The sequence below is a fragment of the Janthinobacterium pasteuri genome, from assembly GCF_051380775.1.
GTDB lineage: Bacteria > Pseudomonadota > Gammaproteobacteria > Burkholderiales > Burkholderiaceae_D > Janthinobacterium.
Genome location: NZ_JBNYXS010000010.1, coordinates 1 through 56,367, shown reverse-complemented (window position 1 = coordinate 56,367; position 56,367 = coordinate 1). Strand labels below are relative to the sequence as shown.

Genomic DNA, 56,367 nt, shown 5'->3' with positions numbered 1-56,367 from the left:
TCGTGAATGGAAAACTGTAATATTTTTTTGACGAGTGAAAATATTCGTGCCCGGCGCGGTTTACACTCTTAAGTAATCAATTCAACTTTTATCTTGGGCTTTCCATGAGTTTTCTGACGCTGGATCTGAACTTGCTGCGTGTTTTCGACGCCGTCATGACGGAACAAAACCTGACGCGCGCAGCCGGCCACCTGGCGATGACGCAGCCGGCGGTATCGAACGCCATCAAACGCCTGCGCGAGAGCCTCGGTGACGAATTGCTGATCCGCACGGCGTACGGCGTGAAACCCACGCCACGTGCCGAAGCCCTGTGGCCATCCGTGCGCTCGGCCCTGGCCAGCCTGGAAGCGGCCGTCACGCCGGAAACCTTCGACGTGTCGAAAACGCATGCCACCTTCCGCATGGCCATGGCCGATGCGACGGCCGCCTTCTGGCTGCCCTCCTTGATGCGCTCGATCGAACGGGAAGCACCAGGCGTCAACGTGCGCATGATGCCGCTGACCACGCGCGAACCGCGTCCCATGTTGCTGCGTGGCGATATCGACCTGGCCGTGGGCTTCTTTCCCGGCGTGGCGGCGCAATTGTCGAGCGAAACGGGCTCGCCCATCCGCCACGAGCGCCTGTATTCCGGTAAGTATGTGTGCGTGATGCGGCGCGGCCATCCATTGGCCGACAAGGAATTGACGTTGGATAACTATTGCGCGGCGAACCATTTATTGGTGAGCTTTTCCGGCCGCGCGCATGGCTTGATCGACGAGGCCCTGTCGCAAATCCACCGCGAACGGCGCATCTTGTTGACGGTCAATCAGTTCTTCACGGCCGGACGGGTAGTAGCCAATTCCGACCTGATCACAGTCTTGCCGCGCCACCTGATCGCCTCGACGGGCATGACGGAATCCCTGCTGTACAAGGATTTGCCGCTGACCCTGCCGGCCGTCCACCTGGACATGCTGTGGCACGAGCGCGACGCGCGCAGCCCCGCCCACAAATGGCTGCGCAACCATCTGGAAAGCATGAACACGCCCACCTTGCGCACTGCCACGGCGGCCGGTGGCGGCGTGGCGGCCAAGCCGCATATTGAATAAATTATTTGCCAGCACCAGAAAAAAACGCCTGATGAATCATCAGGCGTTTTTTTTCATGCGTGGCTGCTGGAGCGGTAACCGATACGGAAACCGCCCCAGTGCTTGCCATCGACGTGGATGGGCACGGATAAATCGTGCATGACTTCGCCCGTGTCGCGTTTATAGGTTTGCAACAGGAAGGGCTTGGTATTGCTGCCGCAGCGCTTGCCCGTGCGGTCACTGAAGATGCGCTTGGTGCGGTTATTCACCATATCGGTGGCGTAATCACCTGTCAGCGGCTGGGAAAACTTCTTGTTGTGCGTTGGAAAGTATCCATTATTGTCGACGGCGCCCGCATACGCCAGATGGGGTAATGCCGCCAGCAGGCCTTCCTGCAGGTCGGGCAACACCTTGTCCGTAAACGCGTCGAACTTCGTGTTGTGCTTGGGCGGATTGGTATTCGGGATGGGGCGGTAGTGGCGGTCGAACAGGGCTTCGCGCGTGATGCGCCCCGAGGCGATGGCTTGCTCGAACAATTTGCCCACGTCCCGCGCGGCGCGCTGGGCCGCCTCGCGGATCTCGTCGTGCGGCGTGGCCACGCTCGATTCCCCGAGGGCGCTGGCGATTACTTCAGCCCGCTCGGCCAGGGCCATGGCCGACTGCGTGGCGCGCGGCAATTCGGCATTCGTCGACAACATGCTGTCGCGGATTTGCAGGATGGCGTCGGCGATCAGCTGCGTGGTGTCGACGTGTTCGCGCGAGGCGCGGGCGATTTGCCCGATCGCGTCTTCCGACACGCCCGACGATTCCTCAATATGGCTGAGCGAGGCATGCACGCTTTCCACATTGCGCGCCGCGTCCGTCACGCCCGCCGCCAGTGAACTCATGCCGCGCGCCGCCTTTTCCGACTGTTCATTGATTTCGCGCACCATCACGCTGATTTCATCGGAGGCTTCCTTGGTGCGCTGCGCCAATTGCCGCACTTCACCGGCCACCACGGCAAAACCGCGTCCGTGTTCGCCAGCGCGCGCCGCCTCGATGGCGGCGTTCAGCGCCAGCAAGTTGGTGCGCGCGGAAATATCGGAAATGGCTTCCGTAAAACCGGTGATGCGTTTGGATTTTTCCTGCAAGCTCAGCATGGTGCTGGAGGCGCCTTGTGCTTCCTCGCGCGCCTTATTGATGCGGTGCAAGCCCTGATCCACTTCGGCGCGCGCCGCCACGCTTTCCACGCGCACGCCGGCGGCCACTTTGGCGGCCCGTTCCGCATTGGCGGCGATCTTTTCCGTCATCATGGCATTTTGTGCGGAACTGTCGGCGATATCGCTGGCCGTGCGCACATCGAATTCCACCTTCTGCTTGACGGAATCGACAAAATACGAGGTTTCCGCCGCACCGATCATGATGGCATCGATGGCGTTGCCCACCGTGTGGGCGAACTGCTGCAAGCCAGGCTCGCCGCGCGGGCGGCCGGCTAACGCCAGCAGCGCGGCGCCAATGGCAGCGGCCACGCAGGCAATCAGATACGGATGGTCGCCGCCCGCTAGCAGCAGCAGATAGGCCAGGCAACAGGCAACGGCCATGGCCAGGATCGTGAATACAAAGAAACGCACCAGCTGATGCCGCAACTGCTTCATTTGTCCCCCGCTGCGCGAACCCGTCACGTCCCCGCGGGGACATGCTGTAACCGTATGCGGGTGAGCACGATTGCCCACCTTGCATCCTGAACGTAACGTCTGCGCGGCGTTTCAGGCGGCTACCGGGTAGCATAATTGTAGTTCCACCCTACAACATTTGTTCCGATAGCTCAATCAGAAAAGTGGGCTGGCTACGCCGAGGTCACTTAATTGGCAATTTGGTGGTGTTTTTGACCTCTTCCATAACGGCATAAGTGTGGGTTTCCCGCACACCCTTCTGCAGCAAGGTCTTGCCGAGGAATTCGCGGTAGGCAGCCATGTCCTTGACACGTGCCTTGACCAGGTAATCGAAACCGCCAGCCACCATATGACATTCCAGTACCTCTGGAATGATTTGTACGCTATGCTTGAAGGCATCGAACACTTCCGGCGTCGTGCGATCGAGCACCACTTCGATGAACACCAGCAGCGAGACGTCGAGCAGCTGCGGGTTCAACTGGGCCGTATAGCCCATGATGTAACCGGATTCGTGCAACTTGCGCACGCGCTCCAGGCAGGCGGCAGGCGACAGGTTCACGCGCGCTGCCAGCTCCACATTGCTGATGCGTCCATCGCTCTGCAATTCCATCAAGATTTTCTTACTGATCTTGTCCAGCATTACTATCACCCCCAAATTAATATTATTTGGTTAAATTGTCGCATCAAAAACTATCTATTGCTAGTCCCCTGTATTACCAGAATTAATCCATAAGAATCCCCTTTACAATCGAATCATCTTAACGTCCGACTTTCTGTATTTTTTTGCACCAAAAAAGAGCAAGAAATACGTCAGTTTTCGTCCCCATTTCCTTGTAAAGAGTACTTATGCACCCTGCAGGCCCCTCGGCTTTTACCCCGATTCCTTTTGCTGCGTTCCAGGCAGAAATCCTGCCCGAAGCGACACCTCAACGCGCCGCCATCACCGCTGCCTATAGGCGCGACGAGGTTTCCGCCGTGCAGTGGCTGTTGCAACAAGTCCGCGCCAGCAGCACCGAAACGATGGCCGAGGGACAAGCACTGGCGCACCGCCTGGTCTCGAACGTGCGCCACAAGCGCACGCGCGCGTCCGGCGTCGATGCGCTGATGCACGAGTTCTCGCTGTCGTCGGAAGAGGGTGTGGCATTGATGTGCCTGGCTGAAGCGCTGTTGCGTATACCCGACAGTCAAACGGCTGATCGCCTGATCGCCGACAAAATCAGCAAGGGCGACTGGAAGAAGCATCTGGGCGAATCGCCGTCGCTGTTCGTCAATGCCGCCACCTGGGGCTTGCTGATTACGGGCAAGCTGGTCAGTACCAGCAGCGAATCGGGTCTCGGCTCGGCCATGAGCAAGCTCATCGCCAAAGGCGGCGAACCGCTGATCCGCAAGGGCGTCGACCTGGCCATGCGCATGCTGGGCAACCAGTTTGTTACTGGCCAGACCATCGAGGAAGCGTTGAAAAACAGCCGTGAGAATGAAACGCGCGGCTACCGTTACTCGTACGACATGCTGGGCGAGGCGGCCCTGACGCAACAGGACGCCGCCAACTATTACGCCTCGTACGAAACGGCGATCCATGCCATCGGCAAGGCGTCGAACGGGCGCGGCATCCGCAACGGCCCTGGCATTTCCGTGAAACTGTCGGCCCTGCACGCGCGCTACAGCCGCGCCCAGCGCGCCCGCGTCATGGAAGAATTGTTGCCGAAAGTCAAAGCGCTGCTGTTGCTGGCAAAACAGTACAACATCGGCTTCAACATCGATGCAGAAGAAACGGACCGCCTGGAACTGTCGCTCGACCTGATGGAAGCACTGGCTTTTGATGCAGATTTGGCCGGTTTCGAGGGCATCGGCTATGTGGTGCAGGCGTATCAAAAACGCTGCCCCTTCGCCATCGATTTCCTGATCGACCTGGCGCGCCGCAGCGGCCGCAAGTTCATGGTGCGCCTGGTCAAGGGCGCTTACTGGGACGCGGAAGTCAAACGCGCGCAAGTCGATGGCCAGGAAGGCTATCCCGTCTACACGCGCAAGGTCTACACGGACGTTTCTTATCTCGTGTGTGCGCAAAAACTGCTGGCCGCCAGCAGCCTGATCTATCCACAATTTGCCACGCACAACGCGCAAACCCTGTCGACCATCTATACCTGGGCAAAACGCGACGGCATTACCGACTACGAATTCCAGTGCCTGCACGGCATGGGTGAGACCCTGTACGACCAGGTCGTCGGCGCCGACAACCTGGACAAGCCGTGCCGCATCTACGCGCCCGTCGGCTCGCATGAAACCCTGCTGGCCTACCTGGTGCGCCGCCTGCTGGAAAACGGCGCCAACTCCTCGTTCGTCAACCAGATCGTCGATGAAAAGGTGGCCATCGATAGCCTGATTCGCGATCCCCTCGAGCAAGCGCGCCTGCAGGGCGGCTTGCCGCACCCGTCGATTCCGCTGCCGCTGGACATGTTTGGCAGCGAGCGCAGGAACTCGGCCGGCCTGGACCTGTCGAATGAAGACACCTTGCGCACCCTGGCCACCGGCCTGGCGCAGCAGCAGCAATGGCAGGCAGCCCCGCTGATTGATGGCGCCGTCAGCCTGAATGGCCCCACGCACATGTTGCACAATCCGGCCCAGCACGACGATGTCGTGGGGAAAGTTATGGAAGCCGGTCCGGCCGACGTGGAAACGGCCCTGGCCAGCGCCAGCGCGTACGCCATGGATTGGCAAACTACGCAACCGTCGATCCGCGCGCAAGCGTTACTACGCGCAGCCGACCTGTTCGAAGAGCATCACATCGAGCTGATGGCCCTGGCCGTGCGCGAAGCGGGCAAGTCGTTGCCGAACGCGATCGCGGAAATCCGCGAAGCCGTCGACTTCCTGCGCTACTATGCGGCGCAGGTGGAACACGCGCCGAACACCCTTGCGCTCGGTCCTGTCACCTGTATCAGCCCGTGGAACTTCCCGCTGGCCATCTTTACGGGCCAGCTGGCAGCCGCCCTGGCGGCAGGCAACGTGGTGCTGGCCAAGCCGGCCGAACAAACACCGCTGATCGCCCACCGCGCCGTGCAATTGCTGCATGCGGCGGGCGTGCCGCGCGGTGCGCTGCAATTTTTGCCCGGCAGCGGAGAAATCGTTGGCGCCGGCCTGTGCAATGACGCGCGCGTGAAAGGCGTGATTTTCACGGGTTCGACGGAAGTGGCGCAATTGATCAACCGCAACCTGGCAGCGAGAGCCGTGTCTGAAGGCATCGACATTCCCCTGATCGCCGAAACGGGTGGCCAGAATGCCCTGATCGTCGATTCGTCGGCCTTGCCGGAACAAGTGGTGCAAGACGTGATGTCGTCGGCCTTTGACAGCGCCGGCCAGCGCTGCTCAGCCTTGCGCGTGCTGTTCCTGCAAACGGAAATCGCCGACAAGACCATCCACATGCTCAAGGGCGCGATGCAGGAATTGCGCGTTGGCAATCCTGACCGCCTGGCCACGGATATCGGCCCCGTCATCGATGCGCAAGCGCAAAGCAATCTGCTGGCGCACATCAACAACATGAAAACCGTGGCCATCGACCATTATTCGCTCGATTTGCCCACCGTGAAAGGCACGTTCGTCGCCCCGACCGTACTGGAAATCAAGTCGCTGGCACAATTGACGCAGGAAGTCTTCGGTCCCGTGCTGCACGTGATCCGCTACAAGCGCTCCGAACTGCCGCAACTGGTGCAATCGATCAACGACAGCGGTTACGGCTTGACCCTGGGCATCCATACGCGCATCGATGAAACCATCGATTTCATCACCAAGCGCGCGCACGTGGGCAATATTTATGTGAACCGCAACATCGTTGGCGCCGTCGTCGGCGTGCAGCCGTTCGGCGGCGAAGGCAAATCGGGCACGGGACCGAAAGCCGGCGGCCCCCTGTACCTGAAACGCTTGCAGCGCAATGCGCCGGCTGGCGCGCAGCACCAGCGCCAGGCGCCGCCTGCGCTCGATGCGCTGACCGTGTGGGCGAAGATGCATGGCCACGACAAGGTTGAACAGTTGGCGCAGGAATACGCGCGCACGACCTTGCTGGGCAGCACCACCGTTTTGCCAGGCCCGACCGGCGAGCGCAATACGCTGAGCTTTGCCGCGCGCGGCACGATTCTGTGCGCGGCGGCCACCTCCGGCACCTTGATGAATCAGCTGGCAGCCGTGCTGGCCACCGGCAACCTGGCCCTGGTGCTGGCGCAAGCGCTGGATCTGATCCCTGGCGACTTGCCGGCGGCGCTGAAGGACCGCATCCAGGTCGTCAGCAGCCTGGATGCGGTCAAGCATGATTTCCAGATCGCCATGATCGAACCTAGCCTTGATGGCCAGCTCAAACCGCTGCTGGCGGCCCGGGAAGGGGCCTTGGTGGCCACCATCGTCACCACGCAGGAGGGCGTCATCCCCCTGTGGCGCCTGGTCGCTGAGCGGGCGCTGTGCGTGAATACGACGGCGGCAGGCGGCAATGCGAGTTTAATGATGCTGAGTGTCTAAAGGATCCTGAGAAAAAGTCCATGGCGTTGTTGCCTTGCCTGGCCGTACATTCGTACTGCCTGCGGCAATGCGCCTAGCCCTGAACATTTTTCAGGCTCCTTTGTTTCAAAATAAGAAGGGCAGAACCAGTGGTTCTGCCCTTTTTTTATGCACCGCCAGTTCAAGGATCAAGCAGCCAGGCGCTGGCATAGCTGCTGAATCACCGTCAACGCGTACGGCGAGGCGACGGTTTGCACGAAGCGCATGAAGTCGACGGCGGCCTCTTCGTTGGCGTTGTCGGAAATGGTGCGCATGACGGTAAACGGCACGCCCAATTCAAAACACACTTGCGCCACGGCAGCGCCTTCCATTTCGACGGCCAGCAGATCGGGGATATCTTCTTTCAACTGGCGCACATGCGCGGCGCTGCTGATGAACTGGTCGCCGCTGGCAATCAGGCCGCGGTGGACTTGTACGTGCTGCAAGCCAAATTCCACGATATCGGCCACCTTCAGCACGCTGGAAACATCGTCACGCAGGAAATCTCCTGCGGCGCCAGCCAGTTGCGTGCTCAGTTCCAGATCCGTGGCAAAGCGCTGTAAGCCCGTCAGTGGCACTTCGAAGCGGGGAAACAAGGGACGGGCATCCATATCGTGCTGCAGCAGCGCTTCGGCCACCACGATATCGCCCACTTTCACGTGTTTATCCCCACTGCCGGCCACGCCGGTGAAGACGATGTGGGTAACTCCGTACTTTTCCACAAGGATAGAAGCTGTCATGGCAGCGGCAACCTTGCCCAGACGCGACAGGACGCACACAGCGTCGATATTCCACAGGGTCCCCAGGGTGTAGTCGCGCATGCCGTGTGAACGCCTCTGGGGGCCTTGCATGGCTTCCACCAGACCCTGCTGTTCTTCGTGCAAGGCACTGATGATGCCTAAACGCATTTTTTTGTGTGAATTCATGCTGTTTTTACAGGTTTTTAGGATTGGAAAACGGTTTACATGGTGAAAACAGCTATTTCGGTGACTTTTCCACCGTTCGCGTTTGTCTCTGTGTTTTAAATAAAGATGTATACATAAAAATAGTAGTGATAGTAAACGGCCATTTTTTTGTGGATAAGTCGGTATACCATCGAAAAATCATCGACTTAGCGCACAAAAAAGTAGGCGCACAAGCATTGTATCCAGCGAGGACTTGTTTGGGATAAAAATTGAGCTGTGGACAAAGATCGACTTTTCCCACATCTCATCCTGTGGATATGCAGGCACTTATCCACAACAGCAAGCAAAAATCACGGGTTTTCTTGCTGTAGTGGCATGTTTAACGTGGTGCGTGTGCACTGATCCTTGTCTGGCAATCAACGTTGAGCGATCACCAGCGCGGTTCTTTCGCTGACGTGCGCGTTGAGTTGATTCCTGGAAGACGGTTTGGCAGTGGATCTGGCTGTCGTTGTTGGCGCTTTTTTTTGACGCTTCTTGCATGCTTTTTGGAAATATCCCCGGACTTCCGCTTTTTTTATCGGTTTACAATAGATCTATATATAAAAATAGTAGTAATAGTAAACGCGGTTTTTTCTGTGGATAAGTCACTTTTTTTCAACAGGATCAAGCGTTTACACGCAAAATAAAGCGTGCATAATCGCTGTATCACGCGAGGAGCAAAATTGTATAAAATGCGGGCCTGCGCATAACTTCGTGTTTACGCACAAGTCATCCTGTGGATATCAAGTGACTTATCCACAATCGAGGCAAAACTCCCCACTTTTTTGATGTCGAACAGCCTTCTTGGCCAGAGCCTGGCCAAGATCTGCGCGCGTTTCCATTTTGCACAACGGTTTGGTAGTGCTGTTGGCGTGATGCCGGCCGCGCCGGTTTTCGTCGCGCAGTTGTTGGCTGGATTTTTTTTGTTAGCAAAAGCGGCTTGCCGTTTTTTTGATGAGAGGCTTGCCGACGTTGTTGACGGCGAAGGGCAGGCAAAGCGCGCGTTGTCGGGTTTACCTTAACAAGATCGTATACAAGAATAGTAATAGTAGTTAACGGTGGCATCTTCTGTGGATAAGTCCCGATTTATCCTTGTAAACAATCGCTTGGCGTGCGGATAAGCGCTGAGTAAGCGTTGTATCTGCCTGGGATGGTTTCTGGACAAAAAAAAGCCGCCGAAAAAATTTTTCGTTTACACACATATCGTCCCTGTGGATATCCATATGCTTATCCACAGCCTGCAATCCCTGTTTTTCGCTGTGTTTTACCTTGTCGTGACGCTAGCCCGTATCGCTTGCCACGATTAATGTCGCCCTGGCCCGACACTGGTGGTAATCTCAATATGGCTCAACAGCCATGCATGCATGAAAAAAGACAGACTCTGGTAACGGGACGCGGTGGGGAGACACACCGCGCGACAGCTTGATGGCATACCGAAAGGAGCTTCATTGGAATCGGCAGGCGAATACGACTACATCATTGTGGGTGGCGGTACGGCAGGTTGCGTGCTGGCCAATCGGCTCACACGCGACAAGGACGCCAACGTTTTACTCGTGGAAGCGGGCGGCAAGGACGATTACGTGTGGATCCACATCCCCGTCGGCTATCTGCATTGCATCGGCAATCCCCGCACAGACTGGCTGTATTCCACACAGGCGGACGCGGGACTGGGCGGGCGCAGCCTGATGTATCCGCGCGGCAAAGTGCTGGGCGGCAGTTCTTCCATCAACGGCATGATCTATATGCGGGGCCAGGCCGGCGATTACGACCACTGGGCCGACCTGACGGACGATGCGTCCTGGCGTTGGGATAAAGTTTTGCCGTTGTTTAAGCAAAGTGAAGATTACTACGGCGGCGCCTCGGAAAACCATGGCGTGGGCGGCGAATGGCGCGTGGAAAAACAGCGGCTGTCCTGGGATATTTTGAATGCGTTTCGCGACGCGGCGCAGCAGGTGGGCATTCCTAAAACCAGCGATTTCAATGGCGGCGACAATAGCGGCAGCGCGTATTTCGACGTCAATCAGCGCCGCGGTATCCGCTGGAATACCTCGAAAGCATTTTTGAAACCGGCCGCGCGGCGTCCAAATCTGACCATCATGACGGGTTGCCACGTGGAACGTCTGTTGCTTGAGGCTTCGGAGTCGGGACCGCGCTGCACGGGCATCGTGTTTACGGGCGGCGGCACACAGTGGCAGGCGACGGCCAGGCGTGAAACCCTGCTGACGGCGGGCGCCATCGGTTCTCCCCAATTGCTGCAACTGTCGGGCATCGGCCCGGCCGCCTTGCTGCAGCAGCATGGCATTGTTCCCGTTGTGGACGCCGTTGGCGTGGGCGGCAATTTGCAAGACCATCTGCAACTGCGCATGGTCTTTAAAGTCCAGGGCGTCAAGACCTTGAACGTGATGGCCAGCAATATCGTCGGCAAGATGCAGATTGGTTTGCAATACGCGCTGTTCCAGAGCGGGCCCATGTCGATGGCGCCGTCGCAGCTGGGTGCGTTTGCCAAGTCCGACCCGCAGCAAGCCACGCCGAACCTGCAATACCATGTGCAGCCGCTTTCCTTGGACAAATTCGGCGAGCCGCTGCATGCGTTTCCCGCATTTACGGCCAGCGTCTGCAATTTGCGCCCCACCTCGCGTGGCCACGTGCACATCGCCTCGGCCGACAGCTATGCGGCGCCTGAGATCGTGCCCAATTACCTCAGTACGCAGCAGGATCGCGCCGTGGCGGCCGACGCCCTGCGCCTGACGCGGGCCATCGCCGCTGCGCCGGCGCTGAAAAAATTTACGCCGCAGGAATACAAGCCTGGCGTGCAATTCCAGAGCGAGGAAGAACTGGCGCAGGCGGCCAGCCAGATTGGCACCACCATCTTTCACCCCGTAGGCACCTGCCGTATGGGTCTGGCCAGCGAGGCATCGAGTGTCGTCGACAGCCAGCTGCGCGTGCTCGGCGTGGCCGGCTTGCGCGTCGTCGATGCCTCCATCATGCCCTACATTACTTCTGGTAATACGAACTCGCCCACTGTGATGATCGCGGAAAAAGCCGCGCAAATGATACATGAGGCCTGGAAATGACCGCGTCAAAGCCCAGGTTTGCGCCATTCTGGCGGGCGAAAAATCACCGTAGTTATACTGTATTGTGCGTTAAATTTAAGTTGTGTATTATAAAAATGACTAAGTAGTACAAAAAGTACAACTAGGAGACACGATGTCAAACGTAATCTTGGAAACAAGAAATTTGACCAAGGAATTCAAGGGTTTCACCGCAGTGAGCGAGGTGAACCTGCAGGTAGAGCGGGGCCATATCCACGCCTTGATCGGTCCTAACGGCGCCGGCAAGACCACGTGTTTCAACTTGCTCACCAAATTCCTGGTCCCCACTTCCGGGCAAATCCTGTTCAATGGGAAAGATATCACGGCCGCCAAACCGGCCCAGATCGCCCGCATGGGCGTGATCCGTTCCTTCCAGATTTCCGCCGTCTTCCCGCATTTATCGGTGCTGCAAAATGTGCGCATCGGCTTGCAGCGCCAATTGGGCACCTCGTTCCATTTCTGGCAGAGTGAGCGTTCCTTGAACCAGCTCAACGACCGCGCCATGGCTTTGCTGGCCGAGGTCGACCTGACGGAGTTTGCCGACACCATCACGGTCGACATGCCGTATGGACGCAAGCGGGCGCTGGAAATTGCCACCACTTTGGCGATGGAGCCGGAAATGATGCTGCTCGACGAGCCGACACAGGGCATGGGCCACGAAGATGTGCACCGCGTCACCGAGTTGATCAAGAAAGTCTCGGCCGGGCGCACGATTTTGATGGTGGAACACAATATGAGCGTGGTCTCGGGCATCTGCGACAAGATTTCCGTCCTGCAGCGCGGCGCCATGCTGGCCGAAGGCAGTTACGCGGAAGTGTCGCGCAATCCGCAAGTGATGGAAGCGTACATGGGCACCACCCACGCCGAGCTGGAAGGGGCGCATTGATGACGACACAAGTGAATGGCAGCGCACCCGCGCTGGAAATTGCACAACTGCACACCTGGTATGGCGAATCGCACATCCTGCATGACGTGAATTTGAAAGTGGAGCAGGGCGAAGTGGTCACTTTGCTGGGCCGCAACGGCGCCGGTCGTACGACCACCTTGCGCGCCATCATGGGCTTGACGGGCGCGCGCACGGGCTCTATCAAAGTCAACGGCATCGAAGCGATAGGTTTGCCCACGCACAAAATCGCCCACCTGGGCATCGGCTATTGTCCCGAAGAGCGCGGCATTTTTTCATCGCTGTCGACCGAAGAAAACCTGATGCTGCCACCGACCCTGGCCAGCGGCGAGAAGGGCATGTCAGTGGAGGAAATCTACGCCATGTTCCCGAATTTGCAGGAACGTCGCCATAGCCAGGGTACGCGATTGTCGGGCGGGGAACAGCAGATGCTGGCCGTGGCGCGCATCCTGCGCACGGGTGCGCGCCTGCTGCTGCTCGATGAAATTTCCGAAGGCCTGGCGCCCGTCATCGTGCAAGGGCTGGCGCGCATGATTACCACCCTGAAAGCAAAGGGTTACACCATCGTCATGGTGGAACAGAATTTCCGGTTTGCCGCACCGCTGGCGGACCGGTTTTATGTGATGGAGCACGGTCAGATCGTCGAGACTTTTGCTGCATCCGAACTGGAAGCCAAGATGCCGGTATTGACCGAGCTGCTTGGCGTGTAATGCCCATGTAGTTCCGTATCGTCATCGAGCAATCGTTTAAATAGCAAACAATAATCCCAACGGAGACACTATGAAACGTAACGCTATCGCCATTGCCACCGCTACTCTGTGTACCTTGTCTGCACTGGGCTTTTCCGCTGCCGCGCATGCCCAGGTGTCGGGCGACACCATCAAGATCGGTTTTATTTCCGACATGTCGGGCGTGTATTCCGACGTCGACGGCCTCGGCGGCGCGGAAGCCATCAAGATGGCGATCGCCGATGCCGGCGTGGTACTGGCCGGCAAAAAAGTGGAATTCATTTCCGCCGACCATCAAAACAAGGCCGACATCGCTGCCTCGAAGGCGCGTGAATGGTTCGACCAGCAAGGCGTCGACATGCTGATCGGCGGCACCAATTCCGGCGCCAGCCTGGCCATGGCCAAGGTGGCGGCGGAAAAGAAGAAAATTTTTATTGCCATCGGCGCCGGTTCCTCGCGCCTGACGAATGAAGAATGTACGCCTTACACCGTGCATTACGCCTACGACACGGTGGCGCTGGCGCGCGGTACGGGCGGCACCATCGTCAAGCAGGGTGGCAAGAGCTGGTATTTCATGACGGCTGACTACGCGTTTGGCCATTCGCTGGAAAAGGACACGGCCGAGGTCGTCAAGGCGGCCGGTGGCAAGGTGCTGGGCAGCGTCAAGCATCCGCTGGGCGCTTCGGATTTCTCTTCCTTCCTGCTGCAGGCGCAGGCAGCCAAACCGCAAATCCTGGGTCTGGCCAATGCGGGCGGCGACGCCATCAACAGTATCAAGGCGGCCAACGAGTTCGGCTTGACGAAGTCGATGAAGCTGGCTGGCTTGCTGATCTTCATCAACGATATCCACTCGCTGGGCTTGAACCTGACGCAAGGCATGTACCTGACCGACGGTTGGTACTGGGACTTGAATGCGGAAACGCGCGCCTGGTCGAAACGCTATTTCGCCAAGATGAAGAAAGAGCCGTCGATGCTGCAGGCAGCCGACTATTCGGCCGCGGCGAACTACCTGAAAGCCGTCAAGGCGATCGGCACGGATGACACCGAGAAAGTCATGGCGTATCTGAAAAAGACCAAGATCAACGACATGTTTACCCAGAATGGCGAAGTGCGCCCCGATGGCCGCATGGTGCACGATATGTATTTGATGGAAGTGAAGAAGCCATCCGAGTCGAAATACCCATGGGATTATTACAAGGTGGTTGCCACCGTGCCCGGTACGCAAGCGTATGTGACCAAGGCTGAATCGAAGTGTTCGCTGTGGAAGTAATGCTGTAGCCATACCTGCGGATCGCCCGCCGCTGCGCGGGCGCTCTGTCCTGCATGCACTTCGCTTGCAGGGTTCGCCTTGCGCCGCCGCACCAGTCCGGTCTGCGGTGGCGTGTTTCCCTTCATACCACACCGCTACCCGGCGGTGCTTTTTATACTGTGATGCCATGGAAATTTTCGGCGTTCCATTACAAGCGATGATGAGCCAGCTGCTGCTGGGTCTCGTCAACGGCTCGTTCTATGCCATGTTGTCCCTCGGTCTGGCCGTCATCTTCGGCTTGCTCAATGTCATTAATTTCTCGCACGGCGCCATGTATATGATGGGCGCCTTCCTGGCCTGGATGGGCCTCAGCTATTTCGACATCAATTACTGGGCCATGCTGGTCATCGCCCCGATCCTCGTCGGCCTGGTCGGCATCCTGATCGAAAAGACCATGCTGCGCTGGTTATATAAACTCGACCACCTGTATGGCTTGCTGTTGACCTTCGGCATCACCCTGATCATGGAAGGCGTGTTCCGCTCCTTCTATGGCGTCTCGGGCCAGCCGTATGCCGTGCCGGAAGCGCTGGCCGGCGCGACGGACCTGGGCTTCATGATTTTGCCGAACTACCGCGCCTGGGTGGTGATCGCCTCGCTCTCCGTGTGCCTGGCTACCTGGTTCGTCATCGAAAAAACCAAGCTGGGCGCCTACCTGCGGGCCGGCACGGAAAACCCGAAACTGGTGGAAGCGTTCGGCATCAATGTGCCGCTGATGGTGACGTTGACGTTTGGCTTCGGCGTGGCGCTGGCCGGTTTCGCCGGCGTGCTGGCCGCGCCCATCATTCAGGTTTCGCCGCTGATGGGCTCGAACCTGATCATCGTCGTGTTTGCCGTGGTGGTGATCGGCGGCATGGGTTCCATCATGGGCTCCATCCTGACGGGCCTGGGCCTGGGCGTAATCGAGGGACTGACCCGCGTGTTTTACCCGGAAGGTTCGGCCACCGTGGTCTTCGTGGTGATGGTCATCGTGCTGCTGCTGCGTCCCGCCGGCCTGTTCGGCAAAGAAAAGTAATCCTCATCAGTCATGTATTGGAGCTACCACGATGAATAAGAATGTAGGCTACGCCATTGCCTTGCTGCTGGCGTTGGCGGCCCCGTTTTACGGCTATCCCGTCTTCCTGATGAAGTTGCTGTGCTTTGCCCTGTTTGCCTGTGCCTTTAACTTGCTGATCGGCTATACGGGCTTGCTGTCGTTCGGCCATGCGGCCTTCTTTGGCGGCGCCGGCTACGTCACCGGCTACGCGCTGCGCACCTGGGGCTGGCCAACGGAATTGGGCTTGCTGGCCGGGGTCGCCACGGGCGCCTTGCTGGGGCTGGTGATCGGCGGCCTGGCGATCCGCCGCCAGGGCATCTACTTTACGATGATCACCCTGGCACTGGCGCAGATGGTGTATTTTCTGGCTTTGCGCCTGCCGTTCACGGGCGGCGAAGATGGCTTGCAGGGTGTTCCACGTGGAACCTTGCTGGGCATGATAGACCTGGGTAATGACACGGTGCTGTACTACGTGGTGCTGGCCATCTTCATCGCCGGCTTCGCCCTGATCGTGCGCACCATCCACTCGCCATTCGGCCAAGTGCTCAAGGCCATCAAGGAAAACGAACCGCGCGCCATCTCGCTGGGCTACGACGTCAACAAGTATAAGCTGATGGCCATCGTGCTGTCCGCTTCGTTAGCCGCCCTGGCCGGTGCCACCAAGACGCTGGTGCTGGGCTTTGAAACCCTGACCGATGTGTACTGGGGCATGTCGGGCCTGGTCGTGCTGATGACCTTGGTGGGCGGCATGGGTACGCTATCTGGTCCCATCCTTGGCGCCGTGCTGATCATCGCGCTGGAAAACAAGCTGGGCGATGTCGGCACTTATCTGGCTACGCACACGGGTATCGAGTGGTTCGGCACCCTGGGCGAATCGGTGGGCATGGTCACCGGCGTTATCTTTGTCATCTGCGTGCTGATGTTCCGGCGCGGCATCGTCGGCGAAGCCATCGCGCGCTTCGGTGGCAGGGCGGCCAAAGCCGCAGTCTGATTTTCAAGCAACGCCGGACGAATAGTCCGGCGTTTTTCATTGTGCGTCCACTGTTACCTCAACGGAGAGAACCACCATGCAAACGACGATCACGCGCGCTGTGAGCGGCCTGTGCACCCTGCTGGCGTTGGCAGCCTGTGGCAGCAACCATGCGCCGGAAGAACTGAACCAGATGCCCGGCTACCTGGGCGCCATCACGCGGGTCGACTACGATGGAAAGACGAACGATCTGCTGACGGCCGGCCTGGGCAAGACGGGGCTGGCTGGCGCCGCGCCCGCGTATGCGAATGCCGAACAGCCGACGCCGCTCGATCTGCGCCGCAATGCGATATACGCGAACTACCGCGCCGTGCTCGACATTGCCGCCAACAGCGGCTATGGCACCCTGTACGGACCGAACGTCGATGCGTCGGGGAACGTGGGTACGGGCGAGGGCCTGGTGGCCGGCAGTGAATACATCGCCTATGCGGATGACGGCACGGGCAAGAAGAATGTCACCTTGATGGTGCAGGTGCCGGCCAGCTTCGATCCCGAGCATGCCTGCATCGTCACGGGCACGTCGAGCGGCTCGCGCGGCATCTACGGCGCCATCGGCAGCTCGGGCGAATGGGGTCTGAAGAAGGGCTGCGCCGTGGCGTATGCGGACAAGGGTTCCGGCACGGGCCTGTATGTGTTTGAAGAAGACAGCGTGAATCTGCAGAATGGCGTGCGCGCGGGCAGGGTGGCCGCCGGCAAGAGTGCGCTCTTTGTGCCCGACTTGAACGACGCGGACCGGCTGGCCTGGGCCGCCGCTTATCCGAACCGTATCGCCTTCAAGCATGCGCACTCGCAGCAGAACCCGGAGAAGGATTGGGGCAAGGTCACCTTGCAGGCGGTCGAGATGGCATATTATGTGTTGAATGAGCGCTACGGCGTGCTGGCCCGCGATGGCAGTTCGCACATCGTACGGTTGACGCCGAAGAACACCATCACGATTGCCTCGAGTATTTCCAACGGCGCCGGCTCGGCCTTGCTGGCGGCGGAACAGGATAGCAAGGGTTTGATCAGCGGCGTGGCCGCCAGCGAGCCGCAGGTCCAGCCGGCAGCATCGAGCGCCTACAGCGTGCGCCAGGGCGGGGTGGTGGTCGCCAATCCTGGCCGTGCGCTGTTTGACTATGCCACCTATGCGGCCCTGTATCAGCCGTGCATCGCTTCCGTGGCGGGCAATGCGGGACGCTGCACGGCGCTGGTGGCCAAGGGCTTGTTGAATGGCGCCGACCTGGTGGCGCAGCAGGCGGATGCGAAGCTGCGCTTGCGCGCGTATGGCTGGTTGCTTGACTCCGATCCGCTGCAAGCCGCGCATGCGGGAACGAATATCCTGGTGGCCGTCACGTATGCCTATGCCTATGGGAAATTTTCCGTGACGGACAGGGTGTGCGGTTTCACGTTTGCGCAAACGGATGGCAGCGGCAATCCGGTCGCCTTCACTTCGGCGCAGAAGGCGGCCAGCTTTGCGGCGCAAAACGGCATCCTGGGCAGTGTCGTGTACGAGAACAGCGTGGGCGGCGCCAGGGGCTACACTGCCGGCGTGTCCCCTTCGTCCAATCTGGCGGATCAGTCGCTCGATGGCTTCCTGTGTCTGCGCAGCCTGGCGACGGGCAAGGATGCCGTCAGCGGCGCCAACTTGCAAGGCACCCTGGATGGGCAGAGCGTGCGCGTGCGGGCAGGCATGGCCGAGGTAGCGGCTAGCGGAAAATTGCATGCCAAGCCGGCCATCATCGTGCAGGGCCGCAGCGATACCCTGATTCCCGTCAATCACGCTTCGCGCGCCTACCTGGGATTGAACGTCGCGGTGGAAGGGACGAATAGCAAACTGCGCTATATCGAGGTGAGCAATGCCAACCACTTCGATTCCTTCAGCAGCGCCTTGCCGACCCTGATCGTGCCCTTGCATGTGTACCTGAACCGGGCACTCGACGCCATCTATGCGCATCTGTCTGCCAAGCAAGCCTTGCCGCCCTCGCAGGTGGTGCGCACGGTGACGCGCGCCGATGCGTCGACCTTGATCACGAATGTCAACTTGCCGCCGATTGCGGCAACACCAGCCGCAGGCAATGTGATCAGCGTGACGGGGACGGTGGTGGATGTGCCCAACTGAGTGTCATAACGCGGCTGCATAGATGGCGCGGGCATCCTCGCGCGTGACGACGCGCGGATTGTTTCCCAGCAATCGCGTCTGCAGCATGGCGTCGTCGGCCAGCCGGTCCAGGTCGCTGGCCGCGATGCCCACCTCGCGCAGGCTGCGTGCGATGCCGGTGGCCAGGGCAATATCCTGCATGGCATCGATCAGGGCCACGGCCCGCGCTTCCTCGCTGCCCGTGATGCCGGGCCGCACGACGGCCGCCAGTTCCGCATACAGCGGCGCCGCGTGCGACAGATTGAACCGCAGCACATGCGGCAGCACCAGCGCATTCGACAGGCCATGTGGCACGTGGAACAGGCCACCGATGGGATAGGCGAGCGCGTGCACGGCCGCGACGGGCGCATTGGCAAACGCCTGGCCGGCTAGCATGGCGCCAAGCAACATGGCCTCGCGCGCCGGCAAGTTGCAGCCATCGCGGCAGGCCGTGAGCAGATTGCCGGACAGCAGTGACAGCGCCTGCATGGCCAGCATATCGGAGAATGGATTTTTCAGCAGGCGGCTGGTGTACGCTTCGATCGCATGCACCATGGCGTCGATGCCGGTGGCTGCTGTCACGGCGGGGGGCAAGCCCAGGGTCAGGCCGGCGTCGAGAATGGCCAGGTCCGCATACAGTTGCGGCGCGACCACGCCCATCTTGCTGGTGGCCCCTGTGGTGACGATGGCGATCTGCGTCACTTCCGAGCCTGTGCCGGCCGTGGTCGGCAATTGCACCAGGGGCAGGCGCTGGCCGTGGACATTGCCGATGCCATACAGTTGCGCCAGATCCTGGTGGCCGGGAGCCAGCACGGCCACCAGCTTGGCCACGTCCAGCGAGCTGCCGCCACCGAGACCGATAATCAGTTCCACGTGAAACATCCTGGCCTGGGCCACGCCGGCCAGCACGATCGCTTCGGGCGGATCGGCTTGCACGTCGGAAAAGACACGCACGTCGATACCCGCCGTGCGCAAGCTATGCAGCGGAACATCGGCGAGTCCCGTGCGCAGAAAACCTGCATCGGTGACGAGCAGGGCGCGGCGCACCGTGGGGAACTGATGGGCAATGTGCGCGCCCAGCTGGGCGGAGGCGCCCGCTTCAATGATCAGATGCGGCACGGTGCGGAACTGGAAGGCGGGCATGCAGACTCCTGACAACAAGGACAGTAGCCAAGCTTACTCCGCTTTTTCACCCTGTGCATGTTTCACGTGGAACCATACCTGGGGGCTACTCCCAGTCCAGCGCGCCACGTTTCCATTCATACGCCAGGCCGATGGCCAGTACGCTCAAAAAACCCATCACAGCCCAGAAGCGGGGCAAGCCGAGTTCGTTCACGTTGGCCGCCCACGGCATCAGGAAGATGACCTCGATATCGAACAGGATGAAGAGGATGGCGACCAGGTAGAAGCGGATGTCGAACTTCATGCGCGCATCGCCGAACGCTTCGAAGCCGCATTCGTACGGCGACAGCTTGTGCGGATCGGGTTTGTGCGGAGCCAGCACGCGCCCCAGCAGCATGGGCACGATGCCGACCAGGATACCGATCAGAATGAACAGGAGGACGGGAAAATAGTTTTGGAGGAGCATGGGGATTCCTCTCAGTGGCTGGAAGACATCTTCATCAGCACGATGCCGCACACGATGAGGACGGCGGCGCACACGCGCATGGCATTCAGTTGTTCACCGAGGGCGATGATGCCGACGATAAAGGCGCCGACGGCACCGATGCCGGTCCAGATGGTGTAAGCCGTTCCCAAGGGGAGGGTGCGCATGGCAATCGACAGCAAGCCGAAGCTGGCGATCATCATGACCACGGTAATCACGGAGGGAGTGAGTCTGGTGAAACCCTCGGAGAGTTTCATCGAGTATGCCCACACGACTTCAAACATGCCGGCAATCAGTAAAAGTATCCAGGCCATGGCGGCTCCTTATACAGAGCGGGCCGTCCCGGTGTGTGCCCATGATGGGGGAGGCCGTCCTCCTGGATGATCGTCCCGTTGGCCACTGGCGTGACCACGGTGTTGCGGACGATGCGGCAATTGTAGCAAACATTGCCCGCCGCTGTAGCCCCATCGCCAGCCCATGAAGTGTTCCACGTGAAACAGAAATCGCCGGTTTCTTGCCACTGCTGAGTAAAAATTAAGCAAAAATTGGCCCGTGGAAGGTTGCGCTCGCAAAAAGACTCTATAATCGGAGCTCTCTTCTCGCATTTTTACTTGCACTGTTACCTATTTATCATGTTATTTCCTACAGAATTCGACGTCATCGTTGTCGGTGGTGGTCACGCCGGTACCGAGGCGGCCCTCGCTTCCGCCCGCATGGGGCAGAAGACGCTATTGCTCACGCATAATATTGAGACACTGGGCCAGATGTCGTGCAATCCCTCCATCGGTGGCATCGGCAAGGGCCACCTGGTCAAGGAGGTCGATGCCATGGGCGGCGCAATGGCGATCGCCACCGACGAATCCGGCATCCAGTTCCGCATCCTGAACTCGTCGAAAGGCCCGGCAGTCCGCGCCACGCGCGCCCAGGCCGACCGCATTCTCTATAAAGCCGCCATCCGTACGCGCCTGGAAAACCAGCCGAATCTGTGGCTGTTCCAGCAAGCGGTCGATGATCTGATCGTCGAAGGCGACAGAGTCGTTGGCGCCGTGACGCAGATCGGTTTGAAGTTTCTCGCGCGCGCCGTGGTCTTGACGGCTGGCACTTTCCTCGACGGCAAGATCCACGTGGGCTTGAATAACTACTCGGCCGGCCGCGCCGGCGACCCGCCTGCCATCTCCCTGTCCGCCCGTTTGAAGGAATTGAAGCTGCCGCAGGGCCGCTTGAAAACGGGCACGCCGCCGCGCATCGATGGCCGCACGATCGATTTTTCCGTGATGCAAGAACAGGCCGGTGATCTCGATCCCGTGCCCGTCTTCTCGGTGATGGGCAACACGGCCATGCATCCGCGCCAGGTGCCGTGCTGGGTCACGCACACGAATAGCCAGACGCACGACATCATCCGCGCCGGCCTTGATCGCAGCCCCATGTACACGGGCGTCATCGAGGGCGTGGGTCCCCGGTATTGCCCTTCCATCGAAGACAAGATCCACCGTTTCTCGGGCAAGGAATCGCACCAGATCTTCCTCGAGCCGGAAGGTTTGACGACGCATGAGTTCTATCCGAATGGCATCTCCACGAGCTTGCCGTTCGACGTACAGATCGCCCTGGTGCAATCGATGAAGGGCATGGAAAACGCGCACATCCTGCGCCCCGGCTATGCCATCGAATACGACTATTTCGACCCGCGCGGCTTGAAAGCCTCGCTGGAAACGAAGGCGGTGGCAGGCCTGTTCTTCGCCGGCCAGATCAACGGCACCACCGGCTACGAGGAAGCGGCAGCGCAAGGCATGCTGGCGGGCCTGAATGCGGCCTTGCTGACGCAGGACAAGGAAGCCTGGGTACCGGGCCGCTCCGAGGCGTATCTGGGCGTGCTGGTCGACGATCTGATCACCCAGGGCGTGCAGGAACCGTACCGCATGTTCACCAGCCGTGCCGAGTACCGCTTGAGCCTGCGCGAAGACAATGCCGACATGCGCCTGACGGAAATCGGCCGCACCCTCGGTTGCGTGGGCGACGCCCAATGGCAAGCCTTCGAGACCAAGCGCGAAGCGGTGGCGCTGGAACTGCAGCGCCTGCGTTCCACCTGGGTCAATCCGCGCATCCTGGCGGCAGCCGAATCGGAACGCATCGTCGGTCAGGCTATCGAGCGCGAGTACTCGCTGGCGGACCTGCTGTGCCGCCCGAACGTCGCCTACGACACGCTGATGAGCATGACGGGCATGGAAGGCCAGGCTCTGGCCGGCCCCGGCGTGCAGGATCCCGCCGTGCGCGAGCAGGTGGAAATCCAGCTCAAATATGCAGGTTACATCGAGCGCCAGAGCAAAGAAATCGAGCGCCACGAACACTATGAAAACCTGGCCTTGCCGGCCGGTTTCAATTACCTGGACATCGGCGCGCTATCGGTCGAAGTGCGGCAAAAACTCGACAAGCAGCGCCCGGAAACCCTGGGCCAGGCATCGCGCATTTCCGGCGTGACGCCGGCGGCGATTTCGCTGCTGTTGGTGCACTTGAAAAAGCGCGGCTTCGGTGCCGCGCAGACCACCACTTTAAAGGATGAGGTTGTTGAATGAAGCAGTTTGACCGGGCCGCACTGGCCCAGATTTTGAATGAAGGCATCGCCGCGCTGGGGTTGGACCTGAGCGCGGATCAGACGGAAAAACTGCTCGATTACCTGGCCTTGCTGGCCAAATGGAATAGCGTGTACAACCTGACGTCGGTGCGCGATCCCATGCAGATGCTGACCTTGCACGTGCTCGATTCGCTGGCGGCCGTGCCCGCGTTCGCGGACGCCAAAAACGTGCTCGACGTGGGCGCCGGCGGCGGCTTGCCGGGCATGGTGCTGGCCATCGCGCGGCCCGATGTGAAGGTGTCGATGATCGACACGGTGCATAAAAAGACGGCATTCTTGACGCAAGTGAAGGCGGAACTGGGCTTGAGCAACGTCACCGTCTACACCAAGCGGGTGGAACAGCTGGAAGTGCAGCAGAAATTCGACGTGATCACCTCGCGCGCTTTCGCCGACCTGTCCGACTTCGTCAACTGGTCGGGTCACGTGCTGGAAGAGGGCGGTCAGTTCATCGCCTTGAAAGGGATAGCGCCACCAGACGAGCGCGAGCGGCTTCCAGCGGAATGGCAAGTTACCGAGCTACGCGCAATCGCGGTGCCAGGGCTAAATGCAGAGCGTCATCTGGTCTTTATAACAAGAGTTTAAACGCCAGAAATTAAACGATATAAATCATATAAATGGTTTATACGGTATAAACAATATAAACCGTATAAACGATTTATATCGTATAAATGAAATAAACAGTATAAATCGTTTCGGCGCGATGCCGGGGCGCACGATGAAGTTTGCATCTCTTTACAACTAGAAGATACATGGCCAAAATTTTTTGTGTAGCAAATCAAAAGGGTGGTGTTGGTAAAACCACAACAAGCGTCAACCTCTCCGCCGGCCTGGCCAAGTTGAACCAGCGTGTGCTGTTGGTCGACCTCGACCCGCAGGGCAATGCGACCATGGGCGCCGGCATCAACAAGGCCGGCCTGAAGGCGTCTACCTATGAAGTCATGCTGGGCGAGTCCGATGTCAAGACGGCACGCCAGCGTTCGGAAGCGGGGCGATTCGATGTCTTGCCGTCGAACCGCGAACTGGCCGGTGCCGAAGTGGAGATGGTCGAACTGGACAACCGCGAACGCCGCCTGAAGGATGCGCTTGCCGAAGTCGACAGCGAATACGATTTCATCCTCGTCGATTGCCCGCCTGCATTGTCGATGCTGACCCTGAACGGCCTGTGCGCCGCGCATGGCGTGATCATCCCGATGCAGTGCGAGTACTACGCGCTGGAAGGCTTGTCCGACCTAGTCAACACCATCAAGAAGGTGCACGCCAACCTGAACCCGGATTTGAAGATCATCGGCTTGCTGCGCGTGATGTTCGATCCACGCATGACATTATCGCAACAAGTGTCGGCCCAACTGGAGCAGCACTTCGGCGACAAGGTCTTCAATACCATCATTCCGCGCAATGTGCGCCTGGCCGAAGCGCCATCGTACGGCTTGCCCGGCGTGACCTTCGACCCCAGCTCGAAAGGTGCCCAGGCGTACATCGCCTTCGGCGCCGAGATGGTCGAGCGCATCAAACATATGTAAACAAGCCCGGGGTCAGGCCCGCCGGGGGAATGTATCCCAATGGGATGCATTCCGATTCCTCCGGAACTGACCCCAGCACTTGCCGTTGGGTTAAAGGCAAATAGCAATATAGATAAGATTATTAGGACAGCATGGCTACGAAAAAATTAAAAGGACTGGGTCGCGGACTCGACGCCCTTCTGGGCGGCGGCGACGACTTCGCCAGCCCGGACACGCATCAACCGTCCAACTTGCCCGTGTCACAAATGCAAGCTGGCAAGTACCAGCCACGCACGCGCATGGACGAGGGGGCCCTGAACGAACTGGCCGCCTCGATCAAGGCGCAAGGACTGATGCAGCCCATCCTGGTGCGCCCGATCGGGCAAGATACCCTGAGCGGCTTGATCAAATATGAAATCATCGCCGGTGAACGCCGCTTCCGCGCCTCGCAGCTGGCTGGCCTGACGGAAGTGCCGGTGCTGGTGCGCGATGTGGATGACCTGGCCGCCGCGGCCATGGCGCTGATCGAAAACATCCAGCGCGAAGACCTGAACCCGCTGGAAGAGGCGCAGGGCATCCACCGCCTGATCGCCGACTTCAATTTTACGCATGAGCAAGCGGCCACTGCGCTGGGACGCTCGCGCAGTGCGGTGTCGAACCTGCTCCGCCTGATGAACCTGGCCAGCCCCGTGCAGACCATGTTGATGGCCGGCGATATCGACATGGGCCATGCGCGCGCCTTGCTGGCGGTCGATGCGGCCAGCCAGATCAACCTGGCCAACCAGGTGGTGGCCAAGCGCCTGTCGGTGCGCGAAACGGAAAAGCTGGTGACGCGCACCGCCGAAGAAGCGGCCAACCCCGTCGAACCGCGGCAAAAGGAAAAGTCCGGCGACATCGCGCGCCTGGAAGAAGAGTTGTCCGATGCGCTGGCCACGCCCGTGGTGTTCAAAATGGGCAACAAAGGCCGTGGCCAATTAGTGATCGATTTTGCCGATCTTGACGTGCTCGATGGTTTGTTGACCCGCTTGCGTGGTTAAATAGCAAGCTGCAAAGACATGGGGAGTGCGGTGTGGACAATCCGGACATGCTTTCCAGATGTACCACGTAATTCCTTGATAACACGGCTGGAAGCGGCCAGACAAGCGACTTTGCCATATAGTGGTGCAAATGGCGGCGAATAGTCGGTAAAGCGTCAGTTTCACGCAGCAATCGCCCTGCTGCGGTGCAGCAACGTTTGACTCTATAGATCAAAGCCAACTATAATCCCGTGTCTTTGCGTGTGTAGATTTTTCTGGGAACCTGGCAATTGAGTGATTCACAACAAAGTATTGCCAAGCCCGTCTACAAAGTAGTTGCCTTGCAGCTAGCAATCGTGATCAGTTTTGCCACGCTCACCGTGTTTTTCGGTGGCAGTGTCAGAGGCTGGTCCGCCGCATGCGGCGGTGCGATCGCCGTCGCCGGCAGCCTAGCGTATGCCTTGCTGGTGGTTCGCGGTAATAGCGACGCCAAAAAGGCTTTTCGCGCGCACTTGCGTGCGGAAATGGTGAAAATATTTATTACAGCGGTGCTGTTTATATTGGCACTGGTGTTGTTTCAGTCGGCCGCCTGGTTATGGCTGATATTGGGTTTCGCGGTGGCAACCTTAGCATACTGGTTTTCATTGCTCGCTGTTTAATCATTGGTTTTGGGGCCTGTTGTGCTCTGAAACGACAAATCTAAATTCATTATGACCACAGAACACGCTATTGAAGCGGGCCATGCTGCCCCGGCCAACGCCACAGAATACATCAGCCACCATTTGGCCCACTTGAAAAGCGCCGATGGCGCCTTCAACCTGGACACATTCTGGGTGTCTGCCATCCTGGGCTTTGTTTTCCTTGCCGTTTTCTACATGGCTTCGCGCCGCGCGACGGCCGGTGTTCCTGGCAAACTGCAAAACTTCGTTGAAATGATCATGGAAATGGTCAATGAGACTATTAATGGGGCCTTCCACGCAAAAAGCAAGATCATCGCGCCGCTGGCCATCACGATTTTCGTGTGGGTCTGGTTGTTGAACGCAATGGACTTCCTGCCGGTTGATCTGCTGCCGAAAGTGTTGAGCTGGTTTGGCGTGCACAAGCTGCGCGTGGTGCCTACCGCCGACGTGAACCATACTTTTGCTATGTCGTTCTCGGTCGTTCTGTGCATTATCGCGTTTTCCGTCAAGGCCAAGGGCCTGGGCGGCTGGATCAAGGAATTGTTTACCGCGCCTTTCCATGCAAGTGGCATCATCGGCACGATCTTGTTGGCACCAGTTAATTTCTTGCTGCAAATGGTTGAGTTGGTTGCAAAACTGATCTCCCTGTCGCTGCGACTGTTCGGCAATATGTATGCCGGCGAGCTGATTTTCATCTTGATCGCGTTGTTGCCTTGGTGGGCACAGTGGGCGTTGGGTGGTCCATGGGCAATTTTCCATATCTTGATTGTAACTTTGCAAGCTTTTGTGTTTATGGCGTTGACGGTTGTGTATCTGAGCCTTGCGGTTGAGAAACATTAATCAGCAACTTTATATTTTGTTTTTTTAGTATCTTTCGTTTTTAAATTTAGGAGAATTTTATGCAAGCTCTGATCGCACAAGTACAAAGCATGACCGTTCTGGCAGCAGCAATCATCATCGGCCTGGCCGCAATCGGCACCGCTCTGGGCTTCGCTATTCTGGGTGGCAAATTCCTGGAAGCTTCGGCACGTCAACCAGAACTGATGCCACAACTGCAAACCAAACTGTTCGTTATCGCTGGTCTGCTGGATGCTATCTCGATGATCGGCGTTGGTATCGCTCTGCTGTACACGTTCGCTAACCCGTTCCTGTCGGCTCTGACCGCTGTTGCTCAGTAATTCGCTCCAACCCTAGGAGAAACTTTTAGTTAGGAGCAAAGGTATGGACATCAATATGTCGCTCATCGGCCAGATGATCACCTTCGCGGTGTTGGTCTGGTTCTCGATGAAGTTCGTATTTCCAGCGCTGAACAATGCGCTGGATGAGCGTGCCAAACGAATCGCGGATGGATTGGCTGCGGCCGATCAAGGTCAAGCTTCGATGGCTGTCGCTGAAAAGCGTGCGCAAGAGGCATTGAACAGTGCACGTGAAGAAGCGTCGCAACGCGTTGCGGACGCTGAAAAGCGCGCGCAGCTGGTTGCTGAAGAGATCAAGCAAAATGCACAAGCTGAAGCTGCGCGTATCATTGCGCAAGCCCAGTCGGACGCCGAACAGCAACTGTCGAAAGCACGCGAACAATTGCGCGCTCAGGTGGCTGACCTGGCTGTCAAGGGTGCCGAGCAGATCTTGAAGCGTGAAGTCAACGCTACGGCTCACGCCGAAATGTTGCAGCGTCTTGCTGTCGAGCTGTAATCATGGCAGAACTCGCAACCGTCGCCCGTCCCTACGCGGAAGCTTTGTTCCGCGTAGCCCAAGCTGGTAAGGAGTCAAGCAACCTCGCGGCGTGGTCCGAACTGGTGTCCGAACTGGCACAGATCGGTAGCCACCCCGAGGTACAGGCGTACGCGCGCAATCCGAAAGTTTCGGAAAGCGACGTCGCCGCCACCATCCTGTCGTTGTTGAAATCGCCGCTCAATGAGGAAGTGAAAAACTTCGTCACGTTGTTGATCGAAAATGGCCGCATCAGCCTGCTGCCGGAAATCGGCGCGCAATTCCATACCTTGAAAAATGGTCTGGAAGGTGCGGCTGACGCCGAGATCACGAGCGCTTTCGATCTGAGCGAAGGCCAAACGGCCGAGCTGGTCGCAACGCTGGAAAAGAAATTCAGTCGTAAGCTCAACCCTGCCGTCACAGTGGATCCATCGCTGCTCGGCGGCGTGCGCGTGGTTGTTGGCGACCAAGTGCTCGATACCTCGGTGCGCGCCAAGCTGCAGCAACTGCACGCTGCATTGGTGTCGTAAGACACGCGCTTCGGCAGGCCAGCTAAGACAGACCCTTACCCCTCGCGCAAGCTGAGAGAAACACTTTTAGGAGTTAGTATGCAACTCAACCCATCTGAAATCAGCGAGTTGATCAAGAGCCGGATCCAAGGTCTTGACGGCGGCGCTGAAGTGCGTAATCAAGGCACGGTTATTTCCGTCGCCGACGGTATCTGCCGCATCCACGGTTTGTCGGACGTGATGCAAGGCGAGATGCTGGAATTCCCAGGCAACACGTTTGGCCTGGCAATGAATCTGGAACGCGACTCCGTCGGTTCCGTGATTCTGGGTGCCTACGAGCACATCTCCGAAGGCGACACGGTGAAATGCACCGGCCGCATTCTGGAAGTGCCAGTCGGTCCTGAACTGCTCGGCCGCGTTGTCAACGCGCTGGGTCAGCCAATCGACGGCAAAGGCGCCATCGAGACGAAACTGACGGCCGCGATTGAAAAAATCGCTCCGGGCGTGATCGCCCGTGAGTCCGTTTCGCAACCTATGCAAACCGGCCTGAAGTCGATCGATGCGATGGTTCCAGTTGGCCGCGGCCAGCGCGAACTGATCATCGGCGACCGTCAAACCGGCAAGTCGGCTGTGGCGATTGATGCGATCATCAATCAAAAAGGCCAGGGCATGAAATGTATCTACGTCGCGATTGGCCAAAAAGCCTCGTCGATCAAGAACATCGTGCGCTCGCTGGAACAGCACGGCGCGATGGAATACACCATCGTTGTCGCCGCTTCCGCTTCGGAATCGGCCGCCATGCAATACATCTCGCCGTACTCCGGTTGCGCCATGGGCGAATATTTCCGTGACCGCGGTGAAGATGCACTGATCGTCTACGATGATCTGTCCAAACAAGCTGTTGCATACCGTCAAATCTCGCTGCTGCTGCGCCGTCCACCAGGTCGCGAAGCGTACCCAGGCGACGTGTTCTACCTGCACAGCCGCCTGCTGGAACGCGCAGCACGCGTGAACGCCGACTACGTCGAGAAGTTCACCGACGGCGCCGTCAAAGGCAAGACCGGTTCCCTGACGGCACTGCCGATCATTGAAACGCAAGCTGGCGACGTGTCCGCATTCGTTCCAACCAACGTGATTTCGATTACCGACGGTCAGATCTTCCTGGAAACCTCGCTGTTCAACGCCGGTATCCGTCCTGCTATTAACGCCGGTATCTCCGTATCGCGCGTCGGTGGCGCCGCCCAGACCAAGGTCATCAAAAACCTGTCCGGCGGTATCCGTACCGACTTGGCGCAGTACCGTGAACTGGCTGCGTTTGCGCAGTTCGCTTCGGACCTGGATGAATCGACCCGCAAGCAGCTGGACCGTGGTGCCCGCGTAACGGAATTGCTCAAGCAAGCCCAGTACTCGCCACTGTCGATCTCGCTGATGGCCGTATCGCTGTTCTCGGTGAACAAAGGCTTCATGGACGACGTGCCAGTCAAGCAAGTGCTGTCGTTCGAAGCTGGTGTCCACGCTTACATGAAGACCAAGCAAGCTGCTCTGCTGGCCAAGATCGAAGAAACCAAGCAACTCGACAAAGACAGCGAAGCAACTCTGTCGGCGGCCATTGCTGATTTCAAGAAATCCGGCGCATATTAAGCGGCCAGGCGGCGCCCACCTCGAGTGAGGCGCCGCCCTACGCGCAGAAGGAGTAAGGACTCATGGCATCAAGCAAAGAGATACGAGGCAAGATCAAGAGCGTAGAGAATACGAAGAAGATCACCAAGGCGATGGAAATGGTCGCCGCGTCCAAAATGCGCAAGGCGCAAGACCGGATGCGGGCCGCTCGTCCCTACAGTGACAAGATTCGGAATATCGCCGCCAATCTGGCGAATGCCAATCCGGAATACACGCACCCGTTCCTGGCAGCTGCCCAGGGTACGCAAGCGAAGGCAGTTGGTTTCATCGTTGTCACGACCGACAAGGGTCTGTGCGGCGGCATGAACACCAACATCCTGCGCCAGGTGACGTCGAAGTCGCGCGAGCTGGAAGCAGCTGGCAACCGGATTGAAGCAGTTGCCATCGGTAACAAGGGTTTGGGTTTTTTGAATCGCATCGGCGTCAAGATCGTCGCTTCTGCCATTCAAACTGGTGATACGCCCCACCTGGACAAATTGATCGGACCTGTCAAGGTCATGCTCGAAGAGTTCCAGGCAGGCAAGCTCGACGCAGTGTACCTGTGCTACACCAAATTCATCAACACGATGAAGCAGGAACCAGTGGTCGAACAGTTGCTGCCCCTGACGGCTGACAAGATGGTCGCCGACAAGAGCGCACACTCGTGGGATTACATCTACGAGCCGGATGCGCAAAGCATCATCGACGAATTGCTGGAGCGCTATGTAGAAGCGCTGGTGTACCAGGCAGTCGCGGAGAATCTGGCGTCCGAGCAATCGGCACGGATGGTCGCGATGAAAGCTGCAAGCGACAACGCGGGTAGTGTGATCGGCGAATTGAAGCTGATCTACAACAAGACCCGCCAAGCTGCGATTACCAAAGAACTCTCCGAAATCGTCGCCGGTGCGGCTGCGGTTTAAACGAATTTAACTATATTGAAGGAACGAACATGGCTGATGGCAAAATCGTTCAGTGTATCGGCGCTGTGGTGGACGTTGAGTTTCCCCGCAACGCGATGCCTAAGGTATTTGATGCCTTGAAGATGGCAGGCTCGGAACTGACCCTGGAAGTACAACAGCAGTTGGGCGACGGCATTGTCCGTACCATTGCACTCGGTTCGTCCGATGGCTTGCGTCGCGGCATGATGATTCAAAATACCGGCAAACCTATCATGGTGCCAGTCGGTAAGGCAACCCTGGGTCGCATCATGGACGTGCTGGGTAACCCGATCGACGAATGCGGCCCAGTGTCGCACGAGCAAGTCGCGTCGATCCACCGCACCGCTCCTGCATACGACGAACTGTCGCCATCGCAAGAACTGCTGGAAACCGGCATCAAGGTGATCGACCTGGTTTGCCCGTTTGCAAAAGGCGGTAAAGTCGGTCTGTTCGGCGGCGCTGGCGTAGGCAAGACCGTCAACATGATGGAACTGATTAACAACATCGCCAAAGCGCACAGCGGCGTGTCCGTGTTCGCTGGTGTTGGTGAGCGTACGCGTGAAGGTAACGACTTCTACCACGAGATGGCTGACGCGAAAGTGGTCGATCTGGAAAATCCAGAGAACTCCAAAGTAGCGATGGTCTACGGTCAGATGAATGAACCGCCAGGTAACCGTCTGCGCGTTGCGCTGACCGGCCTGACGATCGCTGAATCGTTCCGTGATGAAGGCAAGGACGTTCTGTTCTTCGTCGACAACATCTACCGCTTTACGCTGGCCGGTACCGAAGTATCGGCACTGCTGGGCCGTATGCCGTCGGCTGTGGGTTACCAACCAACCCTGGCTGAAGAAATGGGCCGTCTGCAAGAGCGTATCACGTCGACCAAGACCGGTTCGATCACCTCGATCCAGGCCGTCTACGTTCCAGCCGATGATTACACCGATCCATCGCCTGCTACCACGTTTGCTCACTTGGATTCGACCGTTGCGCTGTCGCGTGACATCGCTTCCCTGGGTATCTACCCAGCCGTGGACCCACTCGATTCGACCTCGCGTCAGCTCGATCCGTTGATCGTTGGTCAAGAGCACTATGACACCGCGCGTGCCGTGCAAACGACCCTGCAACGCTACAAGGAATTGCGCGACATTATCGCGATTCTGGGTATGGACGAGCTGGCACCGGAAGACAAACTGCTGGTGGCCCGCGCACGTAAGATGCAGCGTTTCCTGTCGCAGCCTTTCCACGTCGCTGAAGTCTTTACCGGCGCGCCTGGTAAATACGTTTCGCTCAAAGACACGATCAAGGGCTTCAAAATGATCGCTTCGGGCGAACTCGATCACCTGCCGGAACAAGCGTTCTACATGGTCGGCACGATCGAAGAAGCAATCGAAAAAGCCAAGAAACTTAACTAAGTTAAGTCTGGGCCTAACCCCGCCCCTTACCAGGCGGGGTTCTTCAACCCGATAGGACACACATGGCACACACAATTCACGTTGACGTGGTTTCCGCTGAAGAACTGATTTTTTCAGGCGAAGCAGAATTCGTCGCGTTGCCGGGTGAACAGGGCGAGCTGGGTATCTACCCACGCCACACGCCTTTGATTACCCGCATCCGTCCGGGCGCGGTCCGCATCAAGGTAGTCGGCCAGGCTGAAGAAGAATTCGTCTTCGTTGCTGGCGGTCTGCTGGAAGTGCAACCGGACACCGTGACCGTCCTGGCCGATACCGCGATCCGCGGTCACGACCTGGATGAAGCGAAAGCGCTGGAAGCGAAGAAGTTGGCGGAAGAAAATATCCACAACAAGGATTCGGGCATCGACTACGCGCAAGCGCAAGCCGAGCTGGCCAGCGCGATTGCGCAGCTGGCAGCGATCCAGAAGCTGCGCAAGCATTAATTTGCTCGTACGCAGTAATACAAAAGGCAGCCTGCGGGCTGCCTTTTTTTATGCCTCGCCTCCCGCCTATTCGCAGGTGGGTTGCCAGTCGCCATCGCGCAACTGGACAGCCAAACTGGCATTGTCCTCATTGACCAACTTCAGCGTCGCCTGCTTGCCCGCCGCCGATTGGTCTTCGCCGGGTGGTGTTTTTACCGCATACTGAAACTGCAGCAGGCCACCACAGGCGGCAGCGCCATGAAAGCTCTTGCTGACGTTCGATTCATACACGGGGTTGGCCGCATCCGGTTCATATACTGACCGCATCAGCACATGGCCATTGTCGATCACGACGGAGGAAATGGGCTCCGGTTTGGTGGCTGCCAGCGACTTGACCAGGGCTGCAGAGAAGGAAAATGGATCGTTCTTGGAATTGCTTTCGTATAGCACGGTAATCAGGCTGCTCCATTTTTCCACCGCTTCGCCATTCGTCGTATATTCATACAAGGCCCGCTTGCTATTGCGATTTTGTGGCGCGGTAAACGCCAGCTTGTAGACCTTGCCAGCATAGTGAATCTCTTGCGGCACGATCAGCTTTTGCGCGAACAGTGCGCTGCTGGCGAACAGGCAAGCCGAAAACGTACTCAGAAGTAAAACGGTTTTTTTCTTGAACACAGTGCATCCTCATCCTATGGTTGGCGGGCCGCAGGCATTGCGTGCGGCGCATGTCTGCTGGTATTGCATTTAACTATACATTGCATATTTCTCAATTTCAACTTTGATACAGCCTGTAGTCGTCGATACCGGACGCCTGTTCACACAATCCCGTCCTTGCCGCGCTGCTTGAAGGCTTTGAGCCTTACCTTCCACTTGGCGCGCGCGGCAATGCGCTCGAGCGGCGTTTCTTCGCTACGGCGGGCGTCGCGCAGCAGCTTGTGATAATTGCGCAAGCGGTCCCCATCGACGGCGCCGCGTACGGCACAACCGGGTTCGCTGGCATGCTGGCAATCGCGGAATTGGCACGTGGACGCCAGTGCCGCAATGTCGTCAAACGTGGCCGCCAGGGTCTCCGCATCGGCGTCCGCGCGCCAGCTGCGCAAGCCCGGCGTGTCGATGATGCAGGCGCCGCCCGCGCACAGGTGTAGGGAACGCGCCGTCGTCGTATGCCGGCCGCGTCCATCGCCATGGCGCACGCCATTCGTCGCCTGCTCCACCGCGCACAGGGTGTTGGTCAGGCTGGACTTGCCGGCGCCCGATGAACCCAGCAGTACCAGGGTCTGGCCAGCGCCCAGCCAGGGTTCCAGGATGGCCACGTCATACGCATGGCGCGTATCGACGGCAAACAGCGGCACGTGCAGGGGCAGGCGCTGTTTCAGCTGCGCCAGCTTGCCGCCCACGTCGTCAGCCACGTCGGCCTTGCTCAGCACCACCACGGGGCTGACCTGGGCCGCCAGCACGATGGCCAGGTAGCGTTCCAGCCGGCGCGGGTTGAAGTCGCCATCCAGCCCCATCACCAGTAGGGCCGTATCGACATTGCTGGCGAGTACCTGGCGCCGGCCGTCATTGCCGCGCCGCGCGATCTGCGTGACTGGGGATAAGTGTGCCGTTATCCACAGCGCGCCGTGAAGATCGGGTTCGGCAGCGATCCAGTCGCCGACGGCAAGGATGCTGTCCTGCTCCAGCAAGGCGTGCAGCAGGCGCGGCAGGATCCGCGTCGGGTGTTCCAGGATGCCGTCGTGCACGAGGATGCTGTCGCGATGCACGGCGCTCACGCGCATCAGCTGCGCGGCGGGAGAAGATACGTCGAGTTGGGTGGCTGCGCCGGCGATGGCCTGCTGCAGCCCGATAAGGCGTAGTTGCGCAAAATCGAATGCGATCATGGTAGCGTGATTCCAAATTCTGTCGTCCGCGTGCGGACGTGAAGCCTGCGCGTGCAGGCACCGCCAGTCGGCATGACTGGCACGAAAGAAGGGGGACGTCGGCTACGCGATCACGCGTATGAAGAACAGCGGGCTAAGGGACTTAGCCGGGAAAGACAGTGATCAGGCAGCCGACAGCACGGCAGTATCCGAATGGCGCATGTTGTCTACTCCTGTTGTGTGGTGGAAAACGCCAGTGTGCCAGCGGCGCGCGCCGCCGTCAATGAACGGTGTGGCTCAGCTGCACATGCCGTAGGCACTGCGTTCAGGGAAATAGCGGTACGTAAACGTGCGCACCGGATAGCGCTTGCCGGCGACGAGCATGTCGGGCATCGATAAATCAAAGCGCTGCGGCAGCTGGCGCGGCAGTTGCAGGCGCAATCGCCACTGGGTTTCCTTGCTATTGCCGACGGCGGCAAACATGATGGGCAGCTTTTCGATGACGTCGACGATCTCGGCCTTCTGGTTCATGCCGCGCTGGTAGATGGTCAGCACTTTCGCCTCGGCGAACGGCTGCTTGTGCGGTTCTTCCAGCAGGAACGACAGGCGCGTAAAACTGGCTTGCGTACCGACTGGCAAGGTGAAGATCAGCGCCAGTTCCGTGCCGCCCTCCTTCAGGGTGACGGGTGGCGTGGCATACACGCTGATGCCGCGCGGCAGCGCGAAGCGCGAACCTTCCGTCCACGTCTTGCATTCGGGCGTGGTGGCCTGGTACAGGCTGGGTGCCGTGTAGTCATCGCAAGCGGTGACGAGCAGTAACAGTGGCAGCAGGGACAGGGCAGAACGGCGCATGGGATTCACGGTTGGGAGATGAGCCGACAGTGTAAGCGATCCCCACGCGATCCACCAGCGAGCTTAGCCCGGCGGGGCGCGGCGCACGGATTGCAGCTGGCAATGCGCCGCCTGCAGCGCATCCTTGATGATGTCGAGCGCCAGTTGCGGCCGCGCCGCGCCGCACATGAAGATATCCACGGCGGCAAAGCCGACTTCGGGCCAGGTGTGCAGCGAGATGTGCGACTCGGCCAGCAGCAGCACGCCCGTGACGCCCTGGCCCGGGCCAAAGCTGTGGAAATGGCCGTGCAGTACCTGCGCGCCGGCCGCGCTGGCCGCTGCGCGCAGCAGGCTTTCGAGCGCGGCGCAGTCGCGCAGGCGTTCCGGTACGATGCCCGACAGGTCGGCCAGCAGATGGGTGCCCAGGGGCAGATGCGGTGTGGACGCCATGCTTATTTGTGGCTGCCGCCACCGCCGCCGGAGCCGCCGCCATAACCGCCACCGTAGCTGCCGCCCCCGGTGCCCGTGCGCGAGCTCCAGCTGCTGCCGCCCGTGTTCGTATTGGTGTTGCGCATGCCGCTGCTGGTCAGCGTGAACATGCGTACCCAGTTGGTGGTCGTGACGGTGAAGGTCACCATCAGCGCGTAGATCACATATTTACTCATGGGGGTTCTTTGCATTATTGTCGAGGAAAACAGCCGGCAGGAACAGCGCCAGGCAGCCCAGCACGCTCCATAGCAGCGTGCTGGAAAACGAGACAAACATCGGGATCGCATTCAAGACCAGCACGATGGCGATAAAGATCCTGGCGGTCTGCTTGTGGCTGAGCTTGATGTTGCGGCCGGTGGCCACGCCATGGAAAGCGGCGCCGAACCAGGCGCTCATCTGGTCGAAGGCGACGGGCACGGAACGCGACCAGGTCATTTCCTCGGCGGTGATTTCCGCCGCCAGCTTGGTCTGGCCCTGTTCGAATTCATAGACATGCGTGTTGTCGCCGACTGCCACCTTCCAGTTGAAGGCGCCCGCCGCATACACGACCTGCGAGCCATAGTCGTACAGCTTGGTATAGACGGCACCATCGAGCGCGCATCGCTCCGCATCCAGGGACGGCCAGGTGGGCCAGTTCGGCAACACGTTGGAACGCGACCAGCCGTCGTCCGTCTCCACCAGCCAGAAAAAACCGGCGCGCGCGCTGAACAGCAGGTATTCGTTCCACTGACTACCCTCGTCGTCGGCGCGGCGCATCATGCCTATCACCGTGAAGTCGGCATTGTTGATCTTCGCGCTGGCGCCCAGTTCCAGTGTGATGTCGACGTTGTCGTGCACCTGCTTGCCGATGGCCAGCACCTGCGCTTCCTGGTCGCTGGCGTCGAGCTGCGCGTGGCAGGCGGGGCATACCAGCTGTGCTGCCGCGCCTGGGACATACTTGATGCCGCTGCCGCAGGAGGGGCAGTCGAGCGCTTCGAGCTTGCCACGGTACTTGCCGGCGCTCTTGGCAATGGCATCGTCGTCGCGCAGCAACTGGCACTGCAGGCTTTCCAACGTGACGGCGAAACCCAGATAGAGCACCGGTTGCGGGCCATCCGTGTAGTCCAGCGTGATGAAGCTGGAGTAGCTGCGCAAGTCCGCCACCTGGATGCGCCAGCCAGCGCCCACCTTGAATGGCAGTTCGCCCTGGCCGGCGATGCATTCGGCATTGCGGACCTCGGCCACAGTGTAAGGCACGCCGTCGATCTGGTATTGCCTGCCCGGCAGCAGCTCGGCAAAGGCAGGCAGGTTGGCCAGCATCTTTGGGTCAGCAATTTCGGCGGTCAGCGTATACAGCCCGGACGAGTCGCCCAGCCAGCCTGTGCTGGTGTCGTCGAACAGTACATACCACTCGTTCCACGTGCCGGCGCTGTAGCGCTGCTGGATGCGCCCGACGACGGTGAAGTGCAGGCCGTCATAGACGCCAGCCGTGCCGATCTGGATTGGTGAATAGTCTTCCAGGACGGCCGACATCTTGCCCACGTCCCTGACGGAATCGGCGTCCTTGAGGATGGTGCTTTGGCAGTACTCGCACACGGCGAGCACGGAAGCGTGCGAGCGGAAGCGGACTTCCGCGCCGCAGCTGGGACAGGAAACAGTTTGCATGCAGTCGCGCTTAGCCGATCAGTTTTTTCAGCAGTTCAGCCTTGGCGCCGTCGTAGTCGACCGGCGAAATGAGGCCCTTGTCGAGCAGACCCTTGAGCTTTTCCAGGCGTGCCTCGATCGGTTCCTCGCTTGGCGCCGGTGGCGCCACCGGAGCCGGTGCCTGCTGCTGTAGCGCACCGCCCATGCTTTGCGCCATCACCTGGCCAATCGACAGCCCGGCGCCCAGGCCCGCGCCGATGCCAGCCATGCCGCCTTCGTTCTGCGCCGCCAGCGGGATCGCGTTGGCCACCTGGAATTTGGTGTAGCCGCTCATCTTGTCGGCACCCAGGCCGCCCTTCATGCCAGCGGAGATGCGCTCGTCGAGCGCCGCCTGCAATTCCTCGGGCAGGCTGATGCTGGCCACGTTGAATTCATCGAGGCCCACGCCATAGCGGGAAAACGCCTGCGCCAGGCCATCCTTGACTTCCTGCGCCATCAGCGCCTGGTTGGCTGCCATGTCCAGGAAGGGCACGTTGGCGCCGCCCAGCGAGCTGGCCATGCTGGACATCAAAATGCCGCGCAATTGATCTTCCACCTCGTCGCGCGTATAGACCTCGCGCGTGCCGCTGATCTCGGTGAAGAAGGTGCGGGCGTCGGCGATGCGGTACGAATACATGCCGAAGGCGCGCACGCGGATCATGTCGAAATCCTTGTCGCGGATGGTGATCGGCTGCGGCGTGCCCCATTTGCGGCCCGTCTGCACGCGGGTGCTGAAGTAATACACATCCGACTTGAAGGGCGAGTCGAACAGCTTGTCCCAGTTTTTCAGGTTGGTCAGCAACGGTAATGTTTGCGTCGTCAGCTTGTGCGTACCGGGACCGAAGACGTCGGCGATCTTGCCTTCGTTGACGAAGACGGCGACCTGCGATTCGCGCACATTCAGGATGGCGCCATTCTGGATCTCGAAATCCTGCATGGGAAAGCGCCAGGCCAGCACGCCTTCCGTCTCTTCGTTCCACTGCAGTACGTCGATAAACTGCTTCTTGATAAAGCTGCCGAGGCTCATGATGGATATCCTTGAATAAGATAAAACGGTGTCAGGAAATGCAGGCGGCGTTGATGGCGCCGATCGACAGGGAAATGGCGCCCAGCAAGCCGCCGAAGGCGCTGTTGTTCGATTCGATCTGGTCCTTCGACATGCGCAGCAGGCGCGTGGTCACCACATAGGCGAGCAATTGCACCACCATGGCGCCGAAGGCCCAGGCGAAGAATTGCTGGTAGTCGGCCGTGTGCATCAGGGACGAGGCGATGGTAGCGGAAAAGCCCAGTATCGCGCCGCCCAGCGACAGCGCCGCCGCCTGGTTGCCCTGGCGAATCAGCAGCACTTCGTTATACGGCGTGACGCGCGTGTAGATGATAAAAAATACAATCAATAGCCCGGCGGCCAGTAAAAGATGGATCAGATAGTTTAGGATGGCGGGCACAGCTTTCCTCGCAATGAGTATTTGATAACGTCAACGCATATTAGAACAAAAAAAGTCCAATGAACAAAAAAATTCTGATCTTGTCCGTCTTCGTGGTCGCCTCCTGCGGCCTCGCGTATGAGCTGATCGCCGGCGCCATGTCCAGCTACCTGCTCGGCGACTCCATCCTGCAGTTTTCCACCATCATTGGCTGTTACCTGTTCGCCATGGGTGTAGGTGCTCACTTTTCAAAGTATGTGCGGGACGACGATGTGCTCTCGCGCTTCGTCGACATCGAGCTGGCCGTGGGCCTGATCGGCGGCTTGTCGGCCGCCATCCTGTTCATGACGTTTTCGTGGATGGCGGCGCCATTTCGCACCTTATTGTATGTGATGGTATTCCTGATCGGCGCACTGGTCGGCATGGAAGTGCCGCTGGTGATGCGCGCCCTCAATTCGCGCCAGACGGAATTTAGTGAACTTGTCAGCCGCGTACTGACCTTCGATTACCTGGGCGCGCTGGCAGTTTCCCTGTTGTTCCCGCTGGTGCTGTCGCCGTACCTGGGACTGGTGCGTACGGGCTTTTTGTTCGGCATGCTCAATGTGGGCGTGGGCCTGTGGACGATTTACGTGTTCCGCGCCGAGCTGAAGAACCTCACGGGGCGCTTCCTGCGCGCCTGCGTCGTGATGCTGCTGCTGATCGTCGGCTTTGCCATGTCGGACCGCATGGTGGCCTGGGGCGAACATGGCCTGTTCGGTGACCAGATCGTGTATTCCACCACCACGCCCTACCAGCGCCTGGTGATCACGCGCTGGAAGGACGATACGCGGCTGTACATCAATGGCAACCTGCAGTTTTCCTCGCGCGACGAGTACCGCTACCACGAAGCGCTGGTGCACCCCGTGCTGGAAGCCTTGCCATGGGCGCGCCGCGTGCTGGTGCTGGGCGGCGGCGATGGCCTGGCGCTGCGCGAAATCTTGCGCTATCCGAATATCGAACACGTCACCGTGGTCGACCTCGACCCCGCCATGACGGCCGCGTTTACCACGCGCCCGGAACTGGCAAAGCTGAATAACAATTCGTTCTCGGACAAGCGCGTCACCGTCGTTAATGCCGATGCCGCCGTCTGGCTGCGCAATAACGGCGACATGTTCGACGCGGCCATCGTCGACTTTCCCGATCCTTCCAGCTTCGCGCTTGGAAAACTGTATTCCGTGCCTTTCTACGACCTGGTAAAAAAACACCTGGCGGCCAAGGGCTTGATGGTGGTGCAATCGACGTCGCCGTTCTTTGCCCCGCACGCCTACTGGACCATCAATTCGACCCTGCGCGAAGTGGGCATGCGCACCTGGCCCTACCACGCTTACGTGCCCTCGTTCGGCGAATGGGGTTTTATTCTGGCCTCGCCCCAGCTCGACTACACACCGCCGACGACATACCGCCTGCCCATGCGCTACCTGAATGCGGACACCACGCGCGAGATGTTCATTTTCCCGCCCGACATGCAGCCGTTGCCGATGGCGCCGAATCGCCTCAACACCCAGTCGCTCGTGCATGAATTCGAGCAGGACTGGAACCGGGTGATCCGCTGATGCAGCGCCGCTCCTTCATGCTGTGGGCTGCCGGCGGCACTGCAGCGGCGACGGCCGGCATCGGCAGCATCGCCGCGTATCTGCGCTGGCAGGAAATCACGCCGAAGGTGTTGTATCCGGGCCGCAGCGAAGGACACTATCTTCGCGATCGCAAGGCATTGCCAGCACCTTCCCGAACGCTGACGACCGATGTTGCCATCCTTGGCTCCGGCATCGCCGGCCTGACGGCTGCCTGGCGCTTGAACAAGCTTGGGCACCGGGATTTCCTGATGGTCGACGGCCCCCAGCCCTACGGCAACGCGGCCGGCGGCCATTTCGGCGACCTGGCCTATCCGACCGGTGGCCATTACCTGCCGCTGCCTTCGCCCGAATCGACCCATGTGCGCGAGATCCTGTTCGACCTGGGGATCATTCAACGTGACCCGATGGCGGAAAAGCCGACTTACGACGAGCGCTATATTCTGCACGCGCCCGAGGAGCGCCTGCTGTTCAACGGCCATTGGCAGGACGGCTTCATTCCCACCGAAGGCGTGCCGCCTGCGGAACTGGCGCAGCACCAGCGCTTCTTCGCGCAGGTGGCGCAGCTGCGCCAGGCGCGCGGCAACGATGGCAAGCGCGTGTTTGTCTTTCCCACCGTGGAGTCGTCGCAAGACCCGGCCTGGCAGGCGCTCGACGCCATCACCTTGAAGCAGTGGATGGAGCGTGAAGGCTATACCTCGCCCACCCTGCACTGGTATTTGAATTACTGCTGCCGCGACGACTATGGCACGCGCTACGACCAGGTGTCGGCCTGGGCCGGCCTGCATTACTATTGCAGCCGCTGGGGGCAGGCGGCGAATGCGGGCAACGGCGCCTGGCTGACCTGGCCCGGTGGCATGCAACCGGTGGCCACGGCCATGGAGCGGGCCTCGGGCGTCAAACGTCATGCGGGCACGGTGGTTTCCGTGCAGACGACGGACCAGGGCGTGGAAGCGCTGTGCCTGGAACTGGTCGATGGCCAGCCACGCACCTACCTGGTCAAGGCGCGCAAGGCCATCTGCGCCATGCCCTTGTATGTGGCGGCGCGCGTGGTGCCGGACATTGCCAGCTACGGCTTTGACGCGAAGCTGCACACGCCCGCGTATGCGCCGTGGATGGTGGCGAATTTTTTACTGAAACGCTTTCCCGACGAACTGCCGCATGCACCCCTGTGCTGGGACAACGTGGTGTACCAGGAACCGGGCCTCGGTTATGTCGTCTCGACCCATCAGGATATCCGCGTGCGCCCGCCCGAGAAAACCGTCTTCAGCGCTTACGTGGCCTTGTCCGACCGCACGCCGCAGCAAGCGCGCAAATGGTTAGATGTGGCCACGCCCGAGCAATTGCTGGCGCTGGCCAGCGTCGACCTGAAAACGGCGTATGGACGCGATTTTGCCAGCTGCGTCGAGCGCGTCGACATCACCGTGCGCGGCCACGCCATGGCCGCACCCTTGCCGGGATTCCGCAGCAATGCGGGGCTGAAGGCCTTGCGTGAACATGACGGTGCGATCCTGTTCGCGCATGCCGATCTGTCGGGATTTTCCGTGTTCGAAGAGGCCGCGTGGTGGGGGGACCGCGCTGCGCGATTAGCCGCAGCATAAAAAAGGCCGACGCGAACGCCGGCCAGAGCCCCCTAAGGCTCGAACCGGTCTACTTGTTCTTGTTGATCACGTCGAAGAACACGGCCGCCAGCAGCACCAGGCCCTTGATCACCTGCTGGTAATCGATGCCGATGCCCATGATGGACATGCCGTTGTTCATCACGCCCATGATGAAGGCGCCGATGACGGCCCCCATCACCTTGCCCACGCCACCCGAGGCCGAGGCGCCGCCAATGAAGCAGGCGGCGATCACGTCCAGCTCGAAACCCGTGCCGGCCTTCGGCGTGGCCGTGTTCAGGCGCGCCGCGAAGATCAGGCCCGCCAGCGCGGCCAGCATGCCCATGTTGACGAAGGTGTAGAAGCTGACCCGTTCCGTCTTGATGCCGGACAGGCGCGCCGCCTTTTCGTTGCCGCCGACGGCATATACGCGGCGGCCCAGCACGGTGCGGTTGGTAATGAAGGTGTAGGCGACGATGAGCAGGGACATCACGGCCAGCACGTTGGGGAAACCGCGGTACGACGCCAGCAGGTAGCTGAAATACACCATCACGGCGGCGAAGATCGCGTTTTTCAGCAGGAAGAAGGCGCGCGGCTCGTTTTCCATGCCATGCCTGAGTTGCTTGGCGCGGCTGCGCAGCGAGGTGATGATCAGCGCCGCGGCGGCGATCACGCCCAGCAGCAGCGACAAGCCGCGTAGATTCTCTCCGCCGAACGGGTCGGGCAGGAAGCCCGAGCTGAGCATCTGGAAGCCTTCCGGGAAGGGGCCGACCGACTGACCAGCCAGCAGCGCCAGGGTCAGGCCCTTGAATACCAGCATGCCGGCCAGGGTGACGATGAAGGACGGGATTTTAAAGAAGGCGACAAAATACCCTTGCGCGCCGCCGATCACGGCGCCTGCCAGCAGGCAGAGGATGCTGGCGGCGACAAAATTCATGTGGTAGTTGACGATCAGGACGGCCGCCAGCGCACCGACGAAGCCGACCACCGAGCCAACGGACAAATCGATATGGCCGGCCACGATGACCATCAGCATGCCTAGCGCCATGATGACGATGTAGCTGTTTTGCAGCACCAGGTTGGTCAGGTTCAGCGGCTGCATCAGGGTGCCGTCGGTCATGTACTGGAAAAAGCCCATGATGACGATCAGGGAGAGCAGCATGCCGTAGTCGCGCATATTGTTTTTCAAGAAGCCGGCATAGCTCTTGGCGGCCGGCGCAGTGCCGGTGGTGGCGCCTGCCGCCGCTCCCGCTGTCAGTTTATTGTTCATTGTTTTCTCCGTGTGTAACGATTGCGCGCATGATTCGCTCCTGCGATGCTTCTGCTGCGCTCAGTTCTGCCGCAAAGCTGCCTTCGTTCATGACATAGATCCGGTCGCACATGCCCAGCAATTCCGGCATTTCCGAGGAAATCATGATGATGCATTTGCCTTCGGCGGCCAGCTCGCTGATGATGCTGTAGATCTCGTATTTGGCGCCCACGTCGATGCCGCGGCTCGGTTCATCGAGGATCAGGATGTCGGGGCGCGAAAAAAGCCACTTCGCCAGCACCACTTTCTGCTGGTTGCCGCCGGACAGGTTGACCACCTTTTGCAGGATGCTCGAGCAGCGGATTTTGAGCTTGCGGCGGAACTCGTCGGCCACGCCGAACTCGCGCGCCTCGTCGATGACCGTGCGGGTCGATACCGCGTCCAGGTTGGCCAGGCTGGTGTTTTTCTTGATGTCCTCTTCCAGGATCAGGCCCAGGCCCTTGCGGTCTTCGGTGACATATGCCAGGCCATGGGCGATCGCCTTGCCGATGGTGCTGACGTCGATTTCCTGGCCATTCTTGAGCACCGTACCGCTGATGCGCTGGCCGTAGGCGCGCCCGAAAATGCTCATTGCCAGTTCCGTGCGCCCGGAACCCATCAAGCCGGCGATGCCGATGATTTCGCCCTTTTTTGCATGCATGCTGATGCCCTTGATGACGGGGCGGTCGGCATGCTCGGGATGGAAGACGCGCCAGTCGCGCACTTCGAAAATGGTCTCGCCGATGGTGGGCGTGCGCGGCGGATAGCGGTCGGCCATCTCGCGCCCGACCATTTTTTCGATGATGCGGTCTTCGCTGACGGGTTCGACGCGGCAGTCGAAACTGTCGACCGTATTCCCGTCGCGCAGCACCGTGATGGCATCGGCGACCCGTGAAATTTCATTGAGCTTGTGCGAAATCAGGATCGATGCGATGCCCTGGCGTTTCAGCTCCAGCAGCAAATCGAGCAGGGCCGCGCTGTCACTTTCGTTCAGGCTGGCAGTCGGTTCGTCGAGGATCAGGAGCTTGACGTCCTTGCACAACGCCTTGGCGATTTCGATCAGCTGCTGCTTGCCCACGCCCAGATTGGTGATCAGGGTGTCCGGGGACTCTTTCAGGCCGACCTTGTGCAACAGTTCGCGTGTCTTCGTTTGCGCGTATTCCCAGTCGATGACGCCCATGCGGGCCGGTTCGTTGCCGAGAAAGATATTCTCGGCGATCGACAGCAGCGGTACCAGCGCCAGTTCCTGGTGGATGATGATGATACCGATTTCTTCGCTGTCCTTGATGCCGCGGAAATGCCGCGTCTGGCCCAGGTAATCGATGTCGCCCGTATAGCTGCCATGGCCGTAGACGCCGCTCAGCACTTTCATCAGGGTCGATTTGCCGGCGCCGTTTTCGCCGACGATGGCGTGGATCTCGCCGCTGCGTACCCGCAGATTGACATTGTCGAGCGCAACGACGCCCGGGAATGTTTTGCGTATCCCGCGCATTTCCAGGATAGTGTTCGTCATATTACCTCTCTGGCACGGCCGCGCGCTTTTCGGCATCGGTCGTGCGGCAGTCTTGTTCTGGATATTGCATGAAGCGAAAGGCCCGGTAGCGCCGGGCCTTCAGTACCGTCGATGCTTATTGCACTTGCGCTTCCGTGTAGTAGCCGCTGCCGGTGACGAGCACCTGCTTCCAGTTCGCCTTGTCGACGGTGACGGGTTTGAGCAGGTACGATGGAACCACCTTGACGCCGTTGTTATAGGTCTTGGTATCGTTGACGGTCGGCGTCTTGCCGCCCATCATCGCATCGACCATATTCGCCGTCACCTTGGCCAGTTCGCGCGTGTCCTTGAACACGGTCGACGCCTGTTCGCCGCGGATGATCGATTTCACCGACGGGATTTCCGCATCCTGGCCCGTCACGACGGGGAACGGCTGTTTCGGCGTGCCGTAGCCGACACCCTTGAGCGAGGACAGGATGCCGATGCTCAAGCCGTCGTACGGCGACAGCACCGCATCGACACGCGCATTGCCATAGTAGGCGCTGAGCAGGTTGTCCATGCGCGCCTGCGCCACGGCGCCATCCCAGCGCAAGGTGGCGACCTTTTCCATGCCCATCTGCTTCGAGCGCACCACCAGCTTGCCGCTGTCGATGTACGGTTTCAGGACCGACAGCGCGCCGTTGTAGAAGAAGTGCGCGTTGTTGTCGTCAGCCGAACCGCCGAACAGTTCGATATTGAACGGCCCCTTGCCTTCCTTGAGTTTCAGCGCCGATTCGATATAGCCCGCTTGCAGTACGCCGACCTGGAAGTTGTCGAAGGTGGCGTAGTAATCGATATTTTTCGTGCCGCGGATCAGACGGTCATACGAGATGACCTTGATGCCCTTGTCGGCCGCCTTTTGCAGCACGTTTGACAAGGTGGTGCCATCGATGGCGGCGATCACCAGCACCTTGGCGCCCTTGGTGATCATGTTTTCCACCTGCGCCAGCTGGTTCGGGATATCGTCGTCGGCAAACTGCAAGTCCGTCTTGTAGCCGCGCTCCTTGAATACCTTGACCATGTTGTCGCCGTCGGCGATCCAGCGCATGGATGACTTGGTCGGCATCGAAATGCCGATCGCGCCCTTGTCGGCGGCGCTTGCCACGGGCATTACTGCCATGCCGGAGATGGCCAGTGCCAGGCTCGCGGTCAGCATTTTCATTGTTGTTTTCATTTCAGATCTCCACCGTCTTCGATAGTTGAATGTGCCAGGGCCGTCGTCCCAGTGGGGCGGGCTCCGTGCGGATGGCCGATTGCAGGCCACGGCTGATACTAGTTTGTCCATCCATCCCTCACCAATCACTTTTTTCGCATTGGCGATATCCAAAATGATATCGATGAGCTAATTGATGCAATGCGCCATACGCCCCGTCCTTCCCGCTGGCAGGACGGAAACGGGGGCCGGGCGTCGGCTATTTTTGGTGCGCCGCAATACCAATAATCATCATTCAATTTGGTGATTTTCGTCATTGCGGCGACACAGGTCGGCGCGCAGAATCGATCCGGACTTGAAGACCAGCCATCCCGTCACGCTCTTTTGAAAGCCGCCATGCTGCCGATTTCTCCCGCTTCCCTGTTGCCGACCCCGCTTCCGGCCGGGTCTTGCGCTTTTCCAGTAGCCAGGAACGCTGCCATCTGTCTTCCGATGCGCGCTGTTTTTCCCTGCTGGCGCAGGGCGTCCAATTGCAGCCGGGACAGGTGAAGCAGTTCAAGCTCGCCTACCGATTGGGCGTGCAGGATATTGACGCGTTTGACATATCAGAACCGGTATCAATGATGTCAAATAAGTGATTGGTCAGATATGCGGGGCAGTTCTACCATGGGGTGGTTTTTCGCTCATTTATTTTTGCCTTTAACGACGCTGCGAACCTGCCCATGAACATACTCACCATCGATGCCGGCACCACCAATACGCGTACCTTGCTGTGGCGCGCAGGCGTTGTCGTCGCCCAGGCGCAGCTGGAAACGGGCGTGCGCAATACCGCCATCGATGGCCATAACGGCGCGCTGAAACAGGCGCTGCGCGACACCATCGCCAGCGTGCTGGCCAGCGCGGGGATCGCGTCGTCCGAGGTGGATCTGGCGCTGGCCTCGGGCATGATCACCTCGCCCATGGGGGTGCAGGAAGTACCGCATTTGCCGGCGCCCGCCGGCCTGGCCCAGCTGGCGCAAGGCATGCAGGCGGTGGACTTGCCCGACGTGCTGGCGCAGCCCCTGTGGCTGATCCCTGGCGTGCGCAACCAGCATGGCGCCGTCGGCCTGCATAACGTCGAAGCGATGGACATGATGCGCGGTGAAGAGACGGAAGTCGTCGCGCTGCTCGAGCGCCTGCAATTGCGTGGCGCGGCGACCTTGATCATGCCCGGTTCGCACACCAAACTGATCAGCGTGGACGAGCAGCGCCGCATCCTCGGCTGCAGCACCACCATCGCGGGCGAGCTGCTGCAGGCGATCACCCAGCACACCCTGATCAAGCAATCGGTCGATGGCGGTTTTGCGCAGACCCTGGTGCCGAAAATGCTGCTGGCCGGTGCGGCCGCAGCGCAAAAGACAGGGCTGGCGCGCGCCTGCTTCAGCGTGCGCACCCTGGGCCAGTTCAGCGCCGTCGAATGCAATGAGCGGGCCAATTTCCTGATGGGCGCCGTCCTCAGCGGCGACTTGCTGGCGCTGCGCAACAGCACCGCCATCCAGATGCGGCCCGATACGCCGCTCGTCATTACCGGCAAGCCCATGCTGCGCCAGGCGCTCGGGCTGCTGATCGAAGAACACGGTTTTTTTTATGGCAAGCGCATCATTGTCGACGACCAGCACCAAGCAAACCTGGCCGGTCACGGTGCGCTGCTGATCGCCGCCGCGCGCGGCTTGATTTCCCGGCAGGAGACGGTATGAGTGACAACAAGAACAAGCGTCCCTTGCGTTCGCAAGCGTGGTTTGGCGGCGACGACAAGGACAGTTTCATCCACCGCAGCTGGATGAAGAACCAGGGTTATCCCGGCGACGCCTTCGATGGCCGGCCCGTCATCGGCATCTGCAATACCTGGTCCGAGCTGACGCCTTGCAATGGCCATTTCCGCGACCTGGCCGAGATGGTCAAGCGCGGCGTGCTCGAAGCGGGCGGTTTCCCCGTCGAATTTCCCGTGATGTCGCTGGGCGAGACGAATCTGCGTCCGACGGCCATGCTGTTCCGTAACCTGGCCAGCATGGATGTCGAGGAATCGATCCGCGCCAACCCGATCGATGGCGTGGTGCTGCTGACGGGCTGCGACAAGACCACCCCGGCGCTGCTGATGGGCGCGGCCAGCGTGGACTTGCCCACCATCGTGCTGTCGGGCGGCCCCATGCTGAACGGGAACTATCGCGGCAAACCGATCGGTTCGGGCACGGATGTGTGGAAGTTTTCCGAAGACGTACGGGCCGGGCGCATGACGTCCGCCGAATTCAAGCAGGCCGAATCGTGCATGTCGCGCTCCGCCGGCCACTGCATGACCATGGGCACGGCCTCCACCATGGCCAGCATGGTCGAGGCGCTGGGCGTGACCCTGCCCGGCAACGCGGCCATTCCCGCCGTCGATGCGCGCCGCAAGCTGCAGGCGCAGCTGACGGGCCGGCGCATCGTCGACATGGTGCACGAAGACCTGAAACTGTCGCAAATCCTCACGCGCGAGGCGTTTGAAAACGCCATCATGGTCAACGGTGCCATCGGCGGTTCGACGAATGCCGTGATCCACCTGCTGGCCATTGCAGGGCGCATCGGCGTGGACATGCGCCTGGGCGACTGGGACCGCCTGGGCCGCGACATTCCTTGTTTGCTGAATCTGATGCCGTCGGGCCAGTACCTGATGGAAGATTTTTACTATGCGGGCGGACTGCCCGTGATCATCCGCGACCTGCTGGGAAAATTGCATGGCGAGGCGCTGACTGTCACGGGCGCCAGCATGGCCGTCAACGTGGCCGAAGCGGAAAATTTCAATCCCGAGGTGATCACGCCGCTGGCGCAGCCATTCAAGGACGAGGGCGGCATCGCCGTCCTGCATGGCAACCTGGCCCCGCGCGGCGCCGTCATCAAGCCGTCCGCCGCCTCGCCGGAACTGATGCAGCACCGTGGCCGCGCCGTCGTCTTCAACAGCATCGAGCATTATAAAAAGCGCGTCGACGATCCCGCGCTCGATATCGACGCCAGCTGCGTGATGGTGCTGCAAAATTGCGGCCCGCAGGGCTATCCGGGCATGGCCGAAGTGGGCAATATGGGACTGCCGAAAAGACTGCTGGAGCAGGGCGTGCGCGACATGGTGCGCATCTCGGATGCGCGCATGAGCGGCACGGCTTATGGCACGGTGGTGCTGCACGTGGCGCCCGAAGCGGCTGTCGGCGGGCCGCTGGCACTGGTGCGCGATGGCGACATGATTGAACTCGACGTGGCGGGCCGGCGTTTGCACCTGGACGTCGACGAGGCCGAGCTGGCGCGCCGGCGCGAAGAGTGGCGCGCACCCCAGCCGGCCATGAAGGGCGGCTATCAGTCCATGTACATCAAGCACGTGACGCAGGCCGACGAAGGCGCGGACCTGGATTTTCTCGTCGGCTGCCGCGGCTCGGCGGTTCCGCGCGAATCACACTGAAAAACAAGGAAAAATGATGGGGACACGGGCCCAATTACTGGTCGATGCGCAGAATTTCCTGGGCGAGGGCGTGCGCTGGTGCGAACGCAGCGGCCGCGTTTTCTGGACGAATATCGAAGGCTGCCAGCTGCATGCGCTGGAGCTGGGCACGGGGGAGCGCCAGAACTGGGCCATGCCCGAGCGCCTGGCGTGCTTTGCGCTGACGCACAGCGACGACGTGCTGCTGCTGGGGCTGGCCTCCGGACTGGCCTGGTTTGACGCGCGCAGCGGGGCCGTGACGCGCCTGCACACGGTGGAGGCGGACTTGCCCATGACGCGCCTGAACGATGGCCGCTGCGACCGTCAGGGACGCTTTGTCTTCGGCACGCTCGATGAGCGCCCATGCCGCGATGCGATCGCCAGTTTTTATCGCCTCAACCTGGACCTGAGCCTGGAGCGTCTGCCGCTGCCGCCGATCGCCATCTCGAACAGCATCTGCTTCAGCATCGATGGCACGGCCATGTACTTCTGCGATTCGATGAAAAAGGCGATCTACTGCTGGGATGATTACCTGGGGGGCGACGCCAGCCGGGTGCGCGTGTTTGCCGTGCTCGATCCGGGGCCGGGCGCCGCCGACGGCGCCACCATCGATGCGCACGACCACCTGTGGAGCGCGCAGTGGGGTGCGGGCACGGTTTTGCGCTTCGCGCCGGACGGCAGCGTCGAGCGCGCGATCACCTTGCCCGTCTCGCAGCCCAGTTGCGTGAGCCTGGGTGGGCCGCACTACGACGAATTGTTCGTCACCACCGCTCAGGAGAGTTTGACGCCGGCGCAGCTGGCGAGCGAACCGCTGGCCGGGGGATTGTTTCATGCGCGCCAGCCTGGCTTGCGCGGCTTGCCGGAAGCGCGCTTTGGCGCCCTGCCGTCCTGACAGGAGAGAGCATATGCAAAAACACACGGTTTTCGAGGGCATTATCGAACGGGGCATGGTCGGCATCGTGCGCGCCCCTTCGGCGCAGGCTGCCGTGCAGATCGCCGAGGCGTGCATCGCTGGCGGCATCACGGCGCTTGAAGTGGCGTTCACCACGCCCGATACCCTGGGCGTGCTGCGCACCCTGCGCGAACGCCATAGCGACGAAGTTTTGCTGGGCGCGGGTACGGTGCTCGATACGGAGACGGCGCGCGCCGCCATCCTGGCCGGCGCCCAGTTCATCATCTCGCCCGGCGTGAACGTGGACACCATCGCGCTGTGCCAGCGCTACCAGGTGCTGGCCATGCCGGGCGCGATGACGCCGACGGAAATCGTCATGGCCCTGCAGGCGGGCGCCGACATCGTCAAGGTCTTCCCCGCTGAGATGTTCGGCCCCGCCTACATCAAGGCCCTGCGCGCTCCCTTGCCGCAGGCGCCGTTGATGCCGACGGGCGGCGTCACGGTGGAGAACCTGCATGCATGGTTCGCCAGCGGTGCCGTGGCCGTCGGCATCGGCAGCAGCCTGAGTGGACCGGGAGCCACGGGCGACTATGCGGCCGTGACGGCGCGTGCGCAAGCTTTCGTGGCGAAGATGGCGGCCGTGCGGACTTCTAAGTCTTCTGGCTAGCTCCCGGCGGGACGGGAATCTGCTACGCTAGGCGGGCAATGTCGCACGCCTCATAGACCCGAATATGCCCAACATCGCCCGCATCCTGCAAGACAGCCGCATCATCGCCATCGTCGGCATGTCCGACAAGCCCGAACGCGCCAGCCACGAAGTGGCCGACTATCTGCTGCAGCATGGCTATCGCGTGCTGCCCGTGAATCCGGCCCTCGCCGGGCGCGACGTGCTGGGACAGCGCGCTTACGCCACCCTGACGCAGGCTGCGGCTTTTGTCGCGCCGGCGCGCATCGATATCGTCGACTGCTTCCGCAAGTCCGAGGATATCTTGCCCATCGCCGAGGAAGCCATCGCCGTCAAGGCCGGCTGCCTGTGGCTGCAGCTCGATATCGTCAACGAGGCGGCGGCGCAGCTGGCGCGGGCGGCTGGACTGGAGGTGGTGATGGACCACTGCACGAAAATTGAGCACCGCAAGCTGGCGGTGGCGGCATGAAGGCGCGCACGCAATTCCGCGCCGGCCACGGCTTTGAGCTGAACGAGGAATTCGCCGGCAAGCGCCTGCTGGGCGCCGCCACCAAGGCGGCGAACAAGAAGCTGACGGCGGCCCAGTGCAAGGCCCTGGACCGCGAGGAAACCGTGGCGCTGACGGCGCAGATCGCCGAGTGCCAGAGCATGCTGTATGCGCAGCACAAGAAAAAGGTGCTGCTGGTCCTGCAGGGCATGGACACCTCGGGCAAGGATGGTACCGTCAAGGCCATCTTCAGCAATATCAACCCGATGGGCATCCGCGCCGTGGCGTTCAAGGGCCCTACCGATATCGAACTGGCGCACGATTACCTGTGGCGCGTGCACCAGCACGTGCCCGTGAAGGGCGAGATCGCCATCTTCAACCGCAGCCATTACGAAGACGTGCTGATCACGCGTGTGCAGGACATGATCGACAAGGCCGAATGCCAGCGCCGTTACGCGCAGATCCGCGATTTCGAGCGCATGCTGAGCGAAACGGGCACCGTCATCCTGAAAGTCTTCCTGCATATCTCGAAGGATGAGCAACGCGGACGGCTGCAGGAGCGGCTCGACGATCCCGACCGCCAGTGGAAGTTTGATCCCAACGATATCGCCCAGCGCAAGAAGTGGGATGGCTACCAGCGCGCCTATGAAGCGGCGATCCGCGAGACCGATGCCGATCACGCGCCGTGGTACGTGGTGCCGTCCAATTCCAAGACCCAGCGCAACCTGGCGGTCGCTTCCCTGCTGCTGGAAACCCTGCAGGGCATGAAGCTGGAATACCCGGCACCGGACCCGAAACTGTCGTCTTTCAAGGTCGAGTAGAGCTTGGGGCAGTTCAGCGCTGCGCCTGCGGAATCGGCCGCGCTGTGGCATAGTATCCCTCGTCGATAATTCAAACCAGACCGGAGATCCATATGCTGCAGTTGAAAGATCCTACCTTGTTGCGTTACCAGGCTTACGTGAACGGAGCCTGGGCTGATGCCGATGGTGGCCAGACGATTAATGTGAGCAATCCTGCCACCGGCGAGCATATCGGCACGGTGCCCCTGATGGGCGCAGCCGAGACGCGCCGCGCCATCGAGGCGGCCAATGCAGCCTGGCCTGCCTGGCGCAAGAAGACGGCCAAGGAACGCGCGGCCGTGCTGCGCCGCTGGCATGACCTGATCCTGGAAAACGCCGACGACCTGGCGCTGATCATGACCACCGAGCAGGGCAAGCCCTTGCCGGAAGCGAAGGGTGAAGTGCAGTTCGGCGCATCGTTCATCGAGTGGTTTGCCGAAGAAGGCAAGCGCATCGCGGGTGATACCCTGCAATCGCCATGGCCGGACCGCCGCCTGGTCATCACCAAGGAGCCGATCGGCGTGTGCGCCGCCATCACGCCGTGGAATTTTCCCGCCGCCATGATCACCCGCAAAGTCGGTCCGGCCCTGGCCGCCGGCTGCCCGATGGTCTTGAAACCGGCCGAAGCAACGCCGTTTTCCGCGCTGGCGCTGGCTGTGCTGGCCGAGCGCGCGGGCGTGCCTGCGGGCGTGTTCAGCATCGTCACTGGCGCGCCGAAAGACATCGGCGGCGAAATGACGTCGAACCCCATCGTGCGCAAGCTGACGTTTACGGGTTCGACTCAGGTGGGCCGTTTGCTGGCCGAGCAATGCGCGCCAACGATCAAGAAGCTCTCGCTGGAACTGGGCGGCAACGCGCCGTTCATCGTCTTTGACGACGCCGACCTGGACGCGGCAGTGGAAGGCGCCATCGCCTCGAAATACCGCAACGCAGGCCAGACTTGCGTCTGCGCCAATCGCCTGTACGTGCAGGACAGCGTGTATGACGCGTTTGCCGACAAGCTGGTGGCCGCCGTGGCCAAGCTGAAGGTTGGCAATGGCATCGAGGCGGGCGTGACGCAAGGCCCGCTGATCGATGGCAAGGCCGTCGCCAAGGTGGAGGAGCACGTGGCCGATGCATTGGCCAAGGGCGGCCGGCTGCTGGCCGGCGGCAAGCGCCATGCGCTGGGCAATGGCTTCTTCGAGCCGACCATCATCGCCGATGTGACGAACGACATGCGCGTGGCCACGGAAGAAACTTTCGGCCCGCTGGCGCCGCTGTTCCGTTTCAAGACGGACGATGAAGTCATCGCCCTGGCCAACAACACGGAATTCGGCCTGGCCGCCTACTTCTATTCGCGCGACATCGGCCGCATCTGGCGCGTGGCCGAAGGTCTGGAAACGGGTATGGTTGGCGTCAACACGGGCCTGATCTCGAACGAGATCGCGCCCTTCGGCGGCGTCAAGCAATCGGGCCTGGGCCGTGAAGGGTCGACCTACGGTATCGAGGACTACCTCGTCATCAAATACATCTGCATGGGCGGCATCTAGGATGCTTGATTAAATCTACTGCGCGGCGCGCTTTCCGGCCTGCGATGCTCGCTGCCTCGGCGGCCCCGTACCAAGTACAGCTGCGCTTCTTAGCCAGATGGGGGCGCCGAGCCTCGTTGCCGCTCGCTACGATTTTCTCAAGCATCCGTGACGTCTGTTATCGACGGCTGTTGCGAGCCGATCCTAACCTGTTCAGCATGGCCTTGACCGCCTCCATCTGCGTGCCGCTCTTGCGGTAAAAATCCGGGTCGATCGGATTGATGCTGGTGTAGCCCCAGAAATCCCAGCAGCCTTTCGGGTTGTACGGGTAGACGGGGCTCGGTTCGGCTTGCGGATACAGCACGATGATCTTGTTGGCATCCGCCACCTGGTTGTAGCCGGTGCTGGTGTAGAAGCGGTTGCCGATGGCTTGCGTCGTTTGCAGGCAGCCGTGGAAGACCACATGCACGCGGCAGCGCTCGCTGTCGCAGGCATTCGGGATGTAGGCGTAGCCCGTATTGTTCATGCTGGAGTACGCGCTCTGGATGAAGCTGCGCTGGTTGAAGGCGATCAGCTTGCCCGTCAGGGTGCTCGACGAGGGCTGCAGGTCCGGGTACAGGTGCTGCAGGATGTCGCGCGCCTGCACGAAGTCGCAGTCATTGATGAACGGCGAGTCCGTCACGGCGCAGGGCTTGTCCTGATTGTTGTCTGTGATGATGGCATGGCCCGCGCCGACCGTATCGACGAAGCGGATCTGCGCCGCCGGCGTACCCGCCAGTTGATAGAATTTTTCCACTTGCTCCACTACCGGCCGCGTCACGGTCTGGTCTTTCGTTCCGCTGAAAAGATAGATGCGCTGGCGTTTCAGGTTGGCCGTGTCGTCGATGAGACGGGCGCGCGCAAAATCGTTCGCCGCGCGCAGCAATTCGCTGGCCACGGGCGGCGCCACTTGCGCGCTGCCGGGATTCATGCAGGTGGTCAGGGCATTCGTCAAATAGGGAATGTAGGGGAAGCGGCCCGGCTGGCCTGAGCAGAAATATGGGCCGCCCGCGATGATGCCGGCGCCGGCCACCGTGGCTGAATAGGCGACGGCAAATTGCGCCGCCATGAAGCCGCCCGAGGACAGGCCCGATACGGTGGTCTGGCTCAGGTCCGCCTGGTAGGCAGGCAGGGCGGGGGCGTCTTTGCTCGCGGCGGGCTTGATGGCTTTGACGGCTTTGGCGGCGTGCGCGCCCTCTGGCGCCAGGATCAGCAGGCTGGCGGCCAGCAGGGCGGTGGGTAATGCGGTCAGGCGCGGGAAGGGCATGGCTACTCCACAGGGCAAGGGCAGGAAGGCCGAGCATAGGGAAAAAAACTGTGTGTTGGGCAAGTACTGCACGGTCATTGATGCCGGTCAAGCAATCGCCGTTGTTGTGGCCCTCATACGCGTGCGTGGCGTTTGGCATAGAATGGTTTCTTTCCTTTTCAACCATGGTGCCCTTCATGTCCAAGACCCTTGCCCAGCTGTTTGCGCTGACCACCCTTGCCGCCGGCGCCAGCCTGGCCATGCCGGCCCATGCCGCAGAAACCACTACAGCCGCCGCGCCAGCCGCCTGTCCCGCCATCCTCAAACAGACCTTCAACCGCTTGCAGGATGAAGCGCCGCAAAATCTGTGCCAGTACGCGGGCAAGGTCGTGCTGGTGGTGAATACGGCCAGTTATTGCGGTTTTACCAATCAATACGAAGGGCTGGAAGCGCTGTACGCCAAGTACGGCAGCAAGGGCCTGGTGGTGCTGGGCTTCCCGTCGAACGATTTCGGCAAGCAGGAGCCAGGCAATAGCAAGGAAATCGCCGATTTTTGCTACAACACCTATGGCGTGAAGTTCCCCATGTTTTCGAAGTCCGTCGTTTCCGGTCCCACGCCGAATCCGCTCTACGTGGACCTGATCAAGCAGACGGGCAAGACGCCGGCCTGGAATTTCCACAAGTATCTGATCGACCGCCACGGTAAAGTGGTGGAAAGCTTCCCCAGCAAGGTGACGCCGGACGACAAAAAACTCGTTGGCGCGGTGGAAAAAGCGCTGGCGATGTAAGTTGCCGATACACAAGCAGGCTTGAATGCCTGCTTTTTTTAAGGCTCTGTCCCCGATAAGTAGGGGAATTCCGAGAATTTTCCTGGGGCCCTGCTGTCTGACGGTACATAGCAGACAAACGGGAGTCTTCCATGCAGTCAGCCCAGTGGAAAACCTTCATCGCCCAGTTCACCGCACTGAGCCAGCGTCAACGCCTGGCGAGCATCGCCCTGCTGCGCGGAGCAGCGCCGCAGGACGCTGCCGTGGCACTCGTCGAAAGCGTGGCCCGGCAGCGCTTGCACTGTCCTGCCTGCAACAGCAGCCATGCTCACCGGCATGGCCACGCGCACGAACTGCAGCGCTATCGCTGCGTGGCCTGCGGACGCACCTTCAATGCGCTCACCGGCACGCCGCTGGCGCACTTGCGCCACAAGACCTTATGGCTCAACTATGCCGACTGCTTGCTGGC

Annotated in this window: 52 protein-coding genes; 34 read left to right on the top strand and 18 right to left on the bottom strand. The window is 60.1% G+C overall.

What is annotated here, in order from left to right:
• Window positions 1-104 precede the first annotated feature (104 nt).
• Complete coding sequence (locus ACQ4WN_RS12380; RefSeq protein WP_436551805.1) at window positions 105-1,085, top strand: LysR family transcriptional regulator; 981 nt, start codon at window positions 105-107, stop codon at window positions 1,083-1,085.
• A gap of 53 nt (window positions 1,086-1,138) precedes the next feature.
• Here ACQ4WN_RS12380 and ACQ4WN_RS12375 read toward each other — a convergent pair whose 3' ends face one another.
• A complete protein-coding gene (locus ACQ4WN_RS12375; protein WP_436551804.1) occupies window positions 1,139-2,698 on the bottom strand; it encodes a methyl-accepting chemotaxis protein in 1,560 nt (519 codons plus the stop codon).
• Window positions 2,699-2,900: 202 nt separating this feature from the next.
• Window positions 2,901-3,356 carry an Lrp/AsnC ligand binding domain-containing protein gene (locus tag ACQ4WN_RS12370; RefSeq protein ID WP_010393827.1) on the bottom strand — a complete coding sequence of 152 codons (456 nt, stop codon included), beginning with the start codon at window positions 3,354-3,356 and terminating at the stop codon, window positions 2,901-2,903.
• Between the two features lie 206 nt (window positions 3,357-3,562).
• On the opposite strand from ACQ4WN_RS12370, the gene putA reads away from it, so the two are divergent.
• The gene (gene putA / locus ACQ4WN_RS12365; protein ID WP_436551803.1) at window positions 3,563-7,216 is read left to right on the top strand and encodes a trifunctional transcriptional regulator/proline dehydrogenase/L-glutamate gamma-semialdehyde dehydrogenase; all 3,654 of its coding nucleotides are present in this window, start codon (window positions 3,563-3,565) and stop codon (window positions 7,214-7,216) included.
• Window positions 7,217-7,383: 167 nt separating this feature from the next.
• Here putA and ACQ4WN_RS12360 read toward each other — a convergent pair whose 3' ends face one another.
• Window positions 7,384-8,160, bottom strand: coding sequence for a 5'-methylthioadenosine/adenosylhomocysteine nucleosidase (locus ACQ4WN_RS12360; RefSeq protein ID WP_436551802.1), 777 nt, complete (start codon window positions 8,158-8,160; stop codon window positions 7,384-7,386).
• An 803-nt stretch (window positions 8,161-8,963) separates the two neighbouring features.
• Between ACQ4WN_RS12360 and ACQ4WN_RS12355 the strand changes: the two genes are divergently transcribed.
• The 8 genes from ACQ4WN_RS12355 (at window position 8,964) to ACQ4WN_RS12320 (ending at window position 18,372) form a co-directional block, all read left to right on the top strand.
• Window positions 8,964-9,200, top strand: a complete 237-nt coding sequence (locus ACQ4WN_RS12355) for a hypothetical protein (RefSeq protein ID WP_436551801.1) — start codon at window positions 8,964-8,966, stop codon at window positions 9,198-9,200.
• Window positions 9,201-9,626: 426 nt separating this feature from the next.
• A complete protein-coding gene (locus ACQ4WN_RS12350) occupies window positions 9,627-11,252 on the top strand; it encodes a GMC family oxidoreductase (RefSeq protein WP_436551800.1) in 1,626 nt (541 codons plus the stop codon).
• Between the two features lie 133 nt (window positions 11,253-11,385).
• The gene (locus ACQ4WN_RS12345; protein ID WP_101483351.1) at window positions 11,386-12,156 is read left to right on the top strand and encodes an ABC transporter ATP-binding protein; all 771 of its coding nucleotides are present in this window, start codon (window positions 11,386-11,388) and stop codon (window positions 12,154-12,156) included.
• The gene (locus ACQ4WN_RS12340) at window positions 12,156-12,884 is read left to right on the top strand and encodes an ABC transporter ATP-binding protein (protein WP_436551799.1); all 729 of its coding nucleotides are present in this window, start codon (window positions 12,156-12,158) and stop codon (window positions 12,882-12,884) included. The genes ACQ4WN_RS12345 and ACQ4WN_RS12340 overlap by 1 nt, the downstream gene beginning before the upstream one ends.
• A 70-nt stretch (window positions 12,885-12,954) precedes the next feature.
• Complete coding sequence (locus tag ACQ4WN_RS12335; RefSeq protein ID WP_436551798.1) at window positions 12,955-14,172, top strand: ABC transporter substrate-binding protein; 1,218 nt, start codon at window positions 12,955-12,957, stop codon at window positions 14,170-14,172.
• A gap of 166 nt (window positions 14,173-14,338) precedes the next feature.
• Window positions 14,339-15,223: a branched-chain amino acid ABC transporter permease gene (locus ACQ4WN_RS12330; protein WP_070288905.1), complete on the top strand. Its 885-nt coding sequence runs from the start codon at window positions 14,339-14,341 to the stop codon at window positions 15,221-15,223.
• 31 nt (window positions 15,224-15,254) lie between these two features.
• Entirely contained in the window at window positions 15,255-16,235 is a 981-nt protein-coding gene (locus ACQ4WN_RS12325) for a branched-chain amino acid ABC transporter permease (RefSeq protein ID WP_436551797.1), read from the top strand.
• A gap of 76 nt (window positions 16,236-16,311) precedes the next feature.
• The gene (locus tag ACQ4WN_RS12320) at window positions 16,312-18,372 is read left to right on the top strand and encodes a 3-hydroxybutyrate oligomer hydrolase family protein (protein WP_436551796.1); all 2,061 of its coding nucleotides are present in this window, start codon (window positions 16,312-16,314) and stop codon (window positions 18,370-18,372) included.
• Between the two features lie 3 nt (window positions 18,373-18,375).
• Here ACQ4WN_RS12320 and ACQ4WN_RS12315 read toward each other — a convergent pair whose 3' ends face one another.
• The 3 genes from ACQ4WN_RS12315 to sugE form a co-directional block, all read right to left on the bottom strand.
• A complete protein-coding gene (locus tag ACQ4WN_RS12315) occupies window positions 18,376-19,533 on the bottom strand; it encodes an iron-containing alcohol dehydrogenase (protein WP_436551795.1) in 1,158 nt (385 codons plus the stop codon).
• 85 nt (window positions 19,534-19,618) lie between these two features.
• On the bottom strand, window positions 19,619-19,978 hold the full coding sequence (locus ACQ4WN_RS12310; RefSeq protein WP_436551794.1) for an NADH-quinone oxidoreductase subunit A: 360 nt from the start codon (window positions 19,976-19,978) through the stop codon (window positions 19,619-19,621).
• A gap of 11 nt (window positions 19,979-19,989) precedes the next feature.
• A complete protein-coding gene (sugE, locus tag ACQ4WN_RS12305) occupies window positions 19,990-20,310 on the bottom strand; it encodes a quaternary ammonium compound efflux SMR transporter SugE (RefSeq protein ID WP_436551793.1) in 321 nt (106 codons plus the stop codon).
• Between the two features lie 318 nt (window positions 20,311-20,628).
• On the opposite strand from sugE, the gene mnmG reads away from it, so the two are divergent.
• The 13 genes from mnmG (at window position 20,629) to ACQ4WN_RS12240 (ending at window position 32,530) form a co-directional block, all read left to right on the top strand.
• The gene (gene mnmG / locus ACQ4WN_RS12300; protein WP_436551792.1) at window positions 20,629-22,566 is read left to right on the top strand and encodes a tRNA uridine-5-carboxymethylaminomethyl(34) synthesis enzyme MnmG; all 1,938 of its coding nucleotides are present in this window, start codon (window positions 20,629-20,631) and stop codon (window positions 22,564-22,566) included.
• Window positions 22,563-23,207, top strand: coding sequence for a 16S rRNA (guanine(527)-N(7))-methyltransferase RsmG (gene rsmG / locus ACQ4WN_RS12295; protein WP_436551791.1), 645 nt, complete (start codon window positions 22,563-22,565; stop codon window positions 23,205-23,207). The genes mnmG and rsmG overlap by 4 nt, the downstream gene beginning before the upstream one ends.
• 167 nt (window positions 23,208-23,374) lie before the next feature.
• Window positions 23,375-24,145, top strand: a complete 771-nt coding sequence (locus ACQ4WN_RS12290; RefSeq protein ID WP_046681849.1) for a ParA family protein — start codon at window positions 23,375-23,377, stop codon at window positions 24,143-24,145.
• Window positions 24,146-24,276: 131 nt separating this feature from the next.
• Window positions 24,277-25,161 (top strand): ParB/RepB/Spo0J family partition protein, encoded by an 885-nt coding sequence (locus ACQ4WN_RS12285; protein WP_436551790.1) that lies wholly within the window; start codon window positions 24,277-24,279, stop codon window positions 25,159-25,161.
• Between the two features lie 269 nt (window positions 25,162-25,430).
• Window positions 25,431-25,799 (top strand): ATP synthase subunit I, encoded by a 369-nt coding sequence (locus tag ACQ4WN_RS12280; RefSeq protein WP_436551789.1) that lies wholly within the window; start codon window positions 25,431-25,433, stop codon window positions 25,797-25,799.
• A gap of 51 nt (window positions 25,800-25,850) precedes the next feature.
• A complete protein-coding gene (gene atpB / locus ACQ4WN_RS12275; protein ID WP_215407227.1) occupies window positions 25,851-26,660 on the top strand; it encodes a F0F1 ATP synthase subunit A in 810 nt (269 codons plus the stop codon).
• A 59-nt stretch (window positions 26,661-26,719) separates the two neighbouring features.
• Window positions 26,720-26,998: a F0F1 ATP synthase subunit C gene (atpE, locus tag ACQ4WN_RS12270; RefSeq protein ID WP_071080009.1), complete on the top strand. Its 279-nt coding sequence runs from the start codon at window positions 26,720-26,722 to the stop codon at window positions 26,996-26,998.
• Window positions 26,999-27,041: 43 nt separating this feature from the next.
• A complete protein-coding gene (locus tag ACQ4WN_RS12265; protein WP_034752697.1) occupies window positions 27,042-27,512 on the top strand; it encodes a F0F1 ATP synthase subunit B in 471 nt (156 codons plus the stop codon).
• 2 nt (window positions 27,513-27,514) lie between these two features.
• Window positions 27,515-28,060: a F0F1 ATP synthase subunit delta gene (locus ACQ4WN_RS12260; protein WP_010393786.1), complete on the top strand. Its 546-nt coding sequence runs from the start codon at window positions 27,515-27,517 to the stop codon at window positions 28,058-28,060.
• A 78-nt stretch (window positions 28,061-28,138) separates the two neighbouring features.
• The gene (atpA, locus tag ACQ4WN_RS12255) at window positions 28,139-29,680 is read left to right on the top strand and encodes a F0F1 ATP synthase subunit alpha (protein ID WP_034752701.1); all 1,542 of its coding nucleotides are present in this window, start codon (window positions 28,139-28,141) and stop codon (window positions 29,678-29,680) included.
• Window positions 29,681-29,742: 62 nt separating this feature from the next.
• Entirely contained in the window at window positions 29,743-30,618 is an 876-nt protein-coding gene (gene atpG / locus ACQ4WN_RS12250) for a F0F1 ATP synthase subunit gamma (RefSeq protein WP_141171262.1), read from the top strand.
• 29 nt (window positions 30,619-30,647) lie between these two features.
• Entirely contained in the window at window positions 30,648-32,048 is a 1,401-nt protein-coding gene (gene atpD, locus ACQ4WN_RS12245; RefSeq protein WP_010393778.1) for a F0F1 ATP synthase subunit beta, read from the top strand.
• A gap of 62 nt (window positions 32,049-32,110) precedes the next feature.
• Window positions 32,111-32,530: a F0F1 ATP synthase subunit epsilon gene (locus ACQ4WN_RS12240; protein ID WP_065307860.1), complete on the top strand. Its 420-nt coding sequence runs from the start codon at window positions 32,111-32,113 to the stop codon at window positions 32,528-32,530.
• Window positions 32,531-32,596: 66 nt separating this feature from the next.
• Here the strand turns inward: ACQ4WN_RS12240 and ACQ4WN_RS12235 are convergent, their stop codons facing one another.
• The 8 genes from ACQ4WN_RS12235 to ACQ4WN_RS12200 form a co-directional block, all read right to left on the bottom strand.
• Complete coding sequence (locus ACQ4WN_RS12235) at window positions 32,597-33,184, bottom strand: HI_0983 family protein (RefSeq protein ID WP_436551788.1); 588 nt, start codon at window positions 33,182-33,184, stop codon at window positions 32,597-32,599.
• Window positions 33,185-33,324: 140 nt separating this feature from the next.
• Window positions 33,325-34,389: a ribosome small subunit-dependent GTPase A gene (rsgA, locus tag ACQ4WN_RS12230; protein WP_436551787.1), complete on the bottom strand. Its 1,065-nt coding sequence runs from the start codon at window positions 34,387-34,389 to the stop codon at window positions 33,325-33,327.
• Window positions 34,390-34,665: 276 nt separating this feature from the next.
• The gene (locus ACQ4WN_RS12225; RefSeq protein ID WP_436551786.1) at window positions 34,666-35,220 is read right to left on the bottom strand and encodes a hypothetical protein; all 555 of its coding nucleotides are present in this window, start codon (window positions 35,218-35,220) and stop codon (window positions 34,666-34,668) included.
• A 63-nt stretch (window positions 35,221-35,283) separates the two neighbouring features.
• Window positions 35,284-35,649: an adenosylmethionine decarboxylase gene (gene speD, locus ACQ4WN_RS12220; protein ID WP_436551785.1), complete on the bottom strand. Its 366-nt coding sequence runs from the start codon at window positions 35,647-35,649 to the stop codon at window positions 35,284-35,286.
• Window positions 35,650-35,651: 2 nt separating this feature from the next.
• Window positions 35,652-35,864 (bottom strand): hypothetical protein, encoded by a 213-nt coding sequence (locus ACQ4WN_RS12215; RefSeq protein WP_436551784.1) that lies wholly within the window; start codon window positions 35,862-35,864, stop codon window positions 35,652-35,654.
• Complete coding sequence (locus ACQ4WN_RS12210) at window positions 35,857-37,332, bottom strand: DUF4178 domain-containing protein (protein WP_436551783.1); 1,476 nt, start codon at window positions 37,330-37,332, stop codon at window positions 35,857-35,859. Before ACQ4WN_RS12210 ends, ACQ4WN_RS12215 begins: the two co-directional genes overlap by 8 nt.
• A 10-nt stretch (window positions 37,333-37,342) precedes the next feature.
• On the bottom strand, window positions 37,343-38,377 hold the full coding sequence (locus ACQ4WN_RS12205; RefSeq protein ID WP_436551782.1) for an SPFH domain-containing protein: 1,035 nt from the start codon (window positions 38,375-38,377) through the stop codon (window positions 37,343-37,345).
• A gap of 31 nt (window positions 38,378-38,408) precedes the next feature.
• Window positions 38,409-38,795 carry a DUF350 domain-containing protein gene (locus ACQ4WN_RS12200; protein WP_436551781.1) on the bottom strand — a complete coding sequence of 129 codons (387 nt, stop codon included), beginning with the start codon at window positions 38,793-38,795 and terminating at the stop codon, window positions 38,409-38,411.
• Between the two features lie 59 nt (window positions 38,796-38,854).
• Here ACQ4WN_RS12200 and ACQ4WN_RS12195 point away from each other — a divergent pair, with 59 nt between their 5' ends.
• Entirely contained in the window at window positions 38,855-40,366 is a 1,512-nt protein-coding gene (locus ACQ4WN_RS12195) for a polyamine aminopropyltransferase (protein WP_436551780.1), read from the top strand.
• Window positions 40,366-41,985, top strand: coding sequence for an NAD(P)-binding protein (locus tag ACQ4WN_RS12190; RefSeq protein WP_436551779.1), 1,620 nt, complete (start codon window positions 40,366-40,368; stop codon window positions 41,983-41,985). Before ACQ4WN_RS12195 ends, ACQ4WN_RS12190 begins: the two co-directional genes overlap by 1 nt.
• A gap of 49 nt (window positions 41,986-42,034) precedes the next feature.
• On the opposite strand, the gene mmsB is transcribed toward ACQ4WN_RS12190, so the two are convergent.
• From mmsB to chvE, 3 genes are all read right to left on the bottom strand, one after another.
• Window positions 42,035-43,252, bottom strand: a complete 1,218-nt coding sequence (gene mmsB / locus ACQ4WN_RS12185; protein ID WP_436551778.1) for a multiple monosaccharide ABC transporter permease — start codon at window positions 43,250-43,252, stop codon at window positions 42,035-42,037.
• Window positions 43,242-44,783, bottom strand: coding sequence for a multiple monosaccharide ABC transporter ATP-binding protein (gene mmsA, locus ACQ4WN_RS12180; protein ID WP_436551777.1), 1,542 nt, complete (start codon window positions 44,781-44,783; stop codon window positions 43,242-43,244). The genes mmsB and mmsA overlap by 11 nt, the downstream gene beginning before the upstream one ends.
• A gap of 115 nt (window positions 44,784-44,898) precedes the next feature.
• On the bottom strand, window positions 44,899-45,921 hold the full coding sequence (chvE, locus tag ACQ4WN_RS12175; protein ID WP_436551900.1) for a multiple monosaccharide ABC transporter substrate-binding protein: 1,023 nt from the start codon (window positions 45,919-45,921) through the stop codon (window positions 44,899-44,901).
• A gap of 755 nt (window positions 45,922-46,676) precedes the next feature.
• On the opposite strand from chvE, the gene ACQ4WN_RS12170 reads away from it, so the two are divergent.
• The 7 genes from ACQ4WN_RS12170 to gabD all read left to right on the top strand — a co-directional run bounded on the left by ACQ4WN_RS12170 (window position 46,677) and on the right by gabD (window position 53,867).
• Window positions 46,677-47,690, top strand: coding sequence for a 2-dehydro-3-deoxygalactonokinase (locus ACQ4WN_RS12170; protein WP_436551776.1), 1,014 nt, complete (start codon window positions 46,677-46,679; stop codon window positions 47,688-47,690).
• Window positions 47,687-49,417, top strand: a complete 1,731-nt coding sequence (gene araD, locus ACQ4WN_RS12165) for an L-arabinonate dehydratase (RefSeq protein WP_436551775.1) — start codon at window positions 47,687-47,689, stop codon at window positions 49,415-49,417. The genes ACQ4WN_RS12170 and araD overlap by 4 nt, the downstream gene beginning before the upstream one ends.
• Before the next feature lie 16 nt (window positions 49,418-49,433).
• Window positions 49,434-50,327 carry an SMP-30/gluconolactonase/LRE family protein gene (locus tag ACQ4WN_RS12160; protein WP_436551774.1) on the top strand — a complete coding sequence of 298 codons (894 nt, stop codon included), beginning with the start codon at window positions 49,434-49,436 and terminating at the stop codon, window positions 50,325-50,327.
• 13 nt (window positions 50,328-50,340) lie between these two features.
• Window positions 50,341-50,994: a bifunctional 2-keto-4-hydroxyglutarate aldolase/2-keto-3-deoxy-6-phosphogluconate aldolase gene (locus tag ACQ4WN_RS12155; protein WP_436551773.1), complete on the top strand. Its 654-nt coding sequence runs from the start codon at window positions 50,341-50,343 to the stop codon at window positions 50,992-50,994.
• Window positions 50,995-51,058: 64 nt separating this feature from the next.
• Entirely contained in the window at window positions 51,059-51,481 is a 423-nt protein-coding gene (locus ACQ4WN_RS12150; protein ID WP_436551772.1) for a CoA-binding protein, read from the top strand.
• Window positions 51,478-52,320 carry a PPK2 family polyphosphate kinase gene (locus tag ACQ4WN_RS12145; RefSeq protein ID WP_436551771.1) on the top strand — a complete coding sequence of 281 codons (843 nt, stop codon included), beginning with the start codon at window positions 51,478-51,480 and terminating at the stop codon, window positions 52,318-52,320. Before ACQ4WN_RS12150 ends, ACQ4WN_RS12145 begins: the two co-directional genes overlap by 4 nt.
• A 92-nt stretch (window positions 52,321-52,412) precedes the next feature.
• Window positions 52,413-53,867 carry an NADP-dependent succinate-semialdehyde dehydrogenase gene (gene gabD, locus ACQ4WN_RS12140; RefSeq protein ID WP_436551770.1) on the top strand — a complete coding sequence of 485 codons (1,455 nt, stop codon included), beginning with the start codon at window positions 52,413-52,415 and terminating at the stop codon, window positions 53,865-53,867.
• A 157-nt stretch (window positions 53,868-54,024) separates the two neighbouring features.
• Here the strand turns inward: gabD and ACQ4WN_RS12135 are convergent, their stop codons facing one another.
• Complete coding sequence (locus ACQ4WN_RS12135; protein ID WP_436551769.1) at window positions 54,025-55,152, bottom strand: extracellular catalytic domain type 2 short-chain-length polyhydroxyalkanoate depolymerase; 1,128 nt, start codon at window positions 55,150-55,152, stop codon at window positions 54,025-54,027.
• A 176-nt stretch (window positions 55,153-55,328) separates the two neighbouring features.
• Here ACQ4WN_RS12135 and ACQ4WN_RS12130 point away from each other — a divergent pair, with 176 nt between their 5' ends.
• Together ACQ4WN_RS12130 and ACQ4WN_RS12125 are read left to right on the top strand one after the other, a co-directional pair.
• Entirely contained in the window at window positions 55,329-55,919 is a 591-nt protein-coding gene (locus ACQ4WN_RS12130) for a glutathione peroxidase (protein ID WP_436551768.1), read from the top strand.
• A gap of 131 nt (window positions 55,920-56,050) precedes the next feature.
• Window positions 56,051-56,367 (top strand): IS1/IS1595 family N-terminal zinc-binding domain-containing protein (locus tag ACQ4WN_RS12125; protein WP_436551767.1); only part of this gene is annotated, 317 nt, incomplete at its 3' end.

Bases quoted from the DNA above. Each gene is read 5' to 3' on its own strand.
- ACQ4WN_RS12345 (WP_101483351.1), top strand. From the start codon at position 11,386: ATGTCAAACGTAATCTTGGAAACAAGAAATTTGACCAAGGAATTCAAG.
- ACQ4WN_RS12210 (WP_436551783.1), bottom strand. From the start codon at position 37,332: ATGCAAACTGTTTCCTGTCCCAGCTGCGGCGCGGAAGTCCGCTTCCGC.
- ACQ4WN_RS12325 (WP_436551797.1), top strand. From the start codon at position 15,255: ATGAATAAGAATGTAGGCTACGCCATTGCCTTGCTGCTGGCGTTGGCG.
- ACQ4WN_RS12170 (WP_436551776.1), top strand. From the start codon at position 46,677: ATGAACATACTCACCATCGATGCCGGCACCACCAATACGCGTACCTTG.
- ACQ4WN_RS12370 (WP_010393827.1), bottom strand. From the start codon at position 3,356: ATGCTGGACAAGATCAGTAAGAAAATCTTGATGGAATTGCAGAGCGAT.
- ACQ4WN_RS12240 (WP_065307860.1), top strand. From the start codon at position 32,111: ATGGCACACACAATTCACGTTGACGTGGTTTCCGCTGAAGAACTGATT.
- atpG (WP_141171262.1), top strand. From the start codon at position 29,743: ATGGCATCAAGCAAAGAGATACGAGGCAAGATCAAGAGCGTAGAGAAT.
- atpB (WP_215407227.1), top strand. From the start codon at position 25,851: ATGACCACAGAACACGCTATTGAAGCGGGCCATGCTGCCCCGGCCAAC.
- ACQ4WN_RS12380 (WP_436551805.1), top strand. From the start codon at position 105: ATGAGTTTTCTGACGCTGGATCTGAACTTGCTGCGTGTTTTCGACGCC.
- putA (WP_436551803.1), top strand. From the start codon at position 3,563: ATGCACCCTGCAGGCCCCTCGGCTTTTACCCCGATTCCTTTTGCTGCG.
- ACQ4WN_RS12150 (WP_436551772.1), top strand. From the start codon at position 51,059: ATGCCCAACATCGCCCGCATCCTGCAAGACAGCCGCATCATCGCCATC.
- ACQ4WN_RS12340 (WP_436551799.1), top strand. From the start codon at position 12,156: ATGACGACACAAGTGAATGGCAGCGCACCCGCGCTGGAAATTGCACAA.
- gabD (WP_436551770.1), top strand. From the start codon at position 52,413: ATGCTGCAGTTGAAAGATCCTACCTTGTTGCGTTACCAGGCTTACGTG.
- ACQ4WN_RS12375 (WP_436551804.1), bottom strand. From the start codon at position 2,698: ATGAAGCAGTTGCGGCATCAGCTGGTGCGTTTCTTTGTATTCACGATC.
- ACQ4WN_RS12215 (WP_436551784.1), bottom strand. From the start codon at position 35,864: ATGAGTAAATATGTGATCTACGCGCTGATGGTGACCTTCACCGTCACG.
- ACQ4WN_RS12360 (WP_436551802.1), bottom strand. From the start codon at position 8,160: ATGAATTCACACAAAAAAATGCGTTTAGGCATCATCAGTGCCTTGCAC.
- atpD (WP_010393778.1), top strand. From the start codon at position 30,648: ATGGCTGATGGCAAAATCGTTCAGTGTATCGGCGCTGTGGTGGACGTT.
- ACQ4WN_RS12335 (WP_436551798.1), top strand. From the start codon at position 12,955: ATGAAACGTAACGCTATCGCCATTGCCACCGCTACTCTGTGTACCTTG.
- ACQ4WN_RS12160 (WP_436551774.1), top strand. From the start codon at position 49,434: ATGGGGACACGGGCCCAATTACTGGTCGATGCGCAGAATTTCCTGGGC.
- atpA (WP_034752701.1), top strand. From the start codon at position 28,139: ATGCAACTCAACCCATCTGAAATCAGCGAGTTGATCAAGAGCCGGATC.
- mnmG (WP_436551792.1), top strand. From the start codon at position 20,629: ATGTTATTTCCTACAGAATTCGACGTCATCGTTGTCGGTGGTGGTCAC.
- rsmG (WP_436551791.1), top strand. From the start codon at position 22,563: ATGAAGCAGTTTGACCGGGCCGCACTGGCCCAGATTTTGAATGAAGGC.
- sugE (WP_436551793.1), bottom strand. From the start codon at position 20,310: ATGGCCTGGATACTTTTACTGATTGCCGGCATGTTTGAAGTCGTGTGG.
- ACQ4WN_RS12190 (WP_436551779.1), top strand. From the start codon at position 40,366: ATGCAGCGCCGCTCCTTCATGCTGTGGGCTGCCGGCGGCACTGCAGCG.
- ACQ4WN_RS12290 (WP_046681849.1), top strand. From the start codon at position 23,375: ATGGCCAAAATTTTTTGTGTAGCAAATCAAAAGGGTGGTGTTGGTAAA.
- ACQ4WN_RS12205 (WP_436551782.1), bottom strand. From the start codon at position 38,377: ATGAGCCTCGGCAGCTTTATCAAGAAGCAGTTTATCGACGTACTGCAG.
- ACQ4WN_RS12330 (WP_070288905.1), top strand. From the start codon at position 14,339: ATGGAAATTTTCGGCGTTCCATTACAAGCGATGATGAGCCAGCTGCTG.
- ACQ4WN_RS12195 (WP_436551780.1), top strand. From the start codon at position 38,855: ATGAACAAAAAAATTCTGATCTTGTCCGTCTTCGTGGTCGCCTCCTGC.
- ACQ4WN_RS12320 (WP_436551796.1), top strand. From the start codon at position 16,312: ATGCAAACGACGATCACGCGCGCTGTGAGCGGCCTGTGCACCCTGCTG.
- ACQ4WN_RS12130 (WP_436551768.1), top strand. From the start codon at position 55,329: ATGTCCAAGACCCTTGCCCAGCTGTTTGCGCTGACCACCCTTGCCGCC.
- ACQ4WN_RS12135 (WP_436551769.1), bottom strand. From the start codon at position 55,152: ATGCCCTTCCCGCGCCTGACCGCATTACCCACCGCCCTGCTGGCCGCC.
- ACQ4WN_RS12285 (WP_436551790.1), top strand. From the start codon at position 24,277: ATGGCTACGAAAAAATTAAAAGGACTGGGTCGCGGACTCGACGCCCTT.
- ACQ4WN_RS12265 (WP_034752697.1), top strand. From the start codon at position 27,042: ATGGACATCAATATGTCGCTCATCGGCCAGATGATCACCTTCGCGGTG.
- ACQ4WN_RS12260 (WP_010393786.1), top strand. From the start codon at position 27,515: ATGGCAGAACTCGCAACCGTCGCCCGTCCCTACGCGGAAGCTTTGTTC.
- ACQ4WN_RS12225 (WP_436551786.1), bottom strand. From the start codon at position 35,220: ATGCGCCGTTCTGCCCTGTCCCTGCTGCCACTGTTACTGCTCGTCACC.
- ACQ4WN_RS12315 (WP_436551795.1), bottom strand. From the start codon at position 19,533: ATGCCCGCCTTCCAGTTCCGCACCGTGCCGCATCTGATCATTGAAGCG.
- araD (WP_436551775.1), top strand. From the start codon at position 47,687: ATGAGTGACAACAAGAACAAGCGTCCCTTGCGTTCGCAAGCGTGGTTT.
- rsgA (WP_436551787.1), bottom strand. From the start codon at position 34,389: ATGATCGCATTCGATTTTGCGCAACTACGCCTTATCGGGCTGCAGCAG.
- chvE (WP_436551900.1), bottom strand. From the start codon at position 45,921: ATGGCAGTAATGCCCGTGGCAAGCGCCGCCGACAAGGGCGCGATCGGC.
- ACQ4WN_RS12145 (WP_436551771.1), top strand. From the start codon at position 51,478: ATGAAGGCGCGCACGCAATTCCGCGCCGGCCACGGCTTTGAGCTGAAC.
- ACQ4WN_RS12310 (WP_436551794.1), bottom strand. From the start codon at position 19,978: ATGCTCCTCCAAAACTATTTTCCCGTCCTCCTGTTCATTCTGATCGGT.
- speD (WP_436551785.1), bottom strand. From the start codon at position 35,649: ATGGCGTCCACACCGCATCTGCCCCTGGGCACCCATCTGCTGGCCGAC.
- ACQ4WN_RS12155 (WP_436551773.1), top strand. From the start codon at position 50,341: ATGCAAAAACACACGGTTTTCGAGGGCATTATCGAACGGGGCATGGTC.
- mmsA (WP_436551777.1), bottom strand. From the start codon at position 44,783: ATGACGAACACTATCCTGGAAATGCGCGGGATACGCAAAACATTCCCG.
- mmsB (WP_436551778.1), bottom strand. From the start codon at position 43,252: ATGAACAATAAACTGACAGCGGGAGCGGCGGCAGGCGCCACCACCGGC.
- atpE (WP_071080009.1), top strand. From the start codon at position 26,720: ATGCAAGCTCTGATCGCACAAGTACAAAGCATGACCGTTCTGGCAGCA.